Genomic DNA, 56,624 nt, shown 5'->3' with positions numbered 1-56,624 from the left:
GGTGCGCGAGACGTTCGGGATGGAGTCCGCGGCGCTGCTGGAGCGTACGAGCGACGTCGACCCGTGGACCTGCGCGGGCAGCGTGGGCTCCGGCGCACCCGTCGGGCGCCCGGAGGACGCGGACGTGGACGTGCCGGTCGGCGACCACATGGCGCTGGCGCTGTCCGGGCGGGTGCTGCCCGCCTCCGACCGGCGGGTGCTGGCCGCCTTCGCCGCTCAGGCCGCGGTGGTCCTGGACCGCCAGCGCCTCCGGCAGGAGGCCGAACAGGCCCGCGCGCTGGCCGAGGGCAACCGCATCCGCACCGCCCTGCTGGCCGCCGTCAGCCATGATCTGCGCACCCCGCTCGCGGGCATCAAGGCCTCGGTCTCCTCCCTCCGGTCGGACGACGTGGAGTGGTCGCAGGAGGACCAAGCCGAACTCCTGGCGGCCATCGAGGAGGGCGCCGACCGCCTCGACCACCTGGTGGGGAACCTGCTGGACATGTCCCGCCTCCAGACCGGCACCGTCACCCCGCTGATCCGGGAGGTCGACCTGGACGAGGTCGTGCCGATGTCGCTCGGCGGGGTGCCGGAGGACAGCGTGGAACTGGACATCCCGGAGACGCTGCCGATGGTCGACGTGGACGCGGGGCTCCTGGAGCGCACGGTCGCCAACCTCGTCGAGAACGCCGTCAAGTACAGCCCCCTGGACACGCCCGTACTGGTCTCCGCGAGCGCTCTCGCCGACCGCGTGGAGGTGCGCGTCGTCGACCGCGGCCCGGGCGTCCCCGACGAAGCGAAGGAACGCATCTTCGAGCCCTTCCAGCGCTACGGCGACGCCCCGCGCGGCTCCGGGGTCGGCCTCGGCCTCGCGGTCGCCCGCGGCTTCGCCGAGGCCATGGGAGGCACCCTGACCGCCGAGGACACCCCCGGTGGCGGGCTCACGATGGTCCTCACTCTCCGGGCCGTGGAGACCCTTCACGGCCCGGCACGACTCGCCGAACCAGAAAGGCAAGCCACATGACCCGGGTGCTCGTGGTCGACGACGAGCCGCAGATCGTGCGCGCCCTCGTGATCAACCTCAAGGCGCGCAAGTACGAGGTGGACGCGGCCCCCGACGGCACGACCGCTCTCCAGCTCGCCGCCGCCCGCCACCCCGATGTCGTGGTGCTGGACCTGGGGCTGCCCGACATGGACGGCGTCGAGGTGATCAAGGGCCTGCGCGGCTGGACCCGGGTGCCGATCCTGGTGCTGTCCGCCCGCCACTCCTCCGACGAGAAGGTGGAGGCGCTGGACGCGGGCGCCGACGACTACGTCACCAAGCCCTTCGGCATGGACGAGCTGCTGGCCCGCATGCGCGCCGCCGTCCGCCGGGCCGAGCCCACCGGGGGCGGCGAGGACGACGTGATCGTGGAGACCGAGGGGTTCACCGTCGACCTGGCAGCGAAGAAGGTCAACCGGGCCGGAAGGGACGTACGCCTCACCCCCACGGAGTGGCATCTGCTGGAGGTGCTCGTGCGCAACATGGGCCGTCTGGTCAGCCAGAGGCAGCTGCTGCAGGAGGTGTGGGGGCCGTCGTACGGGACGGAGACGAACTACCTGCGGGTGTACATGGCCCAGCTGCGACGGAAGCTGGAGGCGGACCCGTCGCACCCCAAGCACTTCATCACCGAGCCCGGGATGGGGTACCGCTTCGAGAAGTGAGCCCCGTCCGTGGTGCGGTGCCGCCGGTACGTCGGCGTCGGAGCGCCCCGGTACGCTTTCGGTATGAGTACTGTTCCTCGTTCCGAAAAGCCGGTGGGCCGATTCCGGCGCATGATCGACCGGCTTTCCTCGTCACAGGAGGACCTGGAGTCCGAGGAACTGCGGGAGGACGCCGAGACCGCGGGATGCACCCGGATCGGCGACTGCGAGGACCGGCAGATCGTCACGGTTACTGGTACCTTGCGCACGGTCACGCTGCGCCCCCGGGCCGGTGTCCCGGCGCTGGAGGCCGAGCTGTTCGACGGTTCGGCCGCTCTGGACGTGGTGTGGCTCGGCAGGCGTTCCATCGTGGGCATAGAGCCGGGACGCAAGCTGATCGCATCGGGCCGGATCTCGATGAGCCGAGGCCGCAGAGTGCTTTTCAATCCCAAGTACGAACTCAGACCGCTCGGACGGGAGTAGCCGGTGTCGTCACTCGAGAAGCCGACCGAAGGCGCCCAGCACGACTCGCGGGCGGTGACCGAGGCCGCGCTCTTCGAGGCGTTCGGTGGGGTCCGCGGCATGGTCGAGACCGTGGTGCCCGGCCTGTTCTTCGTGACCATCTTCACGATCAACAAGAACCTGCACTGGTCGGCGGTCGCCGCGCTCGCGGTGTCGTTGTTGATGGTGGGGGTCCGCCTTGCCATGAGGGACACCGTCAAGCACGCCTTCAGCGGTGTGTTCGGTGTGGCGTTCGGCGTGGTCTTCGCGATGATGACCGGCAACGCGAAGGACTTCTATCTGCCGGGCATGCTGTACACGCTGGGCCTGGCACTGGCGTACATCATCACCACGCTCGCCGGAGTCCCCCTGATCGGCCTGATCCTGGGCCCGGTCTTCAAGGAGAACCTCTCCTGGCGCACCCGCAACCCGGGCCGCAAGAAGGCCTACGCCAAGGCCAGTTGGGCCTGGGGTCTGATCCTGCTCGCCAAGTGCGCGATCCTCTTCCCCCTGTACTGGTGGGCCGACACCACCCAACTGGGCTGGGTCCTCATCGCGCTGAAGATCCCGCCGTTCCTGCTCGCCGTCTGGCTCACCTGGGTCTTCCTGGCGAAGGCCCCGGCGCCGATCGATGTCTTCGCGGAGATGGAGGCGGAAGAGGCTGCCGCCAAGGAGCGGGAGACGGCGGGCAGGCACCGCCGGGATTCCTAGTCCCGGCGGGGCCACGGGCGTCCCTGGGGCTGCGCTCCAGAACCCCCTTCGGCCTGAACGGCCAGACCTCCTCCGGCCAGACCCCCTTCGGCCAGACCTCCTCCGGCCAGACCCCCTTCGGCCTGAACGGCCTCGTCCTCGAACTCCCCCACTCCCGGCTTCGCTCGCTCGAGCAGGGGGACCCCCATGACACGTCGGAAGGGGCGCCCGGAAGTCTCCGGGCGCCCCTCCACGCAATCAGCCCGCCGCGTCCTCCCGGCGCACCGACAGCAGCTCCTCCAGTTGCTCCTCACGCGCCTGGGCCGCGACGAACAGCAGTTCGTCGCCGGCCTCCAAGGAGTCCTCACGGGAGGGGGTCAGCACCCGGGTACCCCGGATGATCGTCACCAGGGACGTGTCCTCGGGCCACTCCACGTCGCCCACCTGCGTGCCGGCCAGGGCCGACTCCGGCGGCAGGGTCAGCTCGACCAGGTTCGCGTCGCCGTGGCTGAAGCGCAGCAGCCGGACCAGGTCGCCGACGCTCACCGCCTCCTCGACCAGAGCCGACATCAGACGCGGGGTGGAGACAGCCACGTCGACGCCCCACGCCTCGTTGAACAGCCACTCGTTCTTGGGATTGTTGACGCGGGCGACGACGCGCGGGACGCCGTACTCCGTCTTCGCCAGCAGGGAGATGACGAGGTTCACCTTGTCATCGCCGGTCGCGGCGATCACCACGTTGCAACGCTGCAGCGCCGCCTCGTCCAGGGACGTGATCTCGCAGGCGTCGGCCAGCAGCCACTCCGCCTGGGGGACGCGCTCGACCGAGATCGCGGTCGGCGCCTTGTCGATCAGCAGGACCTCGTGCCCGTTCTCAAGGAGTTCGCCCGCGATCGAGCGGCCCACGGCACCGGCACCGGCAATGGCGACCCTCATCAGTGACCGCCCTCTCCTTCAGGCCCCTCGGCGAACGCCGCCTCGACCTTCTCGACGTCGTCCGTCCGCATCATCACGTGCACGAGGTCGCCCTCCTGCAGCACCGTCTGCGAGGTGGGCAGCATCGCCTCGCCCAGCCGGGTGAGGAACGCCACACGGACGCCCGTGTCCTCCTGCAGCTTGCTGATCCTGTGGCCGACCCACTTCGGCGAGGCGTGCACCTCGGCGAGCTGGACGCCGCCGGTGGGGTCGCGCCACAGCGGCTCGGCGCCCGAGGGCAGCAGACGACGCAGCATCTGGTCCGCCGTCCAGCGGACCGTGGCGACGGTGGGGATGCCGAGGCGCTGGTAGACCTCGGCGCGTCGGGGGTCGTAGATGCGGGCTGCGACGTTCTCGATGCCGAACATCTCACGGGCCACGCGCGCGGCGATGATGTTCGAATTGTCGCCACTGGAGACGGCGGCGAACGCGCCGGCCTCCTCGATGCCCGCCTCGCGCAGGGTGTCCTGGTCGAAGCCGACTCCGGTGACACGACGGCCGCCGAACCCGGAGCCCAGTCGTCGGAAGGCGGTGGGGTCCTGGTCGATCACGGCGACCGTGTGCCCCTGTTGCTCCAGGGTCTGGGCAAGAGCGGAGCCCACTCTTCCGCAGCCCATGATGACGATGTGCACGACCGTCCTTCCGATGTCAATGGTCACGGCTCAGTCGAAACGCCAAGAACAGGGTCTCAGACCGCCGCCAAAGCTACACACGCGCGGTCCATGGAGGGCACCCCCGTGCACGCGCGCCGGACGGCGTTGTGCGATCAGCGGCGGCCGATGCCGCGGACGCCGGGAAGATTCAGGATTCCGAGGCCGGCGTGTGCGGCGGCGCCGACGGACTCCGCGGACGCGTACATGGAACCTCCCGGGGCGGCAACTGAAGCGTATTTGTCATAGAGCCATGCCGAACTGCTCGCCTGCGGAATCCGCAGCGCGGCCCCTCGTGGATTTCACTCGTGAGGCAGATCTCCATCGGCGGGTGGGCTACGCCCGGACCGACCCCTTACGATCCTCTCTTGTGTCCAAACTGACCGACGTGCCCAAACGCCTCCTGATCGGGCGCGCACTGCGCAGTGACCGGCTCGGGGAAACGCTCCTGCCGAAGCGCATCGCACTCCCCGTCTTCGCCTCCGACCCACTCTCCTCCGTGGCCTACGCGCCCGGGGAAGTCCTGCTGGTGCTGTCCATCGCGGGCGTGTCGGCCTACCACTTCAGCCCCTGGATCGCGGTCGCGGTCGTCGTGCTGATGTTCACGGTGGTCGCCTCCTACCGGCAGAACGTCCACGCGTACCCGAGCGGCGGCGGCGACTACGAGGTGGCGACCACCAACCTCGGTCCCAAGGCAGGCCTCACCGTCGCCAGCGCCCTTCTCGTCGACTACGTCCTCACGGTCGCCGTGTCGATCTCCTCCGGCATCGAGAACCTCGGCTCCGCGATCCCGTTCGTCGTCGAGCACAAGGTGTTCTGCGCTGTCGCCGTGGTGCTGCTGCTCACGCTGATGAACCTGCGGGGCGTCAAGGAGTCCGGCACGCTGTTCGCGATCCCGACGTACGTCTTCGTCGCGGGCGTCTTCATCATGATCGCGTGGGGTGCGTTCCGCGGACTGTTCCTCGGCGACACCATGCGGGCGCCCACCGCCTCGTACATGGTCAGGGCCGAGCACCACGGCATAGCCGGATTCGCGCTGGTCTTCCTGCTGCTGCGCGCCTTCTCCTCCGGCTGCGCCGCGCTGACCGGCGTCGAGGCGATCTCCAACGGTGTCCCGGCCTTCCGCAAGCCCAAGTCGAAGAACGCCGCGACCACGCTGGCGATGATGGGTCTGCTCGCCGTCACCATGTTCTGCGGCATCATCGCCCTGGCCATGACCACCAAGGTCCGCATGGCCGAGAACCCGGCCACCGACCTGATCCACAACGGTGTCGCGCTGGGCTCCGGCTATGTCCAGAACCCGGTCATCTCGCAGGTCGCCGAAGCCGTGTTCGGCAAGGGCAGCTTCCTGTTCGTCGTGCTGGCGGCGGCCACCGCGCTGGTGCTGTTCCTCGCCGCGAACACCGCCTACAACGGCTTCCCGCTGCTCGGCTCCATCCTCGCCCAGGACCGCTATCTGCCGCGCCAGCTGCACACTCGTGGCGACCGTCTCGCCTTCTCCAACGGCATCGTCCTGCTCGCGAGTGCGGCGACCCTGCTGATCTGGATCTACGGCGCCGACTCCACCCGGCTGATCCAGCTCTACATCGTCGGCGTGTTCGTGTCGTTCACGCTGAGCCAGACCGGCATGGTCAGGCACTGGAACCGCCATCTGGCCACCGAGAAGGACCAGGCCAAGCGCCGCCACATGATGCGCTCACGCGCCATCAACGCCTTCGGCGCCTTCTTCACGGGCCTGGTCCTGGTGGTCGTCCTGGTCACGAAGTTCACGCACGGCGCCTGGGTCGCCCTGCTCGGCATGTGCATCTTCTACGCGACGATGACCGCCATCCGCAGGCACTACGACGGCGTGGCCGAGGAACTCTCGGCCCCCGAGAGCCCGAGCGACGACAGCGTCCGCCCCTCGCGGGTCCACTCGGTGGTGCTCATCTCCAAGATCCACCGTCCCACGCTGCGTGCCCTCGCCTACGCCAAGCTGCTGCGCACGGACACCCTGGAAGCCCTCAGTGTCAACGTCGACCCGGTGGAGACCCAGGCTCTGAAGGACGAGTGGGAGCGGCGCGCCATCGACGTACCGCTGAAGATCCTGGACTCGCCGTACCGCGAGATCACGCGTCCGGTGATCGAGTACGTGAAGAGCCTGCGCCGCGAGTCCCCGCGCGACGCCGTGTCGGTGATCATTCCCGAGTACGTCGTGGGCCACTGGTACGAGCATCTGCTGCACAACCAGAGCGCGCTGCGGCTCAAGGGCCGGCTGTTGTTCACACCGGGGGTCATGGTGACCTCGGTGCCCTATCAGCTCCAGTCCTCGGAGGTCGCGAGGAACCGGGCCCGCAGGCGGCAGGAGTGGAGCGCGCCGGGTGCGGTGCGCCGGGGGCCCGCGGAGGAACGCGCCAAGGAGTCGTCGGCCTCGCAGGGCTGAGGCCGCCCGGCCTCGTGGTGAACGGCCGGACGACACCCACGTAGACTGGTGGGCTGTTGTCCGGCCGTCGCCGTCCTCCTGTTCGTCACCGTCCCGTATCTGGAGTCGCCCCGCCATGCAGGCAGAACCGAAGAAGTCGCTGGTGGGGGAGGAGTACGAGGTCGAGGTCGGCCCCGTCGCCCACGGCGGGCACTGCATCGCCCGCACCGAGGCCGGTCAGGTCCTCTTCGTGCGGCACACACTGCCCGGGGAACGGATCGTGGCGCGGGTGACGGAGGGCGAGGAGGGAGCCCGCTTCCTGCGCGCGGACGCGGTACGGGTGCTGGAGGCCTCCAAGGACCGCATCGACGCACCCTGCCCCTACGCGGGTCCCGGCCGTTGCGGCGGCTGCGACTGGCAGCACGCCAAGCCGGGCGCTCAGCGCCGGCTGAAGGGCGAGGTGATCGCCGAACAGCTGAGCCGGCTCGCCGGACTCACCCCCGAGGAGGCGGGCTGGGACGGCACCGTGGTGCCGGCCGAGGGCGACAAGCTGCCGGCGGGCGAGGTGCCGAAGTGGCGTACGCGGGTGCAGTACGCGGTGGACCCGTCCGGAAGGGCGGGCCTGCGCCGGCACCGCTCGCACGAGGTGGAGCCGGTCGACCACTGCATGATCGCCGCGGAGGGCGTCAGCGAGCTGGGCATCGAGAAGCGGAACTGGGCGGGCATGGACTCCGTCGAGGCGATCGCCGCGACGGGTTCGCAGGACCGTCAGGTGATCCTGACCCCGAAGCCGGGCGCGCGGCTGCCGCTGGTGGAGCTGGACCGGCCCGTGTCGGTGATGCGGGTCGACGAACGATCCGGCGGGGTGCACCGCGTCCACGGCCGCCCCTTCGTCCGCGAACGCGCCGACGGCCGTACGTACCGCGTGGGGGGCGGTGGCTTCTGGCAGGTCCACCCGAAGGCGGCGGACACCCTGGTGACGGCGGTGATGCAGGGCCTGCTGCCGCGCAAGGGCGAGATGGCGCTCGACCTGTACTGCGGCGTCGGCCTCTTCACGGGGGCGCTCGCCGACCGGGTCGGCGAGAAGGGGGCGGTGCTCGGCGTCGAGTCCGGCAAGCGCGCGGTGGAGGACGCCCGGCACAACCTGGCCGAGTTCGACCGCGTCCGCATCGAACAGGGCAAGGTCGAGTCGGTCCTGCCGCGCACCGGCATCACGGAGGTCGACCTGATCGTCCTGGACCCGCCGCGCTCGGGCGCGGGCCGCGGGACGGTGGCCCACCTGTCCTCCCTGGGCGCCCGCCGCATCGCCTACGTGGCCTGCGACCCGGCGGCACTGGCCCGGGACCTGGCGTACTTCCGGGAGGGCGGGTACCGGGTGCGGATGCTTCGGGCGTTCGATCTGTTTCCCATGACCTCGCACGTGGAGTGCGTGGCGATTCTCGAGCCCGCCCAGAAGGGCTCCTGACCTGCTCTTTTGCGGATGAGGTCGGTCTTGGCGGGTTGGGTCGACCTGTTTGCCTGGGTGCAAGGGGTGGAGCACGCCGCATGCCGTACGACCGCCTCTGACCTGCTGTTCCGGTCATTGCCGGGAAGACGGGCGTGTGGTGCCCCGGTCGTCGCCGGGGCCGCGCAGGGCAGCCCTGACGCTCACGTGACGCTCGCGCTGATGAGACGTCAGGTCCTGGCGCGGGCCCTGGGACACAGCCATGTCCGCGGAGGCGCTCCTGCCTGCCTTCAAGACGGGTTGCCGGGCAAGGACGTGGTGCGGCTCGGGCGGCGCCACCGGCATCGGTGCCGCCCGTCCGCAAGCCTTACCGGGCGAGTCGGAGGAGGGCCTGGGTGTGGGTCTTTCCTCGGGCTCGGCAGCGGTCGTAGTAGGTGCGGGAGGCGGGGTCGTGGAGGGCGGCGAACGCGGAGAGGAACATCGCGCGTGTGAGCTGTCGGTTCCCTGGGGGCGCGTGCGCCGTGGATGGAGGTCCCCGAGGATTTGGTGGCCGGTGCGAGGCCGGCGTAGGAGGCCAGGTGGGCGGCGCTCGGGAAGCTGCTGCCGTCGCCGACCATGACAGGGCAGCGCACTACAACACCTCGCCGTGGGCTGTGTGCTGAGCTCCTGGCGCACGTCAGGCAGCGCAGCCGGACACCGGGCTGCCGCGGATCCTGTGTCGTACGGTCTGATGTCGCGGTCGCCCACCGTCCGCTACGGATCTCACCGAACCCGGCGGTGCCGCCGGTACGGCCGAAAGATCTGAACCAGTACCGGGAATCAGGCCGCGACGAGCTCCTGCTCGCGGTCCGGCGTTCTGACCTCGGGCTTCTTGTTCGGCAGCGAGAGCCGGAAGACCTTGCGCCACGCGGAGAACACCTGCTTGGGCAGCGGTCCGGTGACGTACTCCAGCTCGTACTTCTCGAACAGCGCACGCACCTTCACAGCGACCTCGGCGTACCGGTTGCTCGGCAGGTCCGGGAACAGGTGGTGCTCGATCTGGTGCGACAGGTTGCCCGTCATGAAGTGCATGGCCCTGTTGCCGCTGATGTTCGCCGAGCCCATCATCTGGCGCAGGTACCACTGGCCGCGTGTCTCGCCCTTGATCGACCGGCGCTCGAAGACCTGCACGCCCTCGGGGAAGTGCCCGCACATGATCACCGAGTGGGACCAGATGTTGCGGACCAGGTTCGCGGTGAACGTGGCGGCGAGCGTGGGGAGGAACGACGGGCCCGACAGCAGCGGGTGGATCACGTAGTCCTTGAGCACCTGCTTGCGGATCTTGCGGCCCACGGCCTTGGCCCGCGCGCGGAACTCCGGGTTCTTGCGGCGGCGCTTGTTCAGGTTCTTGCCGAGCTCCAGGTCGTACGCCGCGATGCCGTACTCGAAGAAGCAGGCGTTGATGAAGTTCCACAGCGGCTGGCCGAGGTGGAACGGGTGCCACTTCTGGTCCTCGTCGACGCGCATGATGCCGTAGCCGAGGTCGTTGTCCTTGCCGATCACGTTGGTGTACGTGTGGTGCAGCTCGTTGTGCGAGTGCTTCCACTGGTCGGCCGGCGAGACGTGATCCCATTCCCAGGTGGTGGAGTGGATCTTCGGGTCCCGCATCCAGTCCCACTGGCCGTGGAGGATGTTGTGGCCGATCTCCATGTTGTCCATGATCTTCGCCACGGACAGACCGGCGGTGCCGAGCAGCCACGCCGGCGGGAAGATCGAGAACAGCAGCACGCCCCTGCTGACCAGCTCCAGCTTGCGCTGCGCCGAGATGACCTTACGGATGTAGGCGGCGTCTTTCTCCCCGCGGCCGGCGATCACCTCGTCGCGGATCGCGTCCAGCTCACGGCCGAGGTCCTCGATCTGCTCCGCGGTCAGGTGGTCGGTGGGGTCGATGGCGGTCAAAGTGCTCCTACCGTTCGATGTCGCAGGGGCCCGCTGCGGCGGACACGCAGGTCTGGATGAGGACGCCCGGCTCGGCCTCGGTGATCTCGCCGGTGCGCAGGTCGCGGACGGCGCCCGCCTTGAGCGGCGTGATGCAGCCGAAGCAGATGCCCATACGGCACCCGGAGGGCATGAGCACGCCGGCCTCCTCGCCGATGTCCAGCAACGGCGTGGCGCCGTCCGCGTCGACGGTCTTGCCGGTGGCGCTGAACGTGACCTCGCCTCCGTCGCCGGCGACGACGATGCTGGGGCGGAAGCGTTCGGTGTGCAGGCGCTCTTGTACGCCGTGCTCGCTCCAGTGCTTTTCGGCGGCGTCGAGCAGGCCCGCCGGCCCGCAGGCCCAGGTCTCGCGCTCGGCCCAGTCGGGCACGAGTTCGTCGAGACGGGCGATGTCGAGCATGCCGTCTGTGTCGGTGTGCACCTCGGTGAGCCGCAGCTTCTCGGCCGCGACCAGGTCGTGCAGCTCGCTGCGGAAGATCACGTCTTGCGGCTGGGGTGCGCAGTGGACCATGACGACGTCGTCGAACTCGATGTCGCGCAGCATGCCCATCACGGGCGTGATGCCGCTTCCGGCCGTCAGGTAGAGCACCTTGGCGGGCTTGGCCTGCGGCAGCACGAAGTCACCGGTCGCCTGGTCGAGCTGGATCAGCATGCCCGGTTTCACCCTGCGGACCAGGTGGTTGCTGACCTTGCCGTCCGGGATCGCCTTCACGGTGATCGTGACGCGGCCGTCCTGGCGGTTTGTCGGCGAGGTGATGGAGTAGGCACGCCACAGGCGCACCCCGTCGACGTCGACCCCGATCCGCACGTACTGACCGGCTGTGTGGCCGCGCCAGCCCCGTCCCGGCCTGATCACGACAGTCGCGGCGTCACCCGTCTCGGGGTACACGGCCTCGATGCGCCCACGCAGGTCAGCGCCCACACGCAGTGGGCTGACCAGGTCGAGGTAGTCCGACGGCAGCAGCGGCGTCGTGACCATCTCCAGCAGTTTCCACGCCCTGCTGCGGAGGGTTGCACTCGTCATGACTCCAGCTTGCTGCGCCTCAAGGCGTAAAGTCCTGACCGCAGGACGTAAATCTGGTCGGCTGAATTGTTCGCAGGGAACAAAGACGTGAGCCATGCAATCCGGAGGGCCAGCGAACTGGCCCTGGATGAGACGACGGTCACCGCACTGAGGGCCGCGCTGAAGACCACCGCCGACGAGGTCGTCCAGGCGATCATCGACGAAGTCCCCTCCTACGCCAACGCCCTGTCGGGCCACATGGGCGCCACCATCCGCCGAGCCGTCCGCACCGCCCTGGGGCACTACCTGGACCTCGCGAGCGGGAACGCCACGGGCGGCGACGCCGGTGACGCAGCCTACGAGCTGGGCCGCGGCGAGGTGCGCGACGGCCGTTCGATGGACGCCCTGCTCAGCGCCTACCGCGTCGGCGCCCGCGTGGCCTGGCGATGCCTGGCAGCGGGTGCCGTACCCGCAGGTCTGCCCGCCGCCGAGGTGGCCAAGTTCGCCGAGCTGACCTTCGCCTACATCGACGAGCTCTCCGCCGCGAGCGCCGCGGGCCACGCCGACGAACTGGCCGCCCGGGGCAGGGCCCACGAGCGCCACCTGGAACACCTGGCCCGCGACCTCCTCGCCGGCGCGAGCCCGGACGTGTTGCTGGCCTCTGCTCAACGGGCCGGGTGGCAGCCTCCGGTTTCGGTGACCGCGGTCCTGCTGCCCGCCGCCCAGGCCCGGCCTGCCTACCGCGCGCTCGACCCGGGCACCCTCGTCCTCGACGATCTGCCGGACGCCACCGGTGTGCTGCTCGTCCCCGATGCCGACCGATCACATCTCTTGCGGCAGCTGACCGACCGCACCGCAGTGGTCGGCCCGGCCCGGCCATGGACTCGTGCGTCCGCCTCGTACGCACGAGCCGTACGCGCGCGCTCCCTCTCCTCTGATATTCGCGACACCGAGGACCACCTGCCCGAGCTGGTGCTGAGCGCCGACGTGGACGCGTTGGCAGACCTGCGTGCCCGAGCCCTCGCACCGTTGCACACCTTGCCTGTCACGACCGCACGGCGGCTGGAGGAGACGTTGCGGGCGTGGCTGCTGCACCAGGGCAGGCGGGACGAGGTGGCGGCAGCGTTGTACGTCCATCCCCAGACAGTCCGGTACCGGATGTCGCAGCTGCGGGAGCTGTTTCCGGATCTCGCATCGCCACACCGGGTCCTTGAACTGACGCTGGCGGTCGGTCTTCGGGTCAGCTGACGCGTTACTTCGACCGTCCACGAACTCCCGGCGGATCCCGGCACCATGCGCGGGGTCGCCCGCGAGCACCGCGTCCCCGTGTTCGACCTGGGGCGGCTCTCGTGCCTCGGTGTCTACCTGGAGGTCCTTGAAGCCGGGACGGTCCGGGTGGGCGACGCGATCATGGTGCAGCAGGCCGGCTGACGGGCGGCGTTCCACCGCGAGTCGCTCACCTACCGATCCGTCAGGCCCGCGTCTCGCAGCCCCGGCCACACCCGGTCACGAGTGAGCGGGAGTTGGTCGAGGCGGACGCCGGTCGCGTCGAGCAGGGTGTTGGCGAAGGCTGAAGCGACCGGGTTGAAGGGACGGAATGTCGGCCGTGACGCCCGTTTGACGCCCTGGGCACCCGCATGCATGGCGATGGGCCAAGAAATGGGATCTGACCTCGGGTTTTCCGAAGATCGCTCTTCGACTCGATGTATCGGGGCTACCCGATCGGCACCCTCATGTTCTGGGAGACCGGGGCTGAGGTGGGGACGCGGCAGATCGGAACGGAAGCCGACGATCGAGCACCTCAATTGTTGGTCGTTGACGGGCAGCAGCGACTCACCGCCCTGTACGCCGTCCTCACCGGGCGCAAGATCGTCACCAAGTCTTTCGACGAGATCAACGTTCGCATCGCGTTCCACCCGGAGGACCAGACGTTCGAGGTCACGGACGCGGCGATCGAGCGTGACGCCCACTTCATTCCGGACATCACCGCGCTCTGGGCCCAAGGCGGTTACAAGCCGACCGTCCGGCAGTTCTTCCAACGGCTCGACCAGGCCAGCGGCCAGCCCTTGTCGGACGCTGCCAAGGATGAGCTCGAAGAACGCATAGACAGGGTCCGGGAGCTGCACGAGTTCCGCTTCCAGGTTGTGGAGCTGGGTGCTTCGGCCAACGAGGAGCAGGTCGCCGACATCTTCGTGCGCATCAACTCCGAAGGCGTGAAGCTTAACCAGTCCGACTTCATCCTCACCCTGATGTCAGTGCATTGGGAGAAGGGCCGCCGCCAGCTCGAAGACTTCAGCCGCGGCGCGGTGGTCGCAGGGCTCCCCGGTCCGAGCCCTCGGAACGCCTTTCTGGACCCCAGCCCGGACCAACTGCTGCGCGTAGCCGTCGCTGTCGCCTTCCGCCGCGCCCGGCTGCAGCACGTCTACAGCGTCCTACGAGGAAAGGACCTCGAAACCGGCAAGGTGGCGAGGACGCCCAGAGCGTTGCCGTGCCCCTCGACCACGGGCGGGGCCCCGAGCCGGCGGCAACGCATCGCACGCTCGGCTTCGGCCCTCGTGACCAGCGGCGAGGCGAAGGGCCCGATGACGTCGGCGATGTCACGCAGGCGGATCCGGTCCGTGTATCCGGAACCGTCACGAACGGCCGTGAGCCGGTCCCGGGTGACCAGGCCGGTGCACATACCGTCCTCGTCGCAGACGACCAGCTGACCTGTACGTGGCGGCCATCACGGACAGTGCCACCTCCACGGTCATGTCCTCCCACACCTGCGGTCCGGCCGCGTCCGCGGGATCGGCCGCCGTCTGCACGGCGTTGGTACGTGTTGAGCGGAACTGCGTCTGGTCCAGCGTCAAAGGGTGCCTCCTGCGAAGTTGGGCGGGCTTCCTGACACGAAGGTTCTATGCCGCCGCACCGGCGGTGGACTGCCGTACGAGCGCGCGGCGGGCCACCGAGACGGGGCGGCGTGGCTTGATCAACTCACCGCAGTGTTGCCACGGCCCCTGGAATTCGCCCACGCCGGTGGGGCCTCACTGCTCTGTTCGGCTCACACCTGTCCGTAAGTCAGGCGGACAGGCGGAGTGCCGAGCGTTGCGGAAGCCGGCCCGTACGGGTCGGCCAGGGGCGCAGATGCGGCGGTAGGGCGGGTGCGGCAGGTGAAGCCGAGTTGGGTCATGGCCCTGAGGACTTCGCCGGTCCTCTGTGTTTGTCAAGGTGTCTGGTGGGGCGGCGTAGGCTCGCTTTCGGCGGGTCCGGGAAGTGACTTGTCCGAAGAGTCGGCCGTCGGGGTTGGGTCGACCGCGCTGGATGCTGTAGTCGCCCCCGGTTGTCCTCCTGGGCCCGTCGTTCGGGTGCGGCGGCGTTCGTCGCCGACCATCGTGCGCCAGACATGATCAGCCAGACGGCGCTTCAGGCAGCGCTGTGCTTCTCTGGGTGTCTTTCCTTCTGCGATCTTGGCCTGGTAGTAGGCGTGACCCCGGGTGCCGGGCATGCGGATCTGCGTGATGGCCACGGTGTGGAGCGCCGCGTTGAGCTGGCGGTCGCCGCGCCTGGACAGGCGGTGGCGTGCGCGGCCGGCGCTGGCTATCTCGATGGGGGCGGTGCCGGCGTACTGGGCGGAGGCGCCGGCACTTGGGAAGCGGGTGGGGTTTCCGGTCCGGCCCAGGAGGCGGGCGGCGCTTATGGCTGCGATGCCCGGAGTGTCCGTCAGTCGGCTTCCGGACTCCGCGACCAGTGCGGCCATGGCTTTGGCGTTGTCTTTCAGCTTCACGTTCCATGTGCGGACCTTGGTGATCAGGTCGGCGGCGAGGGCGTGGCGGGTGGTTTCGGCGGGGCCGGCATCAGGTAGCGGGTGCTGCGTTCGACCAGGGTGCCGATGGCGGAGCCGTTGTTCTTGCCGACGATCAGGTCGCCTTCCCGGTGGCCGGGGACAGCCCGGTCGGCGGCCTCGGCGGGCCGTTCGCTGATCATGACCATGGGGTGCACGAACCGGGATCGGCGGGCTGCGGAGTGCCGGTGCGGGCGGCGCATCGCGCATCCGGTCCGCAGGGCCCGGGTCAGCTCGCGCCTCAGTTCCCCGCGGCCTTGGACGTAAAGCGCCTGGTAGATCGTCTCGTGGACCACGTGCATCTCCGGCTGGTCGGGGAAACGTGCCCGTAGAGCGTGGCAGATCTGCTCCGGGCTCCACCGCCGGGTCAGGTGGTCCTGGAGGAAGTCCCGCAGCCTGGGGTTCTGGCCGATGTTGCCGGGCTTGGGTCGCGGTTCGCGGGCGTCCGCGCGGCGCTGGGCGGCGTGCGGACGGTAGGACCAGCCGCCGCCTGACATGAGCGCGTGGTTGCGGCGGATCTCCCGGCTTACGGTGGAGGGACTGCGGCCAGCTCGGCCGCGATGGCCCGGACGGACGCCTTCTCCCGGAGCCGGTCAGCGATGTGGATGCGGTCGGCCTCGGTGAGGTAGCGCGACGGGCCGACGGGTTCCTCAGGGCGAGCCGGGGGTTCGGGTGCTTGCCAGGGCAGCCCCGTGTCCACGATGGGCGGGGCTGCCCTGTACCTCGCGGATACCTGCCTGCCGTAGAGCCGACGCTTGCCGGTGCGGCGGTTGATGCCGATGATCCGGCAGGCTTCCGTGTTCCTTATTCCAAGATCCACGAGCCGAAGGTATTCCTCCCGCTCAGGGTCCAATCTCCTGGGCCCCTGAGGCCGCCGATCCTTCCGGATCTCGAAGTCCATCGCACCCCTTGAACTGGGGTGTTGTGGCGACCACTAGCACGGAAGCGTGCCGGTGGGGCCTCGCTGTGTGCCGTGGGTCGGTGAGTCAGTGGTCGGAGTAGCTGAAGTCGCCCACGGTCCAAGCACTGACGTCCTCGATCGCGACGCGGTACATCCCGCCTGTCTCCGGGATCCCCACCGTACCCTGCAGGATCCGGGCGACGTGGAAATGCAGATGCGTGGGCGGTCCGTCCTTCCTCGCGGGGGTGTCGAAGACGGCGGAGAACTCGCCCAGGTCGGCGGAGTCCGTCAGCACCTCAGACACCCTCTGCCTCCACATGGCTTCCGGAGCCAGCCGACCGGTGATGACAGCACCACTGGTGACCACGGTCAGGGACATCTGATTGCTCTGCCCGGACTCCACAAGGGCGGCTATCGCAACGAGCATCTCGTCAGGCTTCGGCATGGGATCGGATTCTATGCACCGGCCCGCCCGGGCGGCTTGGACGGTGGCGCAACCGGGCGAGACGGGCGCATACGGCTCCCCTGGTGCCGCACTACAGGCCGGGGGTGCGCATGTGCGGCGGCTGCGAGCCAGGGGTGTGCTTCGAGGCATTGGTCGGCTGCCGTTCGGCTGCCACAGGTCTTCGATGAACGCTTGTGCGGTATCGCGTGCGTCGGCAACGGCCGCGTGGAACGGGGCAGATGTGGCGTTGACGGACATTGTGTCATCAGGGTCACCCTCGTCTGCGGATCGTTCATGCTCGGCCCTTGCCTACCCGACCCTGCGCCCCGCCCGCCAACCCGCCCGAGCCACCGTGCACGCCGGAGGGGGCTGAGAATCGCGGTCGACGCGCCGCGCCGGTCGGCGCCGCCACGGGAAGCTCCGCGGGCGGCTCTGGGTCTCATCCGTGCGTCGGACCTGCGCTGCGGACAGCCCCCGGTATTCGCAGATCGGCTCAGCGGAAGACCTCATCGTCGAGCCGCAGCAAATCTATGCTCGCCGGAGTAGACATTCGATGTCTCAGTGATTATGGTTTCTTTCGTAGCCGAGATCGAGCAAGGCCCGGCAGACACGAACTGCCGGGCAGCAGTCCACGTATGACGGTGCGGTGGTGGAGTTCCGAAGCCAGGTTGTTGTACGACGGCGACGGGACTGACGACCGGACCGGGTGGCCTGAAGTGATGAGGGGCCGCCGTGAGCAGGACCGCAGTTGACGCGGTTGCAGTACCAGTAGTACCCAGTCCCTGTTTGCAAGTGATTGGTTCCGAGGGAAGAACGGAGGAGTCGAGCACCATCAGGATCGCCCGGGCGGAAGACGCGAGCCCGGGTACCGCAGGACATCGATAGGTAGGTGGTCTCCGGTCACGCATCCGCGATCCCCGCACCCCCGTCGGAGTATCAGGCGGCTGGGCGGAAACAGAAGGCCGGCGCAGCACTAGGGCCGGCAGATGGTGTTGCAGTTCCTTCGGGGCCTTGGTGCCAAACGGCACCAAGGCCCCTCTACCTGTTCCACAGAGAGGTGAGATGACAGCAGACGAGTCGCTAAGCCGTCTCGACGACGACGACTACCCCGCCTACACGATGGGCCGGGCCGCCGAGTTGCTCGGTACCACTCCCGGCTTTCTCCGCGCCATCGGCGAAGCACGACTGATCACACCACTGCGCTCCGAGGGCGGACACCGCCGCTACTCCCGCTACCAACTGCGCATCGCGGCCCGCGCGCGTGAGCTCGTCGACCAGGGCACCCCGATCGAGGCCGCATGCCGGATCATCATCCTCGAAGACCAGCTCGAAGAAGCCCAGCGCATCAACGCCGAATACCGCCGCGCCGGCGGATCGTCCAGTCCATCGGCCGCAGCCTGAGGTGAGCCGGCCCGCCGGTATCGGCGGGCTATCACACCCACGCGTGGCCGGGCTGCGGCGCGCAGAGACGATCCTCGCCTCCGAACGGCTCCACCGTATTTCGCCCACGTCCTTCCCCCCGCTCGCGGCGCCGCCACCACGGGTGAGGCGGCTGACAGGCTCCCTGACCGGGCGCCGCCTCCCCTCCAGGCATCCCCCAACACGGCCCCAGTCGTTGATCGAGCCGCGAGTGAGGCGAGAGCACCGTGCCGCAGTAGTGAATGCGCCTGCTGTTGTGGTCAGTAGACGGCGAGGGAGATGGCGATGTAGTGCGCGGTGAAGGCCGCCACGGTCAAGGCGTGGAACACCTCGTGGAAGCCGAACCAGCGGGGCGAGGGGTCGGGGCGTTGGACGGCGTAGACCACCGCGCCCGCGCTGTAGAGGAGACCGCCGGTCACTGTCAGGGTGACCACGGCCGCACCGCCGGTGTGCAGGAAGTCGGGCAGGTAACGCACCGGTGCCCACCCCAGGGCCAGGTAGCAGGGGGTGTACAGCCAGCGAGGAGCGTTGACCCACAGCACGCGGAAGGCGATACCGGTCAGCGCGCCCGTCCATACGATCCACAACAGCAGATGCCGCCGGTCAGGAGGGAGGAGGAGCACGGCCAGAGGGGTGCAGGTCCCGGCGGTGATCAGGAAGATGTTGGCGTGGTCGAGGCGACGCAGGACGGCCTCGCCCATTGGCCCCCAGGTACCCAGGTGGTAGACGGCGCTCGTCCCGAACAGCAGCCAGGCGGTGACGGAGTACACGGTGCAGGCCAGGGCCGCCTGCTGGGTCCGGGCCAGGCAGACGAGCACGATGCCGGCGCTCACCGAGGCAGGGACCATCGCGGCATGGAGCCAGCCACGCAGCTTCGGCTTGACCGGCTCGACCAGGTCGGCCGCCCACCCGACCAGGTCGGCAACCGGGTGAAACTCCTTCTCGGCATTGCCATGATGTGATCCGCCGGGGAGACCGGCTACGGCGTCCCCAGACACCACTTCCCGTCCTGTCTCGTTCTTCTGGGCATCATCGGCAACCATCCGATCATGCTAAGAGCCTGCCCGTGACAGCGTCCCTCAAGGTCGGTCTCGCCACCAACTGGGCCTGCGGAAGCCGTGTAAGCCGCCTGGCCATGGGAAGGACCAAGGTTTCCGAGCGCGTATCTCCGCCCACCTACGCCCAAGGACCGCCGATGCTTCCCGAGTTCCCCTCCCACGCATCCGCCCCCCTCGCAGATCAGCTGGAACAAAGATTGGGGCTGCCCTCACAATTCGAAACCGGCCGTTTCGACGTGGAGCGTGTCGCCGGCATAGCGGTCCTCGCGGCGGCCCACTCCGATGGCTACGCGGCCACCGCGCATCTCCTCGGACTGCTGGCCGCGCTCCCCGCCCCCACCGGCGCAGGAGAACCCTTTTGGTCGAACCTGTGGAGATCCTCGGGCACCGCCTACCTGCTGCCGACCAATATCAAGGACCTGGTGCTGCGTTCGCTGGCCGGAGAGGGAACCGGTCTGGCCGGACACATCCTCTCGGCCGTAGACGAGATGACGCCTCCCCAGCGCGTTGCGGCCGCAGAGGTGATCGGCCAGGCGCTCGCCGAGTCCGACCACCTCCCTGATCTCAAAACACAGGTCATCGGCGAACTGTGGCTCCGGGACCTGGAACTCACCGCCTGGCGCGTTCTTCACGCGGGCCACAAGTCGCCCGATGCGGCCGGACGTAACGCCTTCATCGAAGCATGGACGAGTGTCTGACTCCGGCCGAGCCGGCACACACAAGCATCCGAATTTATTCGGGACGTTCGAGCAGTGACCTGTGATCGAACGAATCCTGGCACGACTCGGACGGTGGTGGGAGGCGTCGGTCAGTTGGTCCTTGCCGAGAGGACGGGTTCGTAATGGCACGGCTGCGGCCCGTGGGCGCACGGGCTCGCCGCGCTGTCCTGGTTCCTGAGCACCGACGGTGGCACTGTGCTGACCTGCGCACAGGGGGCCGGTGACGCCGCCTACGACCCGTACCTGCGGGGCAGCGGCTTGACAGCCGCACTCGCGGGGCCGTCTCGATACCGCCGGTACCTCGGTCTCGCCGTAGCCGACGAGACTCGCACGCCCGGCTGCCCGGTCACCGCGGCCTTGGACGTCATGGAGTCGAGTGACAGCGCGCCTTCACGGACGCCGTGATCGCCGACCAGCCGAGGGACGGCGGGCACCCGGGGCAAGATCGGGCGCACTTCCGGCACAGCGCCGACGGCACTCGGGCACTGCTGTACACCGAGTGGCCCAGCTACGAGGCGCACCGGGAGGCCGCGGAGGCCGGCCACCACGACAAGAGGCACGAGATCCTCGCCGGCACCACCGGGCTCACGGCAGACCCACCGAAGACGGTACCGCCTTGATCCCTCCCTGTCCGGCCGCCGGCGTCATCGGATCGTCCCCGGACACCCGTTTTGGTGGGTACGGCGTCGCTGCCGCCGACGCCGTCGTCCCGTTCGGTCACCGGCCGGTGGCGGCACCCGCCGTCCCCGCTGCCTCCGTGTAGCGTCCTTGCCGCGAGTAGGAAAGGATCCCGGTGAGCACGATGCGCAGGACCTCGCGCAGTTCGATGTGGAGCGGCACCCGTGGCTCCGGGCTCTGGGACCAGCGGTAGAGCAGGCCCAGGTATGCGTCGCGGAGGATGTTGCCGACCCGCAGGGGGTCGATGTCCACGGCGATCTCGCCGCGTTTACGGCCCGCCTCGACGATGGTGGCGAACACCTGGCCCGCGTTGGGTTCCTCGAGCAGCGGGCGGCCCGCCTTCACCCAGGCCTGGAGCATCGCGGAGGTTATCTCCCGCTCCGTCTCGTTGAACTCGGCGAGCGCCAGCATGCAGCGCTCCAGATGCACGGTGACGCCGTCGTCACGGCTGTCCATGGACTCGTGCATGCACTCTTCCAGGCGGCGCTTGCGCGTCTCGGCCCAGGCCGTGACCAGGTCCTCCTTGCGCTGGAAGTAGTTGAAGAAGGTTCCGCGGGCCACGTCCGCCCGCTCCGCGATCTGGTCGATCGTGGTGCGGTCGTACCCCTGCTCGGCGAACAGGGTGAGTGCGGAGGTGTAGATGCGGTCCTTGATCCTCTGCTTGCTGCGCCGGCTCTTCCTGACCGGCACCGGTGTCTTCGCACTCGCGTCCCTGGTGGCCGGTACGGCACCCACGATCGTCCTCGTGGACATCGCCCGGTTCGTCCAGGGCATGGGCGCGGCAGCGGTCCTGACCAGTGGTTCGACACTGCTCGCGCACACGTTCAGCGGGGCCGCGCGAGCCAGGGCGTTCGGCATCTTCGGGGCCTCGATCGGTTTCGGACTGGCCATGGGGCCGTTCGTCTCCGGCCTGCTCGTCGGCGCGGCCTCCTGGCACGCCGTCTTTCTCCTCAACGTGGTTCTCGGCGCGGTGGTCCTGGTCCTCGCCCGCCCCCTGCCCGAGTCCCGCAACCCCGCGGCCCGGCGTGGTCACGTTCACCCTGGCCCTGCTGCTGCTCGCGCTCGCCTTCGTGGAGGGACCCTCGCGCGGCTGGACGGGCGCCGAGACGCTCGGCTCCTTCGCAGGGGCCGCCCTCTTCCTCGCCGCCTTCGTAGCAGTCGAACTGCGCAGCGCCCAACCCATGTTCGACCTGAACCTGCTGCGCCGCCCCACCTTCGTCGCCATCATCTGGCAGCCCGTCAGTATCGTCTTCGCCTTCGCGGCCCTTCTGGTCTACCTGCCCGCGTACTTCCAGGGAGCGGGCGGCGCCGGTTCCACGGAGTCCGGTGCGATGCTGCTGCCGCTCACCCTGCCGGTCTTCGTACTGCCGCTGTTCTCCGGTGCGTTGGCGAAGCGGCTTTCGGTGCGGACGCTGCTGGCCGTCGGCCCGGCCGTGCTGGCCGTGGCGCTGCTGCTGATGACCCTCACCGATCCGGTCACGTCGCGGACGGGTCTGTACGCCGCGCTGCTGCTGGCCGGCATCGGCATCGGTCTCGCCTTCGGTGTCATGGACAACGCGGCGGTGAGCGTCGTACCGCCCGAACACAGCGGCATGGCTTCGGGCATGTTCAACACCCTGCGCGTCGCGGGCGAGACGATCGGTGTCGCCTGCGTGGGCGGGCTGCTGCTCACCGCCACCCGTCAGCGACTGTCCACCGCGGGGCGCGCCGACTCCGGTGCGATGGCCGACGACGTCGTACAGGGCCGTCTGGGCTCGGTGCGCCGCGGTGGGGGAGAGGATCTGGTGCACCGAGCGGTGCAGGGTCTGGAGCACGGGTGGAGTGTGGTCTACGTCGTGCTCGCCTGCGTGGCTGCCGCCGGCGCGGTCGCCGTCTTCACCATGGTGCGCGACCACGACCTCGATCCCGCTGCCACCGGTCAGGAGTCCTGAACGCCGACGGCCGTCGAGGCCCTGTTCGCTCTCGCCGGCAATCGCAGCGCCGCAGGCTGCGCGGTGACCGCCCGGTGACGGCAACAGCCGTCACCGGGCGCACTCACTCCGTGCCGGCACCGCCCCGCTCCAGGACGAAGGCGGCCTCGGCAACGCTCCTTCCGCCCTGCTCGAAGCCGACCCGGACGGATGCTCCCGCGGCCGTGTCCCGCTCCTCGGACCGGTACGCCCGCACCGTCAGCGGCTCGTCCAGTTCGGCGTAGGCGCCGAACGACGCACTCAACCCCGTCACGGCCCACTCCGCCGCCCGATCCGGGGCGGAGCCCCCGACCGACAGCAAGGCCGCCTGCCGCCCCGCCTCCATCAGAACCATGCCCGGCACATGATCCTGCGGATGGTCGAAGAGGCTGGGGTGCCCGCCGGCCACCCGCAGCCGGGTCGTGACGGCGTCCTCGGTGACCACCGGGTCGAGCAGCACCACGTTCTCCGGGCGCCTGCGCCCCACTTGCGCGGGCTCCACCAGCCCGTCGGTCGCCGCCCGACGGTACGACTCGGATGTCGGTGCCGTACCGCCCGCCCGGCCGCGCAGCTTCGCGTAGACGTGGTCGGCAACGTACTTCACCCGCATCGTCACCTCGGCGACGGGCCGCCCCGAGACCGCCACCCGCATCCGGTACCCGAGACCGCGGAGGGTCCCGGCGACCCACTGGGCGTCATGCGTCGCGGCGTCGATCGTCACCGGCAGCGGTCGGCCGGCCGCCTCGGCCACGGCACCGCCCGACAGCCTCATCGACCACTCCTGGAGGACGAACTTCGTGCCGGAGGGCGCTCCGAAGTGGGCGTGCACCGCATGGGTCTCGGCCTGTCGGCAGCACTCCAGCAGCAGCAGCGGATCGAGGGCCGTCGGGTTGGTGTGGTCGGTGTAGTAGGCGTGCAGGGGCGGCAGTTGGGCGGCTGCGACGAAGCGGGAGTCGTCCACGCGTGCTGCGTCGGTGAGGAACACCTCGGACAGGGCGTGACGGTGGACGAGGCCTCTGGGCACGGTCCGTTCGTAGGTGAGCGCGCTCAACGCCGCGTCCACGGACCTCGACCCGGTCAGTACGGTCACTTATATCCCTTTTCATTTGCTTTGCTCAGTGATGCCCGACGGCTGTGCCGCCGGGTTCATCCGGGCTCACCCGTCCCCTTTCGCGCCTCGCGGGGACTCGGCCGGGGTGACCCGGGTTCTCCGGTTCGCCACGCTCGCAGCCCCGGCTAACACCGAGCTCACGCCACCGTCACGGTCCGTGGGACCACCGAGCTCACGCACCGTCACGACCGGCTGACCAAGGTGTGGCCAAGGAAGGCTGTGGGCAACTCCGCCCGGCCCCCTCGGCCCGTGAGATCGGCCCGGCCGGCGGTGCTCGGCCCGGACCACCCGCCGCGGAGGCCCGCCGGGCCGGGAGCACACCTGCCACCTCGACGTCCGGGAAGGGCGGTTATGGTGACGGGGCACATCGAACGGGGGCAGGGCTGGCGGAGGGCAGGCTGTGTCGGACGAGGGGCGGCTCGTCGCCGGGCGCTACCGGCTCACGGAGGAAATAGGCCGTGGCGGTATGGGGACCGTGTGGCGGGCGGAGGACGTGGTGCTCGGCCGACTGGTCGCGCTCAAGCAGCTGCACGCGCAGCGGCACCTGTCCGACGACGAACTCGCCACGCTTTACGAGCGCTCGCGGCGCGAGGCTCGCAGCGCCGCCCGTGTCGTGCATCCCAACGTGGTCGTGGTCCACGACGTCCTGGACGACGACGGCCGGCCCTGCATCGTCATGGAGTACGTCCCGGCGATCACGCTCGGCGCGTTGCTCAAGGACGGGGAGACCCTGCCGAGCGAGGTGGCGGCCCGCATCGGGCTGGGCATGATCGCCGCACTGCGGGCCGCGCACACGGCCGGTGTGCTGCACCGGGACGTCAAGCCCGGCAACGTCCTGCTCGGCGCCGGGGGCAGGGTCGTCCTCACCGACTTCGGTATCGCGCTGACGGCCGGTACGTCGACGCTGACCCAGACCGGGGAAATGGTCGGCTCCATCGACTACATGGCACCGGAGCGGATACGCGGGCAGCGTCCCGGCCCCGCGTCGGACCTGTGGTCGCTCGGCGCCACGCTGTACCAGGTGGTGGAGGGGCGTTCGCCGTTCCGTCGCACGACCGCGATGGAGACCGCGTACGCCATTGCCGTCGACGCGCTGGAGCCGATGAAGCAGGCCGGCCCGCTGGAACCGCTGATCGAGACGCTGCTCGCCAAGAACCCCGAGGACCGCCCGTCGGCGGAGCAGACGGAACGGGCTCTGCGGGCCGCGTGGTCGGGCGGCGCCACGGCCCGGTTGCCACGGGCTTCCGCGCGCGGCCCCTCCGACGGCCGCACGGTCGAGGTCCAGCGGACCGAGCCGGCCTCGGGACCGGAACCGTCCCGTGGCGCGGAGCCACCCGAGACGATGTCCCCGTCGACGGACGGACGGGGACGGCGCCGGGGCCGCCGGCGCCTCGTCCTCCTCTCCCTCGTGGTCGCCGTCGCCTCGGCGGCCACGGCCGTCGCGCTGTACGCCAGGCCGTCGCACCGCGACGCGACCACGCCCGCGGCCCGCGACAGCCGGAGTACGCCCCCTCCGTCGCCCACGCCCCCGCGCGTTCCCGAGGGCTACCACCTCGTCACGGACAGCCGGCTCGGCGTCTCCTTCCCCGTCCCGAACGGCTGGAAGGCCGGCAAACGGGCGAGCGACCAGATCGCCTGCGCCGACTCCTCCGGCCTGGCGGGCGTCACCATCGGGACGGTGGAACCCGCCGGTGCGAACCCGATGGCGCACTTCACGGACATCGAGACGAACACGAAGGTCAACTACCCGACGTACCGCAGGCTGCGGATGCAGCAGACCACGTTCCGGTCGGAGCCGGCCGCGGTGTGGGAGTTCACCTTCCAGGGACGCGTCCGGGTCTTCCGCGCAATCGACCTCGGCTACGGCAGGGAAGGCGGCCGGGAGTACGACATCTACCTCTCGGCCCCCGACACCAAGTGGGACGCCTACCGCCCGGTCTTCGACCACATCAGGGACGGCTTCACCACGACCGGCTGACCGGGCCGGCTCGAGCTCGTCGGCTCAGCGGTCCCTGGACGGGGTGAGCAGCTCCTGGAACACACCCGTTCCACCCCGCGCAAGCCGCCCCCGGTGTCATGAGCAGCTGCCACGACGCGGGCGATCCGCCCGGTCACACCGGCACGTACTCCAGCATCGACAGCAGGTCTCCCGTTGCGTCCAGGACACCGAGCGCCGGGAGTGCGCCGAGTGCGAGCGTCGTCGCGGCGAGAGGCCACAGATGCGGGGGCGGACCGGCCTGGAGGGCGGCTATGCGGCGGGTGACCGCGCGGTCGGTGAAGTTCAGAGCGCATGACGGGCCCGGGGCGCCGGTGGTCAGGGCCGCGCGCGCGAGGGCGCGGGCGGTGGCGGAGCGGTCGCCGACCGCATCGGCCGCGTGCTCGTCCGCCCAGCGCTCCACCAGGAAGGTGACCGTGGTGCGGACGGGGGTCAGCAGCGGGTCGGCCGCGACGGCGAGCGCCACGGCGGCCGACAGGAACGCGTGCCGGTGGGCCAGATGGGCGCGCTCATGGGCCAGCAGCACCCGGCGCTCCGCCGGTTCGAGGGCGCGCAGCATCGCCGAGGTGACCAGGATCCGGCCGGGTGCGCCACCGCCGGCGGGAATGGTGAACGCCTGCGGCACGGGCGACTCCGCGACGACCAGTTCCGTGTCCGGCGGATGCCCGGCGCACAGCGTCCGCAGGGTTCGGCGCGTGACGCGTTCGGCGCGTGCGGTCCGGTGGACGCGCACGGCGACGAGGACGAGGGCCAGGACCGCGGCGAGGGCGATCGCCTCCGGGACCGGCTCGGGCAGCCGCCGGCCGTCGTTGTGGGCCCGCGCGACGACCGGCGGTGCCTGGTTGACCAGGGTGATCGCGAGCAGGAACAGCGACCAGACGGTGGCGGCCGCGGTGAACACGGCGGAGACGGCCAGCACCCGGGCCGCGAGCGCGGGGGCCACCCGTCGGCCGACCACCGGGCTCAGGGCGGCCAGCAGCAGCGAGAGCAGAAGCGGGAGATAGACGTCGATCCTCATGCCCCGCCTCCACCGGCGAACCGTCGTCCGCCGAGCAGGTCACGCAGGACCTGCTCCTCCTCTGGGCTGAGGCCGGAGACGAACTGCTGGAGCGCGGCGATCGGGTCCGGGCCGCGGTCGAGGGCCTCGTGCATGGCCTCGGCGGTCAGCTGGGCCGCGTTCTTGGCGGGTCGGTAGGCGCCGCGCCGGCCGTCCACGTCACGAAGAACGAGTCCCTTGTCGTAGAGGCGCTTCAGGATGGTGTGCACGGTGTTGTAGGCGAGGCCGCCGTCGATCTCGGCCTGGATCTCGGCCGGCGTGAGCGGCTGCTCCGTGGCCCACAGCGCCGCGAGCACCTCGCTCTCCAACTCCCCGGCACTGCGCCGTTCCGCCTTGCCCTGAGGGCCTCTGCCAGCCATGCCCGTAACCTTACAGCGCGTAGGGGAACGGCAACGGTGACCGCGCCGGCCGCCGGAAGCCCCCGGCAGAGACCTGGTTCACTCGATCGGGGCAACCGTGACCTGGGGCTGCGGGACAGACTCCGGTCTCACGCTGCACCCCCTGGCCGCCCGCGCTAACTTGTCCGTGTTTTACCGACTTCTTTACCGATTTCCACCGAGAACCCTACGGCTTGTAGGGTGTGATGCCCCTGCGGTCCGTAGGGAGTGAAGGGTGGGTCATGGCCAGCAGCTCGAACACCACACTTGCAGGCTTCCGGCGGCAGGGAGAGCCGTCGGTGGCCGGCATGTCGTGGCGCGACCGCGGCCAGGGCCTGATCGCCCTCGTGGCGGGCACCTTCACACTCGCCCAACTCCTCCTCGTACGGCCGGGCATGGGACTCGGCTGGGACGAGACCGTGTACGTCAGTCAGGTCAGCGCCCACGCCCCCGCGGCGTTCTTCAGCGCACCACGCGCCCGGGGCATATCGCTGCTGGTCGCCCCCATCACCTCCTGGTCCTCGTCCACCCCACTGCTCCGGGTCTATCTCGCGGTACTGTCCGGTGCCGCCCTGTTCCTCGCCCTGCGCGCCTGGCGGGGGCTGTTCCCCGCCCGCGTCCTCGCCGTGGGCGGCGCCCTGTTCGCGAGTCTGTGGGTGACGGTGCTCTACGGGCCGCAGGCCATGCCCAACTACTGGGTCGCGATCGGCGCCCTGGCCGCCACCGGATGCTTTCTGCGCGCCCACGCGGACACGGCCGACCGCCCGGCACTGTGGGGCGTCGCCGCGAGCGCGGCACTGATGACGTGGATGCGGCCCACCGACGGCATCTGGATCTCCGCACCGCTACTGCTCCTGCTGCTCCTCGTACGCCGCTGGCGGCGTCTGCCCCTGCTGCTGGCGCTGGCCGGCGGGCTCGCCGCCGGGGCGGCCGAGTGGATCATCGAGGCCTACGTCGGATACGGGGGGCTCCTGCAACGCCTGTCCGACGGGTCCCGGATCCAGGGCGGCCTCGGCTGGAACATCGCCGTCGGCGACCAGTTGCGCAGCCTCGGCGGACGCGCCCTGTGCCGCCCGTGCACCGGCCCGATGCCCAACCCCGCGGTGATCGCATGGTGGTTCGTGCTGCCTCTGCTCGCCGTGCTCGCGGCGGTCATCGCCTGCCGGGCCCGGCGCCCGGCATACCCCGCCCGGACCCTGGTGCCACTGGCCTGTGCGGCGACAGCGGCCTTCCCGTACCTCTTCCTGATCGGATACGCCGCGCCCCGCTTCCTGCTCCCCGCCTACGCCCTGCTCGCGATCCCCGTCGCCGAGGCCCTCCTCCATCTGGTCACCGGACCGGACGGCCGGTGGCGGCCGGTCACCGCGGCGCTCGTGGCGATCGGGCTGGCCGGACATCTGGCGGCGCAGTACACCGTGCTGCACCGCACCGTGGACCGCACCACCGCCGACCACCGCGCCTGGGCCCGCACCGCCGCCGAACTGCACCGGCTCGGCGTCCGACCGCCCTGCCTGCTGACCGGCGACGAGTCCATCCCGATCGCCTTCTACGCCGGCTGCTCCTCCGCCGCGATCGACGGCAACAACCGGAACAGCACCGCGGCCGCCATCACGCGCACCGCACAGCGCATGCCCGCCGCGTACGTGGGCACCCCCATGAGCCGCCCACCGTCGTACGCGCGTGACTGGACCCCCCACTCCCTCGACGGCGTACGCATGTACGTCGCCCCGACGACGACCGAGGGCGGACGCGGATGACCCTTCCGACGCCCACCGAGATGGCATCGGGCACCCAGGTGACGGCCCGGACCATAGGGGCGGATGCTCCGCGCAGAGCCGCCCCCTGGCACGCGGCCGTCTCCCTCGCCGTCCTCGTCGGCGCCGCGTTGCTCGCGAGCCACCAGTGGCCCGTCATCGAGGCCGGCGCCCACCGCCTCGCCTCCGCCGACCCCGGCTGGCTGCTGCTGGGGGCGACGGCCACCTTGCTCACGTGGTCCTGCTCGGCACTGGCCCAGCAGGGCGCGGTGGCCGCGACGCTGCCCGGGGGGCGGCTGGTGGCGGCGCAGTTCGCCGCGTCCGCCGCCAACCACGTACTGCCCGCGGGCCTCGGCGCCGGCGCCGTCAACCTCCGCTTCCTGACCCGCTGCGGACTGCCCGTGACCCGCTCGGCGACCGCGCTCGCGGTCAAGGCGACCGCCGGCGGCGTCACCCGCGGGGCGCTGATCGCCGTCCTCGCGCTCGCCGGCCCCGGGCTCCTGCGCCTCCCTCGCGGCTCCACGGTCGCGCTGGGGGCCGCGGTGCTCGCGGCCGCGGCGCTCGTGGTGCTGCTGCCCGGCCCGCCACGGCGGGCCGCACGGGCGGTCCTCGCGGACGTACGGGCCGTTCACCGGCTCCCTCACCGGGCCGCCGCGCTGTGGGGCGGCTCGCTGGCCTTCGCCTTGCTGCACTCGCTGGTAGTGATCGCGGTGACCCGCTCCCTCGGCCTGCCGGTGCCGCTCGGGCGAGTTGCGCTGGCCTACCTCGCGGCGAGCAGCGCGGCCGTACTGCTGCCCACCCCCGGCGGCCTCGGCTCCCTGGATGCCGCGCTCGCCCTCGCCCTCACACTCGCCGGAGCCCCCGGCAGCGCGGCCGCCTCCGTCGTCCTCGGCTACCGGCTGCTGACGGTGTGGCTGCCGCTGGTGCCCGGACTCGTGGTGCTCGGCGTCCTCGTACGGCGCAAGGCACTGTGACCGGCGAGCCCGTCAGCCCTCCCCGAGCCGGTGCCGCTCCATGTGCGCCGCAGTGCGTGATTCGCGCGCGACTGTCGGCGAGACCGCGGCCGACCTGCTGAACTCGGACCTCGGCCTGGGCCTGGACGGCGTGTCGCTGCTGATGAGCGCGCTGCTCGTGGTGGTGCTGATGGTCCAGTTCCGTACGAAGGCCTACCGCCCCGGCGTGTACTGGCTCGCCGTGGCCCTGATCAGGGTCGTCGGCACCCTGATCAGCGACAACCTCACGGACAACCTGGGTGTACCCCTGACGACCAGCACCACGGTGTTCGCGATCGTGTTCGCCGCCTGGCACCGCACCGAGCGGACCATGTCGATCCACCACATCGACTCCACGCGCCGCGAGGCCTTCTACTGGCCGGCGGTCCTGTTCACCTTCGCCCTCGGCACCGCGGCCGGCGACCTGGTCGCCGAGCAGATGGATCTGGGCTACTGGGTCTCCGCGGTCCTGTTCGCCCTGGCGCTCGCCGCGGTCGCGGTGGCCCGCTTCGCGCTCGGCCTGGACGCCGTGTGGAGCTTCTGGATCGCCTATGTCCTCACCCGTCCGCTGGGCGCCTCGATGGGTGACTACCTCGCGCAGCCGACCGGCGACGGCGGCCTCGGCCTCGGCACCGTGTGACCAGCGCGCTGTTCCGGACGGTCATCCTCGGCCTGGTCATCCATCTGACGGTGACCCGCAAGGACGTCACCGAGCCGGAGCGGGCGGCCGGACACGCCGGGTGACGCTCCGCCACGTCTTCAGCGCCAACCGCCGTCACCGCTGAGAGGGTCGGACACCGACACGACCGCCGCAGTGCGGCCGTTCCCTCCGTCCGCACAGGGCGCTCGCATGGACGAGCGCCCTGTGCCGTGCACGAACAGGAGTGTCCGCACCGTGGACGAGTCCGAAGTTCTCACCGGCCTCGGGGCCGCAGAGGCGCGCCAGAGCGTGATGAAGAAGCTGCCCGAGGTCACCCTGGCCTTCTGGATCATGAAGATCGCGGCGACCACCCTGGGCGAGACGGCGGGCGACCTCTTCGCCCAGACCCTCAGGCTGGGCTACTTCCTGACCACGATCGCGCTGTTCCTGATCTTCGTGGTGACCCTGGTCGTCCAGCTCCGCTCGTCCCGCTACAACCCCTTCTTCTACTGGACCGTCATTCTGTCGACCAGCATGGCCGGCACGACGATGTCCGACTTCATGAACCGCGACGCCGGCGCCGAGTACCTCGCGAAGGGGACCACGTCACTCGGCTGGGGCCCCCAGGGCCTGGGCCTCGGCTACCCCGTGGGCGCCGCCATCCTCGTCTCGATCCTGCTGGTCGTCTTCGGGGTCTGGAAGTGGACCGGGATGACCTTCCAGATCCGCGACATCGTCAGTCTCCGCGGCGAAGCCCTGTTCTGGTCGGCGATCCTCGTCTCCAACACCCTCGGCACCTCGCTGGGCGACTTTCTCTCCGACAGCTCGGGCCTCGGATACGCGGGCTCCGCGCTGCTCGTGTCGGGGGTGCTGCTGGCGCTCCTCGCCCTGATGCCGGTTCCGGCGGTGCCCAACGTGCTGCTGTTCTGGATCGCCTTCGTCCTCACCCGCCCGCTCGGCGCCACCGCCGGTGACTTCCTCACCAAACCGGCCGCCAAGGGCGGCCTCGACCTCGGCACCGCGGGCTCCTCGGCCGTACTGCTCGTGGTCCTCCTCGGCCTGATGGCCTACTGCCATGTCCGGGAACGCGGGCGGGCCGTCGTGCTCCTGCCCGTCGCCGACGACCGGGAGCCGGTTACCCGGCGGGCAGGCTGACCACGAACCGTGCGCCCGGGGTGTGCCGCGGATCGTGGCGCACCTCGCCGCCGGCGGAGCGGGCCAGGCGCCGCGCAAGCGGGAGTCCCAGGCCCGCTCCGCCGTGCCCGTCGTCCGGATCGGCCCGCCGTCCGGGCTGGAAGAGCTCAGCGGCGAACGACTGCGGCACACCCGGACCGTCGTCCGTGATGTCGACGCGTATGCCGTCGCCGGTGTGCCGGACCTCGACGGCGACGTACGAGCGGGCGTACCGCAGGGCGTTGGCGAGCAGTGGACTGACGATCCGTTCGAGCAGGGCGGCCTGGACCCCGGCCTCCAGGCGCTCGTCCGCGCCGCGCACCTCAACCGTCACCCCGGTTGGGGGCTCGAGGCCCGCGGCCAGACGCCGCAGCGTGGGCAGCACGCCGGCCGTCCCGGGCACCGTCGTCGTTCCCTCGCGGGCATCGTCCAGGAGCGTGTCGCAGATGGTGCGCATCGACTGCGCGGCTTCGGCGATCACCGTGTGGCTGGCCCTGGTGTCGGCCTCCGTGCGGGGGCGGGCCTGCCACCAGTCCAGCTCGGCGACGATTCGGCTGAGCGGCGTGCGCAGCTCGTGCGAGAGCTCCGCGGTCAGCTGGCGCTCATGGCGCAGCACGGCCCGGATGCGGTCGAGCAGCGCGTCCAACGACGCGCCCAGCCGGGCCAGTTCGGCCGGCCGTCGTATCCGGCCGAACCGCTCCTCGGAGGCCACCGCACTCCACTGCGTGGCCTGGTCGGTCATGGTGCCGACGGGACGCAGCGCCCGCCCGACCGCGAGACGCGTGAGGGCGTAGGTGCAGGCGAGCATCACGACGTCCAGAACGAAGGAGCCCAGCAGCAGCGTGTCCGCCGAACTGCGGTACGGCGACAGGTCCAGGGCGGTGACGACCGTGGCCCCGCCCGCACCGGCGCGGGTGGGCACGCGCCGGGCGCACAGACGGACGGGACCGTGCCCGCGGTGTCCGTCGACGGTGACGCAGTCCCGGCCGCCGCCCGCCACCAGCTGGTCCGCGACCCGGGTCAGCGGCCCGTGGGCGGCGGCGGAGGAGGGCTGTTCGAGCAGGCGCGTACCGGCGTAGATCCATACGTTGGAGTCGAGGAGCGCGTCGTGGGAGGTCTCGAGGATGCGCACCTTCGGGCCCCTGGTGTCGATGGTCGTGGCGACCGCCGCGCCGCGGGTGCGCAACTCGTCGTCCGCCTGGCGCTGGAGGTGGTGCCGGACCACGGTGTTGAAGGCGACGGTGAGGATCACGATCAGCAGGGTGGCCGTGGTGAGTGCGACCAGGGAGAGACGGCCGCGCAGGGTGCGCGGAACCAGCCGGGCGAGCAGGGACGCGGACCATGAGGCCCCTCGCCCCTGCCGGGTGTGCGCGGCCGTCATGACAGTCGGTGGCCGATGCCGCGCGCGGTGGTGATCGTCGGACCGCTGCCCGACTCGCGCAGCTTGCGGCGCAGGCGGGTCAGATACTGGTCCAGGGTGTTGTCGCTGACCAGGGCGCCCTCGGGCCAGCCCGCCCGGATCAGCTCGCGGCGGCGCACGATGTCCCCGGACGCCGCCATGAGCGCCGCGAGGAGACGGAACTCCGTCGGTGTCAGATCCACATGCCGGCCGCGCACGGTCAGGCCGTGCCGGACGGGATCCAGAACGAGGTCTCCCGCGGTGGGCGCCGGGCCGGGCGCGGCCCGCTTGAGTGCCGCCCGCAGCCGGGCGGCGAGTTCGGCGAGGTGGAAGGGCTTGGGCAGATAGTCGTCGCCGCCTGCGGAGAACCCGGACAGCCGGTCCGCGAGCCGGTGATGGGCGCTCAGGAAGATCACCGGAGCGAGGAAGCCGCCGGCCCGGATCGCCTGGCACACGTCCCGGCCGTCCGCGTCCGGCAGCCCGATGTCCAGGACGGCCGCGGAGACGTCGTCGCCGGCCAGCCGCAGGGCGGTCGCACCGTCCGCGGCGGGCACGGTGTCGTACCCCTCGTCCCGCAGGCCGCGCAGCAGCACGTCCCGCAGCGCGTGATCGTCCTCGACGACAAGGATCTTTTGACGCATGGTCCTCCGTGGGCTCGGCCGGTCCGGCGGGCCGCCGGTACCGCCGGACTACGCGGGTGTGCCCGTCCGCTCAGGGGCGGCGTCCCGTCCGGGTCCTGACGCCGTGAGCAGGGGACGCAGCCGGGTGGTCTCCAGACGAACCGCGAGGGCCTCCGGGCGGCGGCTCAGGGTGATCATCGCGACGGACGCGACCAGGGCACCGACGACGAACCCGGCCACCACGTCGTGCGGGTAATGGGCGCCGACCCAGACCCGGGAGGCCGCCATGGCACCGGCCGCCACCAGCGCGGGGTAGCCGATCCGCCGCGAGACGAATATCAGGGCCACCGCGGCAGCCGCGGCTATCGCCGTGTGGTTGCTGGGGAACGACCAGTCACCCGGTGCCGGGCACGCCTCCAGCGTGGCCACGTGCAGGCTCTGACAGGGGCGGTCCTCGCGGACGATCAGCTTGACCACGGAGTTCGCCGCGTAGGCGAGGACGACCACCGCCGGGGCCGCCAGGGCGACCAGCGCGGCACCGGATCCGGTGCGACGCGCACGCCACCAGCCGACCACCATCAGCACGGCGAACAGCCCGAGCCCGTAGGTCGACCAGGCGGTTATCAGGGAGTCCAGCCAGCCGGGGACGCGGTGGGTCAGGCCGATCACGTCCCGGTAGGCGGAGCCGTCGATCGACGACCCGTCGAAGGCGTACATCATCCGCGGACACCCTCCTTCGCGGCCCGGCGGGAGCGCAGCAGCTCCAGGGCGAGGGGGGTCAGCGAGATCGCGACGATCAACGCGATCATGGGCAGCAGGTACTTGTCGACATTGGGCACCGACGAGCCGAGCGCGTATCCGCCGAGGGTGAGGCCGAGGCTCCAGACGAGGCCGCCGACCACCTGCCAGACGGTGAAGGTCCGCACCGGCACCTGCAGTGCGCCGGCCATCGGGTTCAGCACCGTGCGCACCACGGGCACGAAGCGGGCCAGGACGATCGCCTTCGCGTGGCCGTACCGCTCCAGGAGCTCCTCGGCGCGCTGCGCGCCCTCGTGCAGCCGGGCCGAGCGGCTGCGGGCGAGCAGTGCGCCGCCCGCCTTGCGCCCCAGCAGATAGCCGACCTGGGACCCGGTGAGCGCGCCGACGGCCGCGGCGACCAGCAGCAGGGGCAGGGACAGCTTCACGCCGTGCTGACCCGTGCCGGTGCACAGCAGGCCCGCCGTGAACAGCAGGGAGTCGCCGGGCAGGAAGAACCCGATGAGCAGGCCCGTCTCGGCGAACATCACGACGCCCACGCCCAGCACGCCGAAGGCCGCGAGCAGGGACTGGGCGTCCAGCACATTCACCGCGAGCTGTGACCCCAGTGACAGGGATGTGGCCATCGTCGCGAGCCCTTCCGTCCGGGAGGCCGGGCGCGATGTGGCGCCACCCGGCTGCTGACTACATACATGTAGACCGTCTACTGAACTGTAGACGATGACCGGGTGCCGAACGTTCCCGTGATCACCGGGACGGGTGAAAACGCGGCCGGATCCCGGCGGTGACGCGCGGTGCGGTCAGGCCGTCGCGAGCGAGACCTCCGTCGACTTGATGAGGGCGACGACCGAGGAGCCGGGCGCCAGACCGAGGGCCTCGGCGGCGCTCTTGGTGATCACGGCCGTCAGCGCCGCGCCCACGATGGTGACCTTGACCGAGGCCATGGCTCCGCCCGTGGTGACGCCCACGACGGTACCGGGCAACTGGTTCCGGATGGAAACGCCCGCCATCGGAGCGGTGGCCAGCGCGACCTCCGTGGCCTTGACCAGGGCCTGCACGGAGGCACCGGGGGCGAGGTTCAGCTCGTCGACGGCCTCCAGGGTGACCGCTGCGGTGACGTCCTGCCCGCCGGTCAGCCGGAGTCGCACGGCCGCCATGACCTCGCCCGGGGTAACGGTCGTGACGGTGCCGGGGATCTGGTTGCGGATGCTCAGGTTCATGGGCGTGCCTCGCGGAGCGTGGGGAGATTGTCAGGATCTGTCCCTGGCTGGGCCTACGGTAGCGGGATTCACCGGGCCGCACTCGTCCGGCGCGTCAGGCCGGGTACGCGTGTGTCTGTGCCGCCTTGACGGTCGCCCAGACCGGGGCGCCCGGATGCAGGCCCAGCTCCGCCGCGGCCACCGTGGTCAGGTCCGCGGCGAGGGGTAGATCACCGGCGAGGTCCGCGCGGATCTGGTCGCCGTGGGTCTCCAGGCCCACGACCTCGCACCGCCACAGATTGCGCGCGCTGGAACCGCTCGGCCGATCCCGGTAGAGGGTGACGGCGCCCGGCGGGAACGCCACGAAGGCGGGTCCCGACAGGTCCTCCGTGGTCGTGATCGCGGGACCGGCGTCCAGCCGCACGGCGTGCCCCTCGGCCACCCCCTGATACAGGTTCAGCCCCACCAGCCGCGCGATGTAGTCCGTACGCGGACGACGGGCGATGTCCGACGGAGTGCCCTCCTGGACCACCCTGCCCCGCTCCACGACCACCAGTCGGTCGGCGAGGACCATCGCGTCCAGCGGATCGTGGGTGACGAGGACCGCCACGGCCTCGAACCCGGCGAGGTGACGCCGCAGCCCGGCCCGGACCTCGAGCCGGGTGCGGGCGTCGAGCGCCGCGAGCGGCTCGTCCAGGAGCAGCAGCCGGGGCCGGGTGGCCAGCGCGCGGGCGAGTGCCACGCGCTGCGCCTGGCCGCCGGACAGCCGACGCGGCCTGGCACCGGCGTGGTCGGCCAGGCCCATGCGCTCCAGCCACGTGGCGGCGATCGCCCGCGCCTCCGCCTTGGACGCGCCCCGGCACCGCGGGCCGAAGGCGACGTTGTCCAGGGCGGTCAGATGGGGGAAGAGCAGATAGTCCTGGAAGACGACCCCGACGGGGCGCGACTCGGGCGGCGTACGGTCCAGCGCGGCGCCGTCCAGCCGCAGATGGCCGTCGGAGAGCGGGACGAGCCCGGCCAGTGCGCGCAGGGCGGTGGTCTTCCCCGCGCCGTTGGGCCCGAGCAGGGCGACGACGTCCCCGGGCGCGGCGGTCAGCGCCACGTCGAGCCGGAAGGAGCCGCGCTCGACGACGACCCGCGCGTCGAGACCCTCGGCGCGCACTTCGGCGGGGGTGCTGTGGGCGGTGGCCTGGCCGATGTGGGTCATGACGCCGTCATCCAGCGGTCCCGCAGCCCGGCCAGGACCGCGACCGACACCGCGAGCAGCACCAGACTCAGGGCGATCGCGGCCGCCGGGTCGTTCTGCAGCGCCAGGTAGACGGCCAGCGGCATCGTCTGCGTACGGCCGGGGAAGTTGCCCGCGAAGGTGATCGTGGCCCCGAACTCGCCGAGTGCCCGCGCCCATGCCAGCACCGCGCCGGCCGCGATGCCCGGCGCGATCAGCGGCAGCGTGACCCGGCGGAACGCGGTGAAGCGGGAGGCGCCGAGCGTCGCGGCGGCCTCCTCGTAGCGCGGATCGGCGGCCCGCAGCGTGCCCTCGACACTGATGACGAGGAAGGGCATGGCCACGAACGCCTCGGCCACCACCACCCCGGCCGTGGTGAACGGCAGCGTGATCCCGAACCACGCGTCCAGCCACCGCCCCACGACCCCGTTGCGCCCGAGCGCCAGCAGCAGCGCCACACCGCCCACCACGGGGGGCAGTACGAGCGGCAGCGTCACCAGGGCCCGTACGACAGACCGGCCCGGAAAGTCCGTGCGCGCCAGCAACCACGCCAGGGGCACGCCCAGCACCAGGCTCACGGCGGTGGCGGCGGTCGCGGTCACCAGGGACAGCCGCAGCGCCTGCCACACCTCCGGGCTGGTCAGCTGGTCCGGCAGCGTGCGCCACGGGGTCCTGATGAGCAGGGCGAGCAGCGGCAGCAGCAGGAACGCCAGACCGGCCAGCGCGGGCAGCAGCAGCGGCAGCGGTATCCCCGCCCGGCGGACACGCCCGCGCCGCGGCCTGCCCGGCAGGGTCTCGGCCGCGGTGTCGGACGTGCCGAGCAGGGTCATGGCTGGAGGAACCCGGCCCGGGTCAGGACCTGGCGGCCTTCGGCGGACTGCACCAGCGCGATGAACGCCTTGGCGGCCTCGGTGTTGGGCGCGTTCTTCAGCAGGGCGATCGGGTAGTCGTTGACGGCCTTCGCCGACTCGGGGAACTCCACACCTGTCACCTTCTCACCCGCCGCCTTCACATCGGTCCGGTAGACGACCGCGGCATCGGCCTCCTTCAGCTCCACCTTCGTCAGGGCGCCCTTGACGTCCTGCTCGTAGGAGACCGGTGTCAGCTTCAGATGGCTCGCGGCCAGCGCCTTCTGCGCGGCGGCCCCGCACGGCACGGTCTTGTCGCACAGCACGACCTTCAGACCGGACCTGGTGAGGTCCTTCAGGGAGGACACCTTGCCCGGGTTGCCGGGCAGGGTGGCGATCTCCAACTGGTTGCGCACGAAGGTGGCGGGGGCGGTGGCCGTGTCCTTCTTGTCGGTCACCAGGGCCATCGTCTTGGGGCTGGCCGCGGCGAAGACGTCGGCGGGAGCGCCGCCGGTGATGCTCGCGGCCAGGGTGTCGCTGCCGCCGAAGTTGAAGGACACCTTGGTGCCGGGGTGCTCCTTCTCGAACTCCTTGCCCAGGGTGGTGAAGCTCTCCTTGAGGGAGGCGGCGGCGAAGACGGTCACCGTGCCGGACAGCTTCGACGACGAGGACGACGAGGACGACGAGGACGACGAGGACGACGCCGTCGTGGCGGAGTCCGACGAGGAGGAGCATGCGCTCAGGGCCAGCAGCGCGGCGGCTCCCGCGCCGGTCGCCTGCAGTGTCCGGCGGGTCCGGCGCGCGGAACGGGTCATCACGGGTCCACTCCCTCAGCTCGTCCAGGAGAGATCTCGCGGACCCCTCCGATACGCCGATCATACTGACGCAGATGCCATCGGGAAGTCTGCTGTGGCATCGCATGAGCCGGGTCGTCGGCCGATGGGGGTCGCATGTGCGTTTGCACGGGGGCGCGGTCCGGGTACCGGTCACCCGGGAGGTGGTGACCTGTGGGCCAGTCCCTGACCGATCCGGTCGCCGACGCCGCTGCACCGGCGGAGCTCGCGCTGACCGGGGACCTCGCGCGTCCCGTCCGGCTGACCGTCCCCGACCTGCTGGCCTGGCGCCAGCACCGGGTGCGGGTCGGATTCGAGTGCGCCACCAGCGGCGTACGCCACCACTGGTTCGAGGGCCCGCTGCTGCACGACGTGCTCTCGGCCGCCGGTCCCGCGTTCGATCCCGTCCGGCGCAAGGACCGTCTGCGCTTCCTGATCGCCGTCACGGGCACGGACGGCCACCACGCCCTGTTGTCCTGGGCCGAGATCGATCCGGACTTCGGCGGTGCGCCCGTGCTGCTCGCGGCCGGTATGGACGACATCCCGCTCGCCCGGTCCGGACCCCAGCTCGTGCTGCCGCAGGACCGCTGCGGGGCACGGTACGTCAGCGGCATCAACGCGATACGGGTCGACGGCCGTTACGGGCGCTGGACCTGAACGCCCGGCCGTCGGGGCCGCCGCCCGTTCAAGTCCGGTCGATATGGACGTTCGTCGACTTCACGCGGGCGGTGGCCTCCATCCCGACCTCCAGGCCCAGCTCCTCCACGGCCTCCCGGGTCAGCAGGGAGACCAGACGATGCGGACCCGCCTGGATCTCCACCTGGGCGGCCACGTCACCGAGCTTCACGGCGGTGACGATTCCCGGGAACGCGTTGCGGGCCGAGGTGTACGAGGGGACGTCCTCCTCGCCGGTGCCGCCGCGGGCCAGTTCCACCGAGAACGCGGCCAGGTCCTTGCCGTCGATGACCCGCCGCCCGCTCTCGTCGCGCCGGGTCGCCACCCGGCCCGCGTCCGCCCACCGTCGCGCGGTGTCCGGACTCACCCCCAGCAGCCGGGCGGCCTGGCCGATTGTGTAGGACTGCATGTGCGCCACGATAGGCGTCCGTTCCGGCACCGCCGAACGCGCCCCGGAGGGCCGCCGCGCGCCGGGTCTGCGGAAACCGACATGGCGGATCGCGCGTGCATGGCAGGATTCCACCCCATGGGTGTGTCCTGGACGGTTCGGGGTGCGCGCGCGGCTGCGTTCGCCGCCGTGTGCGTGCTGCTCGCCGTCGGCGGACACGAACTGGCCACGGGCGCCGTTCCACCGGTGTGGGTGGACGCGGCCGGATTCCTGCCCGTGTTCGCCGCCGGCACGGTGCTCGCGGGGCGTGAACGCTCGCTCGCCGGCATATCCGTCGCGATGCTCGTCGTGCAGGGCGGGCTCCATCTCGCCTTCGACGCGGCCGGGCCGCCAGACATGCCGATGCACATGCCGGGGATGCCGCCCGGCATGCACATGGCTTCCCAGCCGCACGCGATGACCTCCCACGCCATCGCCGTGCACCTGGCCGCCGCCCTGCTCGCCTCCTGGTGCCTGCGGCGCGGCGAGGCTTCCCTGTGGTCGCTGCTGCGCAAGGCGGTCGCCTTCGTCCCGGGCCTCGCCGCCTGGTGGCACACGGCGCCGTTGCCCGCGTACAACAGGCCCCCGCGCCCGGACGCTCCCCGGCGCCGCCCCCTGCGGCAGGCGCTGCTCCGGCACGCCCTGTCCCGGCGCGGACCGCCCCGGCTCGTCTCGTACACGAACTGAACCCCCCGAATATCGAGCACGAGTACGGAGCTTCCCCAGTCATGTCCCCGATGCCTTCCACCCTGCGCCGCGCAGGCACCCTCGTCGCCCTCACCGCCGTCGGTGTCCTCACCGCGGCGGGTACGGCCTTCGCACACGTCACCGTCCATCCGGAGAGTTACGCCAAGGGCGCCACGGACGGGGTGCTGACCTTCCGGGTCCCCAACGAGGAGGACACCGCCGCCACCACCAAGGTGCAGGTCTTCCTGCCCACCGACCACCCGGTCCTGGGCGTCCTTGTCTCCCCGCGGGACGGCTGGGACGCGCAGGTGACCACCACCAAGCTCAAGACCCCGATCAAGACCGACGACGGCACCATCACCGACGCGGTCTCCGAGATCACCTGGACCGGCGGCCGTATCCGTCACGGCCAGTACGAGGACTTCGACGTCGCCTTCGGCCAGCTCCCCGACGACACCGACCAGTTGACCTTCAAGGCGCTGCAGACCTACTCCGACGGCAACGTCGTCCGCTGGATCGAGGAGTCCAAGCAGGGCGGAGCCGAGCCGCAGAACCCGGCCCCCGTCGTCCGGCTGACCGCCAAGGGCACGGCGGAGGGCGGCGGTTCGGCGGCGGCCCCCTCCGGAGCCGCGGACAAGCCGAGCGGCTCGTCCTCGACGGACTCCTCGGCGAAGGCCTCGGCCGGCAGTGACTCCACCGCCCGCGGGCTCGGCATCGCCGGCCTGGTCGCCGGCGCTCTGGGTCTGGGGGCCGCGGGCTTCGTGATCGCCCGCGGCCGTACCGGTACGTCCGCCTCCGAGTGATCTGATCCCGTCCCGCCGGGTCAACTCCCCTCGGCGGGACGGGGAGCCCAACGCTCCTCGACCTTGGCCGGCCGCCGGTACGCGAGGGCGGCGGCCCATACGACCACGAACAGCCCGACGATGATGAAGCCCACGTTGTCCAGGTCGAAGCCCTGCACCGGTCCGGACCACTCGCCGTCTCCGATCTCGCGGTGGCGACCGGCATGAACGCCCCGGCCGTCTCGCAGGCGCTGCGGCTGTAGCGGACGGCCGAGGTGGTCACGGGCGAGAGGGAAGGGGCGGAGCGTGCGCTACCGGGTGATCGACCCGGTGGTCCTGGAGGTGCCGAACCAGGTGACGTGACGAGCCGTCACCGCGCTCGATCGTTCTCGCGCGGCAGACGGATGTCCTGGCTCGACAGCGTCACCGGCGACGGCGTGAAGGCGCGCAGCCGGATGCGGGCGCCCTTCCTGGGCAGGTCCCAGTGGCCGCCCGGCGGCTGGAGCCGGTAGGTGGCCGTCGCGTGGCCGGGGACGGACGCGGGACCGCCGAGGATCGTCCAGTAAAGGCCCATGCCCTGACCGGTGGTCACCGTGAAGTGCGGTTCGAGGGGCGAGTCGCCCGGGTTGCTCACGCGGACCGTGAGCGTGTTGAGGGTCGTCGCTGTCCGGGAGGCGCCGACGGCCTGCATGTGCAGCGGCGGCCCACCGGTCGCCGCCACGGCCGCGGCCGCCAGTGACGGGGCCAGCAGGGCCGCGGCCAGCACCGTACGGGCCGTGCGCCGCCCGTGCAGCAGACGGGGCTGCCAGGCGTTGGCGAACGCACTCGGCGGCACGGTGACGGCGGCCGCCACCCACAGCGGGGTCATCAGCAGGTAGTAGCCGTCCTGCGAGCGGGTGGCGAGGAAGAACGCGCACCAGGGCAGCACCGTCGCGGCCGGGCCCAGTCGGCGTACGAAGAACACGAACACCGCCAGCAGGCCCGCCGCGAGGAGCATGCTCGCGTGCGAGTACCAGGACAGGCGGTCGCTTCCGTCGGTGAAGTAGAGCGAGATGTCGACCAGGCCCTGGCCGTGGATCACCGCCCCCTGGGTGAGCGGCAGCGCGATACCGGCGATCCAGGTGCGCGGCTCGGTGACGACGAAGTACGCGTTGATGAGCAGCCAGGTGCCGGCGGCTGTGCCGGCGATCCGCCCCACGGCGACCGCGGCCCCCCGCGCCCCCACCTCCCCTCGCCGCAGGGCGTACACCCCGGCGAGCAGGAACGGCGTCAGGAACCAGGGCAGCTGCTGGCTGGCACAGGCCGCGCCCAGACAGGCGGCCCGCGCCCAGTCGGCCCGTCCCCCCGTGCCCATGCGCGTCCAGCGCATCACCACGGGGATGAGGAAGGCCAGCGCGACGACCGCCGGATAGCCGAGGCGGGCGTAGGCCGGGATCATGCCGAAGCCCAGGCACACCATGGTGGCCGCCGAGCGCCACGGCACGGGCAGCATCCTCCACATGGCGACCGTGCCCGCGGCGAGCGCAGTCGTGGTGACCAGCGTGGTAGGCAGCGCGGTGTGGCCGAGCCACAGCAGCGGCGCCGTCAGTATCGCGAGCAGCGGCGGGTAGCCGTAGGTGAAGTCGTAGCCGCCGGTCACCGTCGCCGTGTACGGGATGTTTCCGCCGAACAGCCAGGGCCACGGCTGCCCGTACATCGGGCGGCCGTCGAGCAACTGGTGGGCGGCCTGCGTGGTGAGGATCGACTCGTCGTTGAAATCGTGGGCGACAGCGACCGCGCAGTACACGAGCGTGACCGCCGTGACCAGCACGACCAGATCCAGGCGGGCCAGCGAGCGGCTGCGCCGCACCACCAGTGTGAGCACCCCGGTGACCAGGATCGACGCGTAGCAGACGGAGATGATCGCGGCGATCGTCAGCCGGCTGCTGGCGGCGATGGACCACACCGAGCGTGTGCCGATGAACAGACTGATGTCCGCGAGCAGCGTCACGATGCGATGCCACTGTGCGGGGACCTGCTCCGGCTCGCCCCGCGCCGGGACCTGGCGCGCCCATCGGCCGCTTGTCGACTGCCTCACTTCTGCCAACTGCACCAGCGGAACGTAGCTGGGCAGCATGAACGGCCGCCCCCTGGAAGGGAAGGTTCCGGTGCGCGAGAGGTTAGGGCCGGGTGTACGGGAGGCGCCGGTGGGCGTGCACGCGGGCACGCCCTGGTGACAGGCGGGCGCGCCTAGTAGACGTCACGCACGTATCGCTTCTCCGCCGCCAGCTGCTTCACATACGCGGTCGCCTCCGCCTCGCTCAGGCCGCCGTGCAGGGCCGCGACGTCCCGCAGTGCCCGGTCGACGTCCTTGGCCATGCGGGAGGCGTCCCCGCAGACGTACAGCCGGGCGCCGTCCTGCAGCCAGTGCCACAGTTCCGGGCCGTGCTCGCGCATCCGGTCCTGGACATAGACCTTGGCCCGCTGGTCGCGGGAGAAGGCGGTGTCCAGCCGGGTGAGGACACCCTCCTGGCGCAGCGCCGTCAGCTCCTCCTCGTAGTAGAAGTCGGTGGCGCGGTGCTGTTCGCCGAAGAACAGCCAGTTCGGGGCCCTGTGCCCCAGTTCGCGGCGTTCCTGGAGGAAGCCGATGAACGGCGCGACACCGGTGCCGGGGCCGACCATCACCATCGGCGTCGTTCCGTCCGCCGGCGGACGGAAGTTCGGGGAGCGCTGCACATGGACCGGTACGGGCGTGTCCGGTTCCGCGTCGGCGAGGAAGCTGCCGCAGACCCCTGCCCGCGCTTGCCCGCGGGGACCCTCGTACCGCACCACGGACACCGTCAGCGACACCCCGTGCGGGTCGACGAGCGGACTCGAGGAGATCGAGTACAGGCGCGGCTGAAGCCGCTTGAGCACCCCGGCCCACTCCGCGGCCGAAGCCCGCACGGAATGCTCGGCCGCCACGTCGACGGCCTGCCGTCCCCAGCACCAGCGTGCCAGCCCGTCCTTGTTGTCCGGCCGCAGCAGTTGACGCAGCTCGCGGTCGTCCCGGGTACGTTCCGCGACGAAGCGCAGGAGGTCCGGGGTGATCCGGGTGATGTCGAGGTGCCGGAGCAGAGCCTCGCCGAAGGGGACTTCGCCGAGGCCCCTGACCTCGACGGGGGCGGCGCGGTCGATTCCCGTCACCTGCAGCCACTCCTCCACCGGGGCCGCGGAGTTGACCGGGAGCACCCCGAGCGCGTCCCCGGCTTCGTACACGAGGCCCGTCCCGCTCGTGTCGAAGGTGAACCGGCGCACCTCCTTGCCCGCGCCGGGCAGGCTGAGCAGCCGGTTGCCGGTGAGGCGGGTGGCCGTCGGTCCCGGTTTCCCGCTCCCGGGCGCCGCCGGGGACGGTGCCTGGGCGCCGCCGAGCGTGGTGAGGACGTGGTCGAGCCAGGCGCCCGCCGACGGCTCGTAGTCGGGTTCGCAGTCCGTGCGCGGCGCCAGACGCACCCCGCCCAGCTCGTGCAGCCGTGCGTCCAGCCGACGCCCGTGCCCGCAGAAGTCGTCGTACGAGGAGTCGCCCAAGGCCAGCACGGCATAGCGCACGCCGTCCAGCCGGGGCGCCCCCTGGCCGGACAGGTCGCTCCAGAAGCCGGAGCCGTTGTCCGGGGCGTCGCCGTCGCCGAACGTACTGGTGATCAGCAGCAGATCGGCGCCGCGCGGAAGTTCACGGACGTCGACCTCGTCCATGCCGACCAGGGTGGCGCGGTGACCGGTCGCGGTGAGCCGCTGCGCTACCGCCGTCGCGAAGTCCTCCGCGTTGCCCGTCTGCGAGGCCCACAGCACGACGACCTCCCGGCCGGACCGCTCGGGCGGCGCGCCCCCGGTCCTGGAGTACATGCCGGCGAGGACGCCGTTGACCCACAGGGCGTGCTCCGTGCTGAAGGGGGCGTCCGGCGGCAGCACGGGCACGCCCGGGGCGCCCGAGCCGAGACCCGCGAGGAATCCGGCCAGATACTGGCGCTCCTGGGCGGACAGCACCGGGGGCGGGGCGGGGGCGAGACCGAAGGGGTCGCCGGCCGGCGTCGGGGATCCCGGCGCGACGGCTGCGAGGGGCGCCTCGGCCGCCACGGTGCTCCCGGCCACGGGCGCGGGCTCCGCCACCTTCGCCAGCGCCACCGCGCACGCCTTGAACTCCGGCTGGAAGGACACCGGGTCGACCGCGTCGCTGGTCACCGCGTTGACGCTCAGATACTCCCCGAACAGGTCGTTCCAGTGGAACGGCGCGAAACAGCACCCCGGCCGCACTCGGTCCGTCACCACCGCGGGCAGCACGGCCCGTCCGCGCCGCGAGGCGACCTCGACCCGGTCGCCGTCCGCGACGCCGAGCGCGGCGGCGTCCTCGGGGTGCACCTCCACGAACGGCCCCGGATCGAGCCTGTTGAGCTTGGCGACCTTTCCCGTCTTCGTCAGCGTGTGCCACTGGTGCGGCAGCCGCCCGGTGTTGAGGAGGAACGGGAAGTCGTCGTCCGGCAGCTCGGCGGGCGGAAGATGGGGGCGTGCATGGAACACCGCACGGCCGCTCGGGGTGGGGAACGACGGCCCTCCCGGGGGCCCCGCGGACGAGCCCGCGTCGACGTACCGGATCGGATTGCGCGCCGGACCGTCCTCCCGCGCGGCCGGCCACTGCACGGGCCCCGTCCGCAGCCGCTCGTACGTCACACCCCGCAGATCCCAGCCGGTCTTCGGGTTCCACGCCCGCCTGATCTCCTCGAAGACCTCCTCCGCGCTGTCGTACGAGAACCCCTCCGCATACCCCATCTCCCGCGCGACGGCCGCGATCAGCCGCCAGTCGGCCATCGCCTCGCCCGGCGGGTCCAGCGCGGGCCGGGCGAGGGTGAGCCCTCGCTCGCTGTTGACGAGGACGCCCTCCGCCTCCGCCCACAGCGCGCCGGGCAGGACGACATCGGCGTACGCGTTGGTCTCCGTCTCGGTGAACACGTCCTGGGTGAGGACGAACTCGGCCGCCTCCAGGCCCTCGATGACGGTCTTCCGGTTCGCCACCGAGGCGACGGGATTGGTGCACATGATCCAGCACGCCTTGATGTGCCCGTCCGCCATCCTCCGGAACATCTCCACCGTGCCGCGCCCGACCCCGTCCGCCCGTATCGTCCCGGGCGCCAGCCCCCACAGCTCCTCGGCGAACGCCCGCTCCTCGTCGACGAGCACGGATCGCTGACCCGGCAGCCCGGGCCCCATGTAGCCCATCTCGCGCCCGCCCATGGCGTTGGGCTGCCCCGTGAGCGAGAACGGCCCGCTGCCCGGGCGGCAGATGGCTCCGGTCGCCAGATGCAGATTGACGAGCGCGTTGGTGTTCCAGGTGCCGTGCGTGGACTGGTTGAGCCCCATGGTCCAGCAGCTCGTCCACTCCTTCGCCTCGCCGATGAGCCGCGCCGCTTCCCGGATGTCGTCCTCGGCGAGACCGGTGATCCGGGCCACCTCCGCGGGCGGGTAGTCGGCCAGGAAGGCGGGCATCGTCTCCCAGCCCTCGGTGTGCCGGGCGATGAAGTCGGCGTCCGTGTGCCCGTTCTCGTACAGCAGGTGCAGCAGTCCGTTGAGCAGGGCGAGATCGGTCCCGGGCCGGACCTGCAGGAACAGGTCGGCCTTCGCCGCGGTCGCGGTGCGCCGCGGATCGACGACGATCAGCCGGGCACCCGCCTTGACCCGGTCCAGCAGCCGCAGGAAGAGGATCGGATGGCAGTCGGCCATGTTCGAGCCGATGACCAGGAAGACGTCCGCCAGGTCCAGGTCGTCGTACGACCCGGGCGGCCCGTCGGCCCCCAGCGACAGCTTGTAACCGGCGCCCGCGCTCGCCATGCACAGTCGTGAGTTGGACTCGATCTGATTGGTCCGTACGAAGCCTTTGGCCAGCTTGTTCGCCAGGTACTGCGCCTCCAGGCTCAGCTGCCCCGACACATAGAACGCGACGGCGTCCGGGCCGTGCTCGTCCACGATCGCACGCAGCCGTCGCGCCGCCTCGCGGACGGCCGCGTCGACGGGCGCGGGCACCGGCTCCTCGCCCCGGTCCTCACGGACCAGGGCCGTGGTCAGCCGCCCGGGAGCGGCGAGCATGTCCGCGGTGGTCGCCCCCTTGGTGCAGAGCCGGCCGCGGTTGGCCGGGTGCTCCTTGTCGCCGGACGCCTTCAGGACACGGCGGCGGCCGTCGGGTCCGGTCGTGACATCGAGCACGATCCCGCAGCCGACGCCGCAGTACGAGCAGACGGTCCGTATGTGCTGCGTTCCGAGGCCCGTGGTCATGCCGACGACCGTACGAAGGGTCCGTTACGCCGATGTCACACGTCTTGATCTTGGGTAGTTACACGCACTGCACAGAGGACGTGCGGGCGGTGTGAGGAGGGGGTGCGCGAGGGCGGTACGCGAGCGATGCGGTCCGGACGAAGTGGGGGCCGGGGAGGTCGCGGTCCGTGTCGCTGTTGGGCCGAACGGGTGACCATGCGTAAGAATTGGCCGGTGCAGACAATAAGTGCGAGCCAGCGCGGGGAGGGCCGGTGAACGGCCACGATGTCACCGACGAACAGTGGGAAGGGCTCGCTCAGGTCGTTCCGTTGCGAGGCCGGGACGCCTGGCCGTCCGCGGTCGGTCACCGGGCGATACCCGAGGCCGCGACCGAGGCGCGGCGCCGTTTCGTGGTCCTGCGGATCAATGTGTTCGCGGACGCCCGTGAGGTCGCCGAGACACTGATGGCGGGGGTGCCCGTGCTGCTCGACCTCACCGGCGCCGAGACCGACGTCGCCAAGAGGGTGCTGGACTTCAGCACCGGGGTGGTCTTCGGCCTCGCCAGCGGGATGCACCGGGTCGACCGCAACGTCTTCCTGCTGACACCGCGGGGGACCGAGGTGCAGGGCCTGATGGAAGGGCCGGGGGTTCCCGGCGTCTGAGTCACGGCCGGACGGCCCGGTCGCCCGATCGTGGGAAGGGGCCGGGGGCGGAACGGTTCGCCCGTCGGCGCGGACCTACGGTCCCGGTATGACCGTGTCACCTGCGTTGCCCCTGCCGGACCAGGCGCGCCGCACGGACCCCCGGCCCGACCGGCCGTGCGTCACCGAGCTGAGGCTGTCGGCGTTCGCCGGGCATCGGCGGGCCGGGTTCACGCTGGGACCGTTGACGCTCTTCACGGGACCGAGCGGCTCGGGCAAGTCCCGGGCGCTGCAGGCGTACGAGGCACTGGCGCGGCTCGGGGCCGGCGTGGACCTGGCGGAGGCGTTCGGGGATCCGGTGTCCTGCGTGCCCGAGGGGGCGCGGCCCGACGCCCAGCGGCGGCGCGGCTTCCGCATCGGCTGCACGGCCGACGGCCCCCAGGGACCCGTCCGGCTCGACGTCGCCGTCCAGGCCGAGCCCGAACTGCGCATCGTGGGCGAGCGTTTGACATCCGGCGGACTGGTCCTGCTGGAGACGGCGTTGCGCGACCCCCAGCGTGCGGTGGTGCAGGCGGCCTGGCACACGGCAGGCTCCGCTCCGGTGACCCGGGGGCCGCTCCCTGACGACCGCCTCGGCACCGCGTTGCTGCCGCTGCGGGTGGCAGGCACGACGGACGGCCAGCGCCGGGTGCTGGCCGCGGCCGAGCAGATGGTGGTCGCCCTGCGCTCGGTCTTCGTCTGCGACCCGGGCCCCCGCTGGATGCGCGCCCCGGTCCCGCTGGGCGCGGGCCGGCTGCTCCGGGGCTGCGACAACCTCGCGGAGGTGCTCTGGCGTACGCGCGCGGAGTGCGGCCGACGGCATGCGCTGCTGGCCGCGGCGGTCGGGGCCGGGTGCGCGGGCCGGGTCGTGGACCTGCTGTCGGAGCGGCTCGACGACGGCACGGTCCGCGCACTGCTCGACCGGGGAGACGGGCTGCTCACGCCGTTGGGGTTGCTGGGCGACGGCGAACTGCGCTATGTGGCCCTGGCCCTCGTCCTGCTCACCGGCCCGGGCGTCCTCGCGGTCGACCCCGTGGGGGAGGTGCCCGCGGCGCTGCAGACGCTCACGGTGCTCGTGGACGGCTTCGACCGCTGTATGGACCGGCGGCAGGCGCGGGAACTGCTGGAGCTCGCGGCGCGGATGTGCCAGCGGGGCCACATCAGGCTGGTGGGCGCGGTGAGCGAGGTGTCCTGGGCGGCGGGGGTGGACGGGGTGACGGTGGTAGACCTGAGCCCGTGACAGAAGAACCTGGGCGGCGGCAGGACCTGGACGTGGCGCGGCTGCAGCGCCGGCTCGCGGACTTCGCCGCGGCGCGCGACTGGGGGCCCTACCACACCCCCAAGAATCTGGTGGCGGCGCTCAGCGTGGAGGCGTCCGAACTGGTCGAGGTCTTCCAGTGGTTGACGCCGGAGGAGTCGGCCCGGGTGATGGACGACCCGGACACGGCCCACCGGGTGACCGACGAGGTCGCGGACGTGCTCGCGTATCTCCTCCAGTTGTGCGAGGTGCTGGGCATCGACGTGCTGGCGGCTCTGGACGCGAAGATCGACCGCAACGAGGAGAGGTTCCCGGCGCCGGGTCCGGAATGAGGCGGTGCTGTCCCCGTGGCAGTGGAACGCGGTGGGGCGGCGGTGGTTCACAGAACCCCGTCGTCACTCTCCGGAGTTGCGGAGTTGTCCCCACCTCCCTGGTTGTCCACAGATTTCGGGCTAGCTCTGGCTTTTCGTCCCGTCAGCATTCACTCTGGGTAGTGGACAACGGAGTTCGGGCAGACGTGCGGGAGCGCGTCGGGACAGAGCGGGGGCAGCGCATGGATGCGGTGCGGCTCATCGTGACGAGCAGGCGTGCCCTGGCGGGGAGCGAGGACGGGCCGAGGATCATGACGGAGGCGTGGCAGGCGTACGCACTGGCGCAGGCCATCGGCAGCCGGCTGGCGGTCTCGGGCCCGCCCGAACTGCGCGGCGAGGCACTGGGGTTGACGGAGCTGGCGGGCAGGGGCTGCGGTGTCCTGGACACGCCGTCCATCGATGTGGCCGACCTGCGCGCCGCCCAGCTGACGGAGCTGGGGGACGCCCGCAGGGCGCTCCTCGACCTCGGGGCACTCCTCGTGGAGCTGGGCATGGCCCTCGTCGCGGTCGCGAGCGCGGCCGGCGACGAGGGCACCTACTGGCAGTGCATGGAGGCGATCGACGCGGCGGACGAATCCAGGGACCGGGTCAGAGAGATGCTGCGCAGACTCGCGGCGCGGGACGGCGAGATACGGGAGCGGGACAGGGCGGCGGGCTGACGTCCCGCCGCCCTCACCCGCATGCTTTCACGCAGCCCGGCCAACGGCCGTTCCGGCCACTCCCGCCGCCCGGCGGCTACGCCAGATGCGGCATGACTTCCGCGGCGACCAGTTCCAGGTGGTCCAGGTCGTCGAGGTCCAGGACCTGGAGGTAGACCCGCTGCGACCCGGCTTCCCGGTACCGGCCCAGCTTCTCCACGACCTCCGCGGGCGACCCGGCAAGGCCGTTCGCCTTCAGCTCGTCGACCTCCCGTCCGATGGCGTCGGCCCGACGCTTCACTTCGGCGTCCGTCCTTCCGGCGCAGAGGACAAGGGCGTTGGAGTATACGAGGTCGTCGTCCTTGCGGCCGTGCTGTTCGGCGGCGGCACGGACTCGCGCGAACTGCGCCTCCGTGTCCGCGATGGACGCGAACGGGATGTTGAACTCGTCCGCGTACCGGGCCGCGAGCTCCGGGGTGCGCTTCGCGCCATGGCCGCCGACGATGACGGGCACCTTCGACTGCGCCGGCTTCGGCAAGGCCGGGGAGTCCTGGAGCCGGTAGTACTTACCGTTGAAGGTGAACCGCTCGCCCACGGGGGTGTTCCACAGGCCCGTCACGATGGCGAGCTGCTCCTCCAGCCGTCCGAACTTCTCCTTGGGGAACGGGATGCCGTACGCCCTGTGCTCCTCCTCGTACCACCCGGAGCCGAGTCCCAGCTCGACCCGTCCGCCGGACATCTGGTCCACCTGGGCCACCTGAATCGCGAGGACGCCCGGCAGGCGGAACGTTCCCGCTGTCATGAGCGTGCCGAGCCGGATCCTGCTCGTCTCCCGGGCGAGCCCGGCGAGCGTGATCCACGCGTCCGTCGGCCCCGGGAGGCCGTCCACGTTGCCCATGTGCAAGTAGTGATCAGAACGGAAGAACGCCCCGTAGTTGAGGTCTTCAGCGGCCCTGGCGACGCGGAGCAGCGTCTCGTAGGCCGCACCCTGCTGCGGTTCTGTGAAGACTCGAAGATCCATGCATCCATCATGCATGTCCGCACCGGCGCGCCGGGCAACACGGCCCGGACGACGGGCCCCGTCGACGGGAGCACGGCCCGCCCATGCGAAATCCGGTGGTCGCGGCTGCCCCGGGGCCGGGAGACTCGGAACATGTTCCTGACGATCGGTACCACCGGTACACCCGAGCGCCCCGCCACCGACCTGGGCTTCCTGCTGCACAAGCACCCCGGCAAGGCGCAGGCGTTCTCGACCTCCTACGGCACCGCGCACGTCCTCTACCCCGAGGCGGACGCCGAGCGCTGCACGGCGGCGCTGCTGCTGGAGGTCGACGCGGTGGCACTGGTCCGGCGCGGCAGGGGAAAGGGCCGGGGTGGCGCCCCCGACGCGGCGCTCGCGCAGTACGTCAACGACCGCCCGTACGCGGCCTCCTCCCTGCTGGCGGTGGCGCTGAGCAATGTGTTCTCCAGCGCGATGCGGGGTGTGTGCAATGCGCTGCCCGAGCGCGCCGAACAGCCGCTGCCGCTGCGCATCGAGGTACCGGCGCTGCCCGCCCGAGGCGGCCCGGACCTCGTACGTCGTCTCTTCGAACCCCTCGGCTGGACGGTCACCGCCGAACCGGTCGCGCTCGACGCCGAGTTCCCGGAGTGGGGCGACTCGCGGTATGTGCGCCTGGTCCTGGAGTCGGAGGCGCTGCCCCTGGCGCCTGCCCTGCGACACCTGTACGTGCTGCTCCCCGTCCTCGACGACGCCAAGCACTACTGGGTCTCCTCCGACGAGGTCGACAAGCTGCTGCGGGCCGGTGAGGGATGGCTGCCCGACCACCCCGAGCAGAAGCTGATCACCAGTCGGTATCTGTCGCGCCGCTGGTCGCTGACCCGGCAGGCGATGCAGCGGCTGGAACTGGTGCGGCTCGCGGAGGCGGACGACAGCGAGGTCGAGGAGATCGACAACGCGGTCGAGGCGGAGACCGGGACGGACGAGAAGCCGACCCCGCTCGCCGTGCAGCGCAGGGACGCGATCATCGCGGCGCTCAAGGAGTCCGGGGCCGCCCGGGTGCTCGATCTCGGCTGCGGACAGGGGCAGTTGGTGCAGGCACTGCTGAAGGACGCGCGGTTCACCGAGATCGTGGGTGTGGACGTGTCGATGCGGGCGCTGACCATCGCCTCCCGGCGGCTGAAGCTGGACCGCATGGGGGAGCGGCAGGCCTCCCGTGTCACGCTCGTCCAGGGCTCGCTCGCGTATACCGACAGCCGTCTCAAGGGGTACGACGCCGCGGTGCTCAGCGAGGTCGTCGAGCACCTCGACCTGCCCCGGCTGCCCGCCCTGGAGTTCGCGGTGTTCGGCTCGGCCCGCCCCCGCACGGTGCTCGTGACGACCCCGAACGTCGAGTACAACGTGTGCTGGGAGACCCTCCCCGCCGGACACGCACGGCACGGCGACCACCGCTTCGAGTGGACGCGGGAGGAGTTCCGTGCCTGGGCCGGGACGGTGGCCGAACGGTTCGGCTACGAGGCGGAGTTCCGGCCGGTGGGACCGCAGGACCCGGAACTGGGTCCGCCGACGCAGATGGCCGTGTTCACGATGAAGACCATGGAAACCATGAAGACCACGAACGAGCACAACGAGAAGGAGGTGACAGCGGCATGAGGGAGACCCAGGAAGAAAACCGGGAGACAGAGCACGAGACCGGGGTCACCCGGGAAGAGACCCGGGTGACCCGGGAGGAGACGCGGGCGACCCGGGACGAGGACCGGCAGCCCCGGAACCAGAACCGGCCGGTGCGGGCGCGCACCCTGCCCGTCACCGACCTCTCCCTCGTTGTCCTGATCGGCGCGTCGGGGTCCGGCAAGTCGACCTTCGCGCGCCGGCACTTCAAGCCTACCGAGGTCATCTCCTCCGACTTCTGCCGCGGTGTGGTCTCCGACGACGAGAACGACCAGAGCGCCACCCGGGACGCCTTCGACGTCCTGCACTACATCGCCGGCAAGCGCCTGGCGGCCGGACGCCGTACCGTCGTCGACGCGACGAGCGTGCAGCAGGATGCCCGTCGGCAGCTGATCGAGCTGGCCAAGCGGTACGACGTGCTGCCCATCGCCATCGTGCTCGACGTGCCGGAGGAGGTGTGCGCCGAGCGCAACGCGGCCCGTACCGACCGGGCGGACATGCCGCGCCGGGTGATCCAGCGCCACACGCGCGAACTCCGGCGCTCGCTCAGGCACCTGGAGCGCGAGGGGTTCCGCAAGGTGCACGTCCTGCGAGGCGTGGAGGAGGTCGAGAACGCGACGGTCGTCACCGAGAAGCGCTTCAACGACCTGACCCACCTCACCGGCCCCTTCGACATCATCGGCGACATCCACGGATGCTCGTCCGAACTGGAGGTCCTGCTGGCCAAGTTGGGATACGCCGATGGCGTACACCCGGAAGGCCGAACGGCCGTGTTCGTCGGTGACCTGGTCGACCGCGGCCCGGACAGCCCCGGCGTGCTGCGCCGTGTGATGTCGATGGTGGCGTCGGGCAACGCGCTGTGCGTGCCCGGCAACCACGAGAACAAGTACGGGCGTTACCTCAAGGGCCGCAAGGTCCAGCACACCCATGGACTCGCCGAGACCATCGAGCAGATGGAGGGCGAGAGCGAGGAGTTCAGGCGGCGGGTACGGGAGTTCATCGACGGACTCGTCAGTCACTACGTCCTCGACGGTGGCCGGCTGGTCGTCTGCCACGCCGGACTGCCCGAGAAGTACCACGGCCGGACTTCGGGCCGAGTGCGCTCGCACGCCCTGTACGGCGACACGACGGGGGAGACGGACGAGTTCGGCCTTCCGGTGCGCTACCCGTGGGCGGAGGACTACCGGGGGCGGGCAGCGATCGTCTACGGTCACACCCCCGTCCCGCAGGCCACCTGGCTGAACAACACCGTCTGCCTCGACACGGGTGCCGTCTTCGGCGGCAGGCTGACCGCGCTGCGCTGGCCGGAGCGGGAGCTGGTCGACGTACCGGCCGAGCGGGTCTGGTACGAGCCGGCGAGGCCGCTGCGGGCACAGGCGCCGGGCGGGCACGACGGCCGGCCGCTGGACCTCGCCGACGTCCACGGCCGCAGGGTGGTGGAGACCCGGCAGGCGGGACGGATCTCGGTCCGCGAGGAGAACGCCGCGGCGGCCCTGGAGGTCATGAGCCGCTTCGCGGTGGATCCCCGGCTGCTGCCGTATCTGCCGCCCACCATGGCGCCGACCGCGACCTCGCGCGTCGAGTCCCACGGCACGGCCGCCGCCGGCGGCTTCCTGGAGCATCCGGCCGAAGCCTTCGAGCAGTACAAGCAGGACGGGGTCGCCCGGGTCGTGTGCGAGGAGAAGCACATGGGGTCGCGGGCGGTTGCCCTGGTGTGCCGGGACGCGGAGGCGGCACGCGAGCGGTTCGGTGTCGAGGGCCCGACGGGATCGCTGTACACGCGCACCGGCCGTCCCTTCTTCGACGACGCCTCGGTCACCGAGGAGATCCTCGGCCGGCTGCGGCCGGCGATCGGCGCCGCGGGCCTGTGGGAGGAGTTGGAGACCGACTGGCTGCTGCTGGACGCCGAGCTGATGCCGTGGTCGCTGAAGGCGTCCGGGCTGCTGCGCGGTCAGTACGCGGCGGTGGGCGCGGCGTCCGGCGCGGTGTTCCCGGGGGCGCTGACCGCGCTGGAGGGCGCGGCGGCGCGGGGCGTCGACGTGACGGAACTGCTGACGCGCCAGCGGGAACGGGCGTCGGACGCCGCCGCGTTCACGGCGGCGTACCGCCGCTACTGCTGGACGACGGACGGTCTGGACGGGGTCCGTCTGGCGCCCTTCCAGATCCTGGCGGTGCGCGGTCGCAGCCTTGCCGCCGTGCCCCATGACGAGCAGCTCGCCCTGATCGACCGCATGGTCGAACACGATGCAAGCGGACTGCTGCAGACGACGCGGCGCCTGTTCGTGGACACCGGCGACGCCGAGTCCGTACAGGCCGGTGTCGACTGGTGGCTGGAGATGACCGGGCGCGGCGGCGAGGGCATGGTCGTCAAGCCGCTCGGCGCGCTGGTCCGCGACCCGCGGGACCGACTGGTCCAGCCCGGCATCAAGTGCCGGGGCCGCGAGTACCTGCGGATCATCTACGGTCCCGAGTACACGCGCCCGGACAACCTCGCCCGGCTCCGTCGGAGGTTCCTCAACCACAAGCGCTCGCTGGCGATACGGGAGTACGCGCTCGGCCTCGAGGCGCTGGACCGCCTCGCGGACGGCGAACCGCTGTGGCGGGTGCACGAGGCGGTGTTCGGAGTGCTGGCCCTGGAGTCCGAGCCGGTGGACCCCCGACTGTGACGGAACCGTACTCCTCGAGTTCGACGTCCCCGTGAACGATCAGGCTTGAGGAGTACCGCAGTGCGGATCTGCATCAGCACTGCTGACCGCTCACGGGGCTCAGCCCACCAGCCGCAACCGCTCCTGGCACACCCCCACCCGGACGGTCTGTCCCCAGGTCAGTTCCAGCGCGTCCCTCTCCATTCCGTCGCCGAAGGCGATCAGCCGTTCCGACTCGACGGTCAGGCGCAGGGACGCCGGGGCCCTGAGCTCGCCCGCCACCAGGGATGTTCCGGTGGCGGGCGAGGGCCAGGCCTCGCGGACGAACCAGAGCAGGCGGTCCTGCGCGGGGCCGGGGAGCGGGAGGGCGCTGCCGCGTTCCCTCCACACCGACCGCAGCCAGCCGGTGGCCCCCGTCCCCGTGCCCACCAGGACTCCGGACGAGGCCTGGGCCTCGACGACACCCTCGTCGCCGTCGAGGCCCAGGCGATAGCGGGCCGTCTGGTGACCGGCCGCCCCCAGATAGATCTCATTGAGAGCGACGAGCCGCTGGGTGTCGTCGGCGGCCGCCTCCACCATGGTGAGTTCGTCGACGCCGGTGCCCCGCTCGAGCACGGCCGGCAGCAGGGCCGCCGCGTCCTTCGGCCGGTGCCGCACCAGCACCCCGGGATTGCGCCCGGGGTCCGCGTCGATGCCCACCACCGGCTGTCCCGCGAGGTACTTGGCGGTGTTCGCCACGAGCCCGTCCTGCCCCACCACGACCACCACGTCCTGCGGCATGAACAGGAACCTGTCCAGGTCGGCCCGCTCCACCCGCGCCTGACGCCAGGTCAACGGCACCGCGGCGGCCACCTCGGCCAGCGCCCCGCGCGCACGCCGGTGCCGTACCGCCACCTCCTCGATGTCCCGGCCGCGGGAGGACAGGAAGAAGGCCGCCTGGCCGTGGGTGCCGTGCCGGGCCACCAACTCCTCGTACTCCGTGGTGCGGTGGACCAGCACGGCCCGTGGCGCGAGACTCACACCGGCTCCCGCGAGGCCCCGCCCAGCCGGGCCAGCAGCCCGGTGAGCACATCCGGCGACACGGTCACGCTGTCGATCCGCGGCAGATTCTCCGCGAGCCGCGTCCCGGTCAGTGCGTGCAGCGTCGCCAAGTCGACGTCCGCGTGCACCCGCAGCCACGCCGCCTGCGCCTGCGCCCGCGCCTCGCCGACCTCCCGCGCGGCCCGCGCCTCGGCCTCACCGAGCGCCACGGCGCGCGCG

49 protein-coding genes and 9 pseudogenes (1 of these 58 running past the window's edge) are annotated in these 56,624 nt (G+C 71.2%); 28 read left to right on the top strand and 30 right to left on the bottom strand.

All coding sequences use genetic code 11. The features are described from left to right. From AAW14_RS31925 to AAW14_RS31910, 4 genes are all read left to right on the top strand, one after another. The coding region annotated (locus AAW14_RS31925) for an ATP-binding protein (protein WP_265567913.1) crosses the window boundary (this coding region is incomplete at its 5' end): on the top strand, positions 1-1,003 show 1,003 of its 1,890 nt. Its footprint begins 887 nt before the window's first position. Further along, on the top strand, positions 1,000-1,683 hold the full coding sequence (locus AAW14_RS31920) for a response regulator (protein ID WP_265567912.1): 684 nt from the start codon (positions 1,000-1,002) through the stop codon (positions 1,681-1,683). The genes AAW14_RS31925 and AAW14_RS31920, both read left to right, overlap by 4 nt. Before the next feature lie 63 nt (positions 1,684-1,746). Next, on the top strand, positions 1,747-2,145 hold the full coding sequence (locus AAW14_RS31915) for an OB-fold nucleic acid binding domain-containing protein (RefSeq protein ID WP_265567911.1): 399 nt from the start codon (positions 1,747-1,749) through the stop codon (positions 2,143-2,145). A gap of 3 nt (positions 2,146-2,148) precedes the next feature. Next, positions 2,149-2,874, top strand: coding sequence for a DUF3159 domain-containing protein (locus AAW14_RS31910; RefSeq protein ID WP_265567910.1), 726 nt, complete (start codon positions 2,149-2,151; stop codon positions 2,872-2,874). A 237-nt stretch (positions 2,875-3,111) separates the two neighbouring features. Here the strand turns inward: AAW14_RS31910 and AAW14_RS31905 are convergent, their stop codons facing one another. After that, positions 3,112-3,789: a potassium channel family protein gene (locus tag AAW14_RS31905; RefSeq protein ID WP_265567909.1), complete on the bottom strand. Its 678-nt coding sequence runs from the start codon at positions 3,787-3,789 to the stop codon at positions 3,112-3,114. Next, entirely contained in the window at positions 3,789-4,460 is a 672-nt protein-coding gene (locus tag AAW14_RS31900) for a potassium channel family protein (protein WP_265567917.1), read from the bottom strand. Before AAW14_RS31900 ends, AAW14_RS31905 begins: the two co-directional genes overlap by 1 nt. A gap of 388 nt (positions 4,461-4,848) precedes the next feature. Here AAW14_RS31900 and AAW14_RS31895 point away from each other — a divergent pair, with 388 nt between their 5' ends. Both AAW14_RS31895 and AAW14_RS31890 read left to right on the top strand, forming a co-directional pair. Beyond that, positions 4,849-6,900, top strand: coding sequence for an APC family permease (locus tag AAW14_RS31895; protein ID WP_265567908.1), 2,052 nt, complete (start codon positions 4,849-4,851; stop codon positions 6,898-6,900). Positions 6,901-7,015: 115 nt separating this feature from the next. Beyond that, positions 7,016-8,344, top strand: coding sequence for a class I SAM-dependent RNA methyltransferase (locus AAW14_RS31890; protein WP_265567907.1), 1,329 nt, complete (start codon positions 7,016-7,018; stop codon positions 8,342-8,344). 349 nt (positions 8,345-8,693) lie between these two features. Here the strand turns inward: AAW14_RS31890 and AAW14_RS31885 are convergent. The 4 genes and pseudogenes from AAW14_RS31885 to AAW14_RS31870 form a co-directional block, all read right to left on the bottom strand. After that, a pseudogene (locus AAW14_RS31885) lies at positions 8,694-8,937 on the bottom strand (transposase); the annotation flags it as partial. 72 nt (positions 8,938-9,009) lie between these two features. Then, positions 9,010-9,084, bottom strand: a pseudogene (locus AAW14_RS31880) (DUF6207 family protein); the annotation flags it as partial. Between the two features lie 58 nt (positions 9,085-9,142). Then, positions 9,143-10,261, bottom strand: a complete 1,119-nt coding sequence (locus AAW14_RS31875) for a fatty acid desaturase family protein (RefSeq protein WP_265567906.1) — start codon at positions 10,259-10,261, stop codon at positions 9,143-9,145. Positions 10,262-10,268: 7 nt separating this feature from the next. Further along, on the bottom strand, positions 10,269-11,324 hold the full coding sequence (locus tag AAW14_RS31870; RefSeq protein ID WP_265567905.1) for a ferredoxin reductase: 1,056 nt from the start codon (positions 11,322-11,324) through the stop codon (positions 10,269-10,271). 87 nt (positions 11,325-11,411) lie between these two features. Here AAW14_RS31870 and AAW14_RS31865 point away from each other — a divergent pair, with 87 nt between their 5' ends. From AAW14_RS31865 to AAW14_RS31855, 3 genes and pseudogenes are all read left to right on the top strand, one after another. Then, on the top strand, positions 11,412-12,551 hold the full coding sequence (locus tag AAW14_RS31865) for a PucR family transcriptional regulator (protein ID WP_265567904.1): 1,140 nt from the start codon (positions 11,412-11,414) through the stop codon (positions 12,549-12,551). A gap of 45 nt (positions 12,552-12,596) precedes the next feature. Beyond that, complete coding sequence (locus AAW14_RS31860) at positions 12,597-12,734, top strand: hypothetical protein (RefSeq protein ID WP_265567903.1); 138 nt, start codon at positions 12,597-12,599, stop codon at positions 12,732-12,734. A gap of 266 nt (positions 12,735-13,000) precedes the next feature. Then, positions 13,001-13,534: pseudogene (locus AAW14_RS31855) on the top strand (DUF262 domain-containing protein); the annotation flags it as partial. A gap of 191 nt (positions 13,535-13,725) precedes the next feature. On the opposite strand, the pseudogene AAW14_RS31850 reads toward AAW14_RS31855, so the two are convergent. The 4 genes and pseudogenes from AAW14_RS31850 to AAW14_RS31835 form a co-directional block, all read right to left on the bottom strand. Continuing rightward, positions 13,726-14,155: pseudogene (locus AAW14_RS31850) on the bottom strand (CBS domain-containing protein). 353 nt (positions 14,156-14,508) lie between these two features. Further along, positions 14,509-15,069 (bottom strand): transposase, encoded by a 561-nt coding sequence (locus AAW14_RS31845; protein WP_265567902.1) that lies wholly within the window; start codon positions 15,067-15,069, stop codon positions 14,509-14,511. 68 nt (positions 15,070-15,137) lie between these two features. After that, a pseudogene (locus AAW14_RS31840) lies at positions 15,138-16,027 on the bottom strand (IS30 family transposase); the annotation flags it as partial. 85 nt (positions 16,028-16,112) lie between these two features. Further along, entirely contained in the window at positions 16,113-16,472 is a 360-nt protein-coding gene (locus AAW14_RS31835) for a hypothetical protein (protein WP_265567901.1), read from the bottom strand. A 1,062-nt stretch (positions 16,473-17,534) separates the two neighbouring features. Between AAW14_RS31835 and AAW14_RS31830 the strand changes: the two genes are divergently transcribed. Continuing rightward, on the top strand, positions 17,535-17,873 hold the full coding sequence (locus AAW14_RS31830) for a MerR family transcriptional regulator (RefSeq protein WP_265567900.1): 339 nt from the start codon (positions 17,535-17,537) through the stop codon (positions 17,871-17,873). Positions 17,874-18,151: 278 nt separating this feature from the next. On the opposite strand, the gene trhA is transcribed toward AAW14_RS31830, so the two are convergent. After that, on the bottom strand, positions 18,152-18,934 hold the full coding sequence (trhA, locus tag AAW14_RS31825; protein ID WP_265567899.1) for a PAQR family membrane homeostasis protein TrhA: 783 nt from the start codon (positions 18,932-18,934) through the stop codon (positions 18,152-18,154). A 251-nt stretch (positions 18,935-19,185) separates the two neighbouring features. On the opposite strand from trhA, the gene AAW14_RS31820 reads away from it, so the two are divergent. Both AAW14_RS31820 and AAW14_RS31815 read left to right on the top strand, forming a co-directional pair. Further along, on the top strand, positions 19,186-19,647 hold the full coding sequence (locus tag AAW14_RS31820) for a hypothetical protein (protein ID WP_265567898.1): 462 nt from the start codon (positions 19,186-19,188) through the stop codon (positions 19,645-19,647). A 422-nt stretch (positions 19,648-20,069) separates the two neighbouring features. Continuing rightward, the gene (locus AAW14_RS31815) at positions 20,070-20,288 is read left to right on the top strand and encodes a hypothetical protein (RefSeq protein ID WP_265567897.1); all 219 of its coding nucleotides are present in this window, start codon (positions 20,070-20,072) and stop codon (positions 20,286-20,288) included. A gap of 97 nt (positions 20,289-20,385) precedes the next feature. Here AAW14_RS31815 and AAW14_RS31810 read toward each other — a convergent pair whose 3' ends face one another. Next, positions 20,386-21,099: a TetR/AcrR family transcriptional regulator gene (locus tag AAW14_RS31810; RefSeq protein WP_416223408.1), complete on the bottom strand. Its 714-nt coding sequence runs from the start codon at positions 21,097-21,099 to the stop codon at positions 20,386-20,388. Between AAW14_RS31810 and AAW14_RS39905 the strand changes: the two are divergent. Beyond that, positions 20,987-21,316 (top strand): annotated as a pseudogene (locus AAW14_RS39905) (MFS transporter); the annotation flags it as partial. The gene AAW14_RS31810 and the pseudogene AAW14_RS39905 overlap by 113 nt on opposite strands. Positions 21,317-21,371: 55 nt before the next feature. Next, the gene (locus tag AAW14_RS31805; RefSeq protein ID WP_265567895.1) at positions 21,372-22,277 is read left to right on the top strand and encodes an MFS transporter; all 906 of its coding nucleotides are present in this window, start codon (positions 21,372-21,374) and stop codon (positions 22,275-22,277) included. Positions 22,278-22,380: 103 nt separating this feature from the next. On the opposite strand, the gene AAW14_RS31800 is transcribed toward AAW14_RS31805, so the two are convergent. Continuing rightward, on the bottom strand, positions 22,381-23,385 hold the full coding sequence (locus tag AAW14_RS31800) for a ScbA/BarX family gamma-butyrolactone biosynthesis protein (RefSeq protein ID WP_265567894.1): 1,005 nt from the start codon (positions 23,383-23,385) through the stop codon (positions 22,381-22,383). 421 nt (positions 23,386-23,806) lie between these two features. Between AAW14_RS31800 and AAW14_RS31795 the strand changes: the two genes are divergently transcribed. After that, positions 23,807-25,384: a serine/threonine-protein kinase gene (locus tag AAW14_RS31795; protein ID WP_265567893.1), complete on the top strand. Its 1,578-nt coding sequence runs from the start codon at positions 23,807-23,809 to the stop codon at positions 25,382-25,384. 133 nt (positions 25,385-25,517) lie between these two features. Here AAW14_RS31795 and AAW14_RS31790 read toward each other — a convergent pair whose 3' ends face one another. Together AAW14_RS31790 and AAW14_RS31785 are read right to left on the bottom strand one after the other, a co-directional pair. Further along, complete coding sequence (locus AAW14_RS31790; RefSeq protein ID WP_265567892.1) at positions 25,518-26,420, bottom strand: M56 family metallopeptidase; 903 nt, start codon at positions 26,418-26,420, stop codon at positions 25,518-25,520. Beyond that, positions 26,417-26,818 carry a BlaI/MecI/CopY family transcriptional regulator gene (locus AAW14_RS31785; protein WP_265567891.1) on the bottom strand — a complete coding sequence of 134 codons (402 nt, stop codon included), beginning with the start codon at positions 26,816-26,818 and terminating at the stop codon, positions 26,417-26,419. Before AAW14_RS31785 ends, AAW14_RS31790 begins: the two co-directional genes overlap by 4 nt. 260 nt (positions 26,819-27,078) lie before the next feature. Between AAW14_RS31785 and AAW14_RS31780 the strand changes: the two genes are divergently transcribed. The 4 genes and pseudogenes from AAW14_RS31780 to AAW14_RS31765 all read left to right on the top strand — a co-directional run bounded on the left by AAW14_RS31780 (position 27,079) and on the right by AAW14_RS31765 (position 31,377). Next, positions 27,079-28,593 (top strand): hypothetical protein, encoded by a 1,515-nt coding sequence (locus AAW14_RS31780; protein ID WP_265567890.1) that lies wholly within the window; start codon positions 27,079-27,081, stop codon positions 28,591-28,593. Next, positions 28,590-29,564, top strand: coding sequence for a lysylphosphatidylglycerol synthase domain-containing protein (locus AAW14_RS31775; protein ID WP_416223407.1), 975 nt, complete (start codon positions 28,590-28,592; stop codon positions 29,562-29,564). Before AAW14_RS31780 ends, AAW14_RS31775 begins: the two co-directional genes overlap by 4 nt. 70 nt (positions 29,565-29,634) lie before the next feature. Further along, a pseudogene (locus tag AAW14_RS31770) lies at positions 29,635-30,326 on the top strand (hypothetical protein); the annotation flags it as partial. Positions 30,327-30,477: 151 nt separating this feature from the next. Next, entirely contained in the window at positions 30,478-31,377 is a 900-nt protein-coding gene (locus AAW14_RS31765; RefSeq protein ID WP_265567889.1) for a hypothetical protein, read from the top strand. On the opposite strand, the gene AAW14_RS31760 is transcribed toward AAW14_RS31765, so the two are convergent. From AAW14_RS31760 to modA, 8 genes are all read right to left on the bottom strand, one after another. Next, positions 31,358-32,776, bottom strand: coding sequence for a sensor histidine kinase (locus tag AAW14_RS31760; RefSeq protein WP_265567888.1), 1,419 nt, complete (start codon positions 32,774-32,776; stop codon positions 31,358-31,360). The two genes, AAW14_RS31765 and AAW14_RS31760, sit on opposite strands and share 20 nt — an antisense overlap. Continuing rightward, complete coding sequence (locus AAW14_RS31755; RefSeq protein ID WP_265567887.1) at positions 32,773-33,435, bottom strand: response regulator transcription factor; 663 nt, start codon at positions 33,433-33,435, stop codon at positions 32,773-32,775. Before AAW14_RS31755 ends, AAW14_RS31760 begins: the two co-directional genes overlap by 4 nt. Positions 33,436-33,483: 48 nt before the next feature. Next, a complete protein-coding gene (locus AAW14_RS31750; protein ID WP_265567886.1) occupies positions 33,484-34,134 on the bottom strand; it encodes a phosphatase PAP2 family protein in 651 nt (216 codons plus the stop codon). Next, on the bottom strand, positions 34,131-34,796 hold the full coding sequence (locus AAW14_RS31745) for a DedA family protein (RefSeq protein WP_265567885.1): 666 nt from the start codon (positions 34,794-34,796) through the stop codon (positions 34,131-34,133). The genes AAW14_RS31750 and AAW14_RS31745 overlap by 4 nt, the downstream gene beginning before the upstream one ends. A gap of 174 nt (positions 34,797-34,970) precedes the next feature. Further along, the gene (locus AAW14_RS31740) at positions 34,971-35,390 is read right to left on the bottom strand and encodes a TOBE domain-containing protein (protein ID WP_265567884.1); all 420 of its coding nucleotides are present in this window, start codon (positions 35,388-35,390) and stop codon (positions 34,971-34,973) included. A gap of 94 nt (positions 35,391-35,484) precedes the next feature. After that, positions 35,485-36,576 (bottom strand): ABC transporter ATP-binding protein, encoded by a 1,092-nt coding sequence (locus AAW14_RS31735; RefSeq protein WP_265567883.1) that lies wholly within the window; start codon positions 36,574-36,576, stop codon positions 35,485-35,487. Next, positions 36,573-37,424 (bottom strand): ABC transporter permease, encoded by an 852-nt coding sequence (locus tag AAW14_RS31730; RefSeq protein WP_265567882.1) that lies wholly within the window; start codon positions 37,422-37,424, stop codon positions 36,573-36,575. The genes AAW14_RS31735 and AAW14_RS31730 overlap by 4 nt, the downstream gene beginning before the upstream one ends. Then, on the bottom strand, positions 37,421-38,257 hold the full coding sequence (modA, locus tag AAW14_RS31725) for a molybdate ABC transporter substrate-binding protein (protein ID WP_265567881.1): 837 nt from the start codon (positions 38,255-38,257) through the stop codon (positions 37,421-37,423). The genes AAW14_RS31730 and modA overlap by 4 nt, the downstream gene beginning before the upstream one ends. Before the next feature lie 192 nt (positions 38,258-38,449). Here modA and AAW14_RS31720 point away from each other — a divergent pair, with 192 nt between their 5' ends. Next, positions 38,450-38,932, top strand: coding sequence for a molybdopterin-dependent oxidoreductase (locus AAW14_RS31720; protein WP_265567880.1), 483 nt, complete (start codon positions 38,450-38,452; stop codon positions 38,930-38,932). A 28-nt stretch (positions 38,933-38,960) separates the two neighbouring features. Here AAW14_RS31720 and AAW14_RS31715 read toward each other — a convergent pair whose 3' ends face one another. Continuing rightward, positions 38,961-39,359, bottom strand: coding sequence for a TOBE domain-containing protein (locus AAW14_RS31715; RefSeq protein WP_265567879.1), 399 nt, complete (start codon positions 39,357-39,359; stop codon positions 38,961-38,963). 99 nt (positions 39,360-39,458) lie between these two features. Here AAW14_RS31715 and AAW14_RS31710 point away from each other — a divergent pair, with 99 nt between their 5' ends. Both AAW14_RS31710 and AAW14_RS31705 read left to right on the top strand, forming a co-directional pair. After that, positions 39,459-40,064 (top strand): hypothetical protein, encoded by a 606-nt coding sequence (locus tag AAW14_RS31710; protein ID WP_265567878.1) that lies wholly within the window; start codon positions 39,459-39,461, stop codon positions 40,062-40,064. 41 nt (positions 40,065-40,105) lie between these two features. Next, entirely contained in the window at positions 40,106-40,867 is a 762-nt protein-coding gene (locus tag AAW14_RS31705) for a YcnI family protein (protein ID WP_265567877.1), read from the top strand. A gap of 20 nt (positions 40,868-40,887) precedes the next feature. Here the strand turns inward: AAW14_RS31705 and AAW14_RS31700 are convergent. From AAW14_RS31700 to AAW14_RS31685, 3 genes and pseudogenes are all read right to left on the bottom strand, one after another. Continuing rightward, positions 40,888-41,022 (bottom strand): annotated as a pseudogene (locus AAW14_RS31700) (HoxN/HupN/NixA family nickel/cobalt transporter); the annotation flags it as partial. Between the two features lie 194 nt (positions 41,023-41,216). Then, positions 41,217-42,962, bottom strand: a complete 1,746-nt coding sequence (locus tag AAW14_RS31690) for a hypothetical protein (protein ID WP_265567876.1) — start codon at positions 42,960-42,962, stop codon at positions 41,217-41,219. Positions 42,963-43,075: 113 nt separating this feature from the next. Beyond that, a complete protein-coding gene (locus tag AAW14_RS31685) occupies positions 43,076-47,125 on the bottom strand; it encodes a bifunctional nitrate reductase/sulfite reductase flavoprotein subunit alpha (protein ID WP_265567875.1) in 4,050 nt (1,349 codons plus the stop codon). A gap of 251 nt (positions 47,126-47,376) precedes the next feature. On the opposite strand from AAW14_RS31685, the gene AAW14_RS31680 reads away from it, so the two are divergent. The 4 genes from AAW14_RS31680 to AAW14_RS31665 all read left to right on the top strand — a co-directional run bounded on the left by AAW14_RS31680 (position 47,377) and on the right by AAW14_RS31665 (position 50,072). Continuing rightward, complete coding sequence (locus AAW14_RS31680) at positions 47,377-47,766, top strand: cell division protein SepF (protein ID WP_265567874.1); 390 nt, start codon at positions 47,377-47,379, stop codon at positions 47,764-47,766. 88 nt (positions 47,767-47,854) lie between these two features. Next, positions 47,855-49,024, top strand: a complete 1,170-nt coding sequence (locus tag AAW14_RS31675) for an ATP-binding protein (protein WP_265567873.1) — start codon at positions 47,855-47,857, stop codon at positions 49,022-49,024. Next, on the top strand, positions 49,021-49,374 hold the full coding sequence (locus AAW14_RS31670; RefSeq protein ID WP_265567872.1) for a nucleotide pyrophosphohydrolase: 354 nt from the start codon (positions 49,021-49,023) through the stop codon (positions 49,372-49,374). Before AAW14_RS31675 ends, AAW14_RS31670 begins: the two co-directional genes overlap by 4 nt. Positions 49,375-49,595: 221 nt before the next feature. Then, complete coding sequence (locus AAW14_RS31665) at positions 49,596-50,072, top strand: DUF6099 family protein (RefSeq protein ID WP_265567915.1); 477 nt, start codon at positions 49,596-49,598, stop codon at positions 50,070-50,072. 76 nt (positions 50,073-50,148) lie between these two features. Here the strand turns inward: AAW14_RS31665 and AAW14_RS31660 are convergent, their stop codons facing one another. Continuing rightward, positions 50,149-51,072, bottom strand: coding sequence for an LLM class F420-dependent oxidoreductase (locus AAW14_RS31660; protein WP_265567871.1), 924 nt, complete (start codon positions 51,070-51,072; stop codon positions 50,149-50,151). Positions 51,073-51,204: 132 nt separating this feature from the next. Here AAW14_RS31660 and AAW14_RS31655 point away from each other — a divergent pair, with 132 nt between their 5' ends. Both AAW14_RS31655 and AAW14_RS31650 read left to right on the top strand, forming a co-directional pair. Further along, complete coding sequence (locus tag AAW14_RS31655) at positions 51,205-52,701, top strand: 3' terminal RNA ribose 2'-O-methyltransferase Hen1 (protein ID WP_265567870.1); 1,497 nt, start codon at positions 51,205-51,207, stop codon at positions 52,699-52,701. Positions 52,702-52,832: 131 nt separating this feature from the next. Then, positions 52,833-55,385 carry a polynucleotide kinase-phosphatase gene (locus AAW14_RS31650; RefSeq protein WP_265567914.1) on the top strand — a complete coding sequence of 851 codons (2,553 nt, stop codon included), beginning with the start codon at positions 52,833-52,835 and terminating at the stop codon, positions 55,383-55,385. A 99-nt stretch (positions 55,386-55,484) separates the two neighbouring features. On the opposite strand, the gene AAW14_RS31645 is transcribed toward AAW14_RS31650, so the two are convergent. After that, a complete protein-coding gene (locus AAW14_RS31645; RefSeq protein WP_265567869.1) occupies positions 55,485-56,384 on the bottom strand; it encodes a hypothetical protein in 900 nt (299 codons plus the stop codon). Beyond that, positions 56,381-56,624 (bottom strand): annotated as a pseudogene (locus AAW14_RS31640) (SPFH domain-containing protein); the annotation flags it as partial. The pseudogene AAW14_RS31640 and the gene AAW14_RS31645, both read right to left, overlap by 4 nt.

Origin of the sequence: Streptomyces hygroscopicus (genome assembly GCF_026168105.1) — a bacterium.
In the GTDB taxonomy this organism is placed as follows: domain Bacteria; phylum Actinomycetota; class Actinomycetes; order Streptomycetales; family Streptomycetaceae; genus Streptomyces; species Streptomyces hygroscopicus_D.
Note: the sequence above shows the minus strand (reverse complement) of the source record. Positions and strands in the feature narration are given on the sequence as shown.

Bases quoted from the DNA above. Each gene is read 5' to 3' on its own strand.
- AAW14_RS31920 (WP_265567912.1), top strand. From the start codon at position 1,000: ATGACCCGGGTGCTCGTGGTCGACGACGAGCCGCAGATCGTGCGCGCC.
- AAW14_RS31915 (WP_265567911.1), top strand. From the start codon at position 1,747: ATGAGTACTGTTCCTCGTTCCGAAAAGCCGGTGGGCCGATTCCGGCGC.
- AAW14_RS31905 (WP_265567909.1), bottom strand. From the start codon at position 3,789: ATGAGGGTCGCCATTGCCGGTGCCGGTGCCGTGGGCCGCTCGATCGCG.
- AAW14_RS31890 (WP_265567907.1), top strand. From the start codon at position 7,016: ATGCAGGCAGAACCGAAGAAGTCGCTGGTGGGGGAGGAGTACGAGGTC.
- AAW14_RS31870 (WP_265567905.1), bottom strand. From the start codon at position 11,324: ATGACGAGTGCAACCCTCCGCAGCAGGGCGTGGAAACTGCTGGAGATG.
- AAW14_RS31860 (WP_265567903.1), top strand. From the start codon at position 12,597: ATGCGCGGGGTCGCCCGCGAGCACCGCGTCCCCGTGTTCGACCTGGGG.
- AAW14_RS31835 (WP_265567901.1), bottom strand. From the start codon at position 16,472: ATGCCGAAGCCTGACGAGATGCTCGTTGCGATAGCCGCCCTTGTGGAG.
- AAW14_RS31830 (WP_265567900.1), top strand. From the start codon at position 17,535: ATGACAGCAGACGAGTCGCTAAGCCGTCTCGACGACGACGACTACCCC.
- trhA (WP_265567899.1), bottom strand. From the start codon at position 18,934: ATGGTTGCCGATGATGCCCAGAAGAACGAGACAGGACGGGAAGTGGTG.
- AAW14_RS31810 (WP_416223408.1), bottom strand. From the start codon at position 21,099: ATGTCCACGAGGACGATCGTGGGTGCCGTACCGGCCACCAGGGACGCG.
- AAW14_RS31790 (WP_265567892.1), bottom strand. From the start codon at position 26,420: ATGAGGATCGACGTCTATCTCCCGCTTCTGCTCTCGCTGCTGCTGGCC.
- AAW14_RS31785 (WP_265567891.1), bottom strand. From the start codon at position 26,818: ATGGCTGGCAGAGGCCCTCAGGGCAAGGCGGAACGGCGCAGTGCCGGG.
- AAW14_RS31780 (WP_265567890.1), top strand. From the start codon at position 27,079: ATGGCCAGCAGCTCGAACACCACACTTGCAGGCTTCCGGCGGCAGGGA.
- AAW14_RS31775 (WP_416223407.1), top strand. From the start codon at position 28,590: ATGACCCTTCCGACGCCCACCGAGATGGCATCGGGCACCCAGGTGACG.
- AAW14_RS31760 (WP_265567888.1), bottom strand. From the start codon at position 32,776: ATGACGGCCGCGCACACCCGGCAGGGGCGAGGGGCCTCATGGTCCGCG.
- AAW14_RS31755 (WP_265567887.1), bottom strand. From the start codon at position 33,435: ATGCGTCAAAAGATCCTTGTCGTCGAGGACGATCACGCGCTGCGGGAC.
- AAW14_RS31750 (WP_265567886.1), bottom strand. From the start codon at position 34,134: ATGATGTACGCCTTCGACGGGTCGTCGATCGACGGCTCCGCCTACCGG.
- AAW14_RS31745 (WP_265567885.1), bottom strand. From the start codon at position 34,796: ATGGCCACATCCCTGTCACTGGGGTCACAGCTCGCGGTGAATGTGCTG.
- AAW14_RS31740 (WP_265567884.1), bottom strand. From the start codon at position 35,390: ATGAACCTGAGCATCCGCAACCAGATCCCCGGCACCGTCACGACCGTT.
- AAW14_RS31735 (WP_265567883.1), bottom strand. From the start codon at position 36,576: ATGACCCACATCGGCCAGGCCACCGCCCACAGCACCCCCGCCGAAGTG.
- AAW14_RS31730 (WP_265567882.1), bottom strand. From the start codon at position 37,424: ATGACCCTGCTCGGCACGTCCGACACCGCGGCCGAGACCCTGCCGGGC.
- modA (WP_265567881.1), bottom strand. From the start codon at position 38,257: ATGACCCGTTCCGCGCGCCGGACCCGCCGGACACTGCAGGCGACCGGC.
- AAW14_RS31715 (WP_265567879.1), bottom strand. From the start codon at position 39,359: ATGCAGTCCTACACAATCGGCCAGGCCGCCCGGCTGCTGGGGGTGAGT.
- AAW14_RS31710 (WP_265567878.1), top strand. From the start codon at position 39,459: ATGGCAGGATTCCACCCCATGGGTGTGTCCTGGACGGTTCGGGGTGCG.
- AAW14_RS31705 (WP_265567877.1), top strand. From the start codon at position 40,106: ATGTCCCCGATGCCTTCCACCCTGCGCCGCGCAGGCACCCTCGTCGCC.
- AAW14_RS31690 (WP_265567876.1), bottom strand. From the start codon at position 42,962: ATGCTGCCCAGCTACGTTCCGCTGGTGCAGTTGGCAGAAGTGAGGCAG.
- AAW14_RS31685 (WP_265567875.1), bottom strand. From the start codon at position 47,125: ATGACCACGGGCCTCGGAACGCAGCACATACGGACCGTCTGCTCGTAC.
- AAW14_RS31675 (WP_265567873.1), top strand. From the start codon at position 47,855: ATGACCGTGTCACCTGCGTTGCCCCTGCCGGACCAGGCGCGCCGCACG.
- AAW14_RS31665 (WP_265567915.1), top strand. From the start codon at position 49,596: ATGGATGCGGTGCGGCTCATCGTGACGAGCAGGCGTGCCCTGGCGGGG.
- AAW14_RS31660 (WP_265567871.1), bottom strand. From the start codon at position 51,072: ATGGATCTTCGAGTCTTCACAGAACCGCAGCAGGGTGCGGCCTACGAG.
- AAW14_RS31655 (WP_265567870.1), top strand. From the start codon at position 51,205: ATGTTCCTGACGATCGGTACCACCGGTACACCCGAGCGCCCCGCCACC.